This window comes from Amycolatopsis anabasis, from assembly GCF_009765355.1.
Classification (GTDB): Bacteria; Actinomycetota; Actinomycetes; order Mycobacteriales; family Pseudonocardiaceae; genus Amycolatopsis; species Amycolatopsis anabasis.
Map to the genome: position 1 here is coordinate 1 of NZ_VTHK01000044.1, position 57,671 is coordinate 57,671.

18 protein-coding genes and 2 pseudogenes (1 of these 20 running past the window's edge) are annotated in these 57,671 nt (G+C 71.9%); all 20 read right to left on the minus strand.

The annotated features are described in order from the left end of the window. Nucleotides 1-682, minus strand: a pseudogene (locus FXO23_RS38035) (PD40 domain-containing protein); the annotation flags it as partial. A 4-nt stretch (nucleotides 683-686) separates the two neighbouring features. Then, nucleotides 687-923 (minus strand): hypothetical protein, encoded by a 237-nt coding sequence (locus tag FXO23_RS38040; protein WP_158891480.1) that lies wholly within the window; start codon nucleotides 921-923, stop codon nucleotides 687-689. Between the two features lie 374 nt (nucleotides 924-1,297). Then, the gene (locus tag FXO23_RS38045) at nucleotides 1,298-1,984 is read right to left on the minus strand and encodes a response regulator transcription factor (protein ID WP_158891483.1); all 687 of its coding nucleotides are present in this window, start codon (nucleotides 1,982-1,984) and stop codon (nucleotides 1,298-1,300) included. Next, nucleotides 1,984-3,252: a sensor histidine kinase gene (locus FXO23_RS38050; protein ID WP_158891485.1), complete on the minus strand. Its 1,269-nt coding sequence runs from the start codon at nucleotides 3,250-3,252 to the stop codon at nucleotides 1,984-1,986. Before FXO23_RS38050 ends, FXO23_RS38045 begins: the two co-directional genes overlap by 1 nt. 77 nt (nucleotides 3,253-3,329) lie before the next feature. Next, nucleotides 3,330-4,058: a class I SAM-dependent methyltransferase gene (locus FXO23_RS38055; protein WP_158891487.1), complete on the minus strand. Its 729-nt coding sequence runs from the start codon at nucleotides 4,056-4,058 to the stop codon at nucleotides 3,330-3,332. A 96-nt stretch (nucleotides 4,059-4,154) separates the two neighbouring features. Continuing rightward, complete coding sequence (locus FXO23_RS38060) at nucleotides 4,155-4,940, minus strand: thioesterase II family protein (protein WP_158891489.1); 786 nt, start codon at nucleotides 4,938-4,940, stop codon at nucleotides 4,155-4,157. Between the two features lie 41 nt (nucleotides 4,941-4,981). Further along, a complete protein-coding gene (locus FXO23_RS38065) occupies nucleotides 4,982-6,298 on the minus strand; it encodes an acyl-CoA carboxylase subunit beta (RefSeq protein WP_246258268.1) in 1,317 nt (438 codons plus the stop codon). Nucleotides 6,299-6,565: 267 nt separating this feature from the next. Next, the gene (locus FXO23_RS38070) at nucleotides 6,566-8,293 is read right to left on the minus strand and encodes a thiamine pyrophosphate-requiring protein (RefSeq protein WP_158891492.1); all 1,728 of its coding nucleotides are present in this window, start codon (nucleotides 8,291-8,293) and stop codon (nucleotides 6,566-6,568) included. After that, on the minus strand, nucleotides 8,293-9,285 hold the full coding sequence (locus FXO23_RS38075; RefSeq protein WP_158891494.1) for a zinc-binding dehydrogenase: 993 nt from the start codon (nucleotides 9,283-9,285) through the stop codon (nucleotides 8,293-8,295). The genes FXO23_RS38070 and FXO23_RS38075 overlap by 1 nt, the downstream gene beginning before the upstream one ends. Before the next feature lie 13 nt (nucleotides 9,286-9,298). Next, nucleotides 9,299-10,159 (minus strand): 3-hydroxybutyryl-CoA dehydrogenase, encoded by an 861-nt coding sequence (locus tag FXO23_RS38080; RefSeq protein ID WP_158891496.1) that lies wholly within the window; start codon nucleotides 10,157-10,159, stop codon nucleotides 9,299-9,301. Next, on the minus strand, nucleotides 10,156-11,160 hold the full coding sequence (locus FXO23_RS38085) for a 3-oxoacyl-ACP synthase III family protein (protein ID WP_158891498.1): 1,005 nt from the start codon (nucleotides 11,158-11,160) through the stop codon (nucleotides 10,156-10,158). Before FXO23_RS38085 ends, FXO23_RS38080 begins: the two co-directional genes overlap by 4 nt. Next, nucleotides 11,153-12,493, minus strand: coding sequence for a crotonyl-CoA carboxylase/reductase (gene ccrA / locus FXO23_RS38090; RefSeq protein WP_158891500.1), 1,341 nt, complete (start codon nucleotides 12,491-12,493; stop codon nucleotides 11,153-11,155). Before ccrA ends, FXO23_RS38085 begins: the two co-directional genes overlap by 8 nt. 2 nt (nucleotides 12,494-12,495) lie before the next feature. Further along, the gene (locus tag FXO23_RS38095; RefSeq protein WP_218952275.1) at nucleotides 12,496-13,461 is read right to left on the minus strand and encodes a quinone oxidoreductase family protein; all 966 of its coding nucleotides are present in this window, start codon (nucleotides 13,459-13,461) and stop codon (nucleotides 12,496-12,498) included. Beyond that, nucleotides 13,458-14,669 carry an FAD-dependent oxidoreductase gene (locus FXO23_RS38100; RefSeq protein WP_158891502.1) on the minus strand — a complete coding sequence of 404 codons (1,212 nt, stop codon included), beginning with the start codon at nucleotides 14,667-14,669 and terminating at the stop codon, nucleotides 13,458-13,460. The genes FXO23_RS38095 and FXO23_RS38100 overlap by 4 nt, the downstream gene beginning before the upstream one ends. After that, a complete protein-coding gene (locus FXO23_RS38105; protein ID WP_158891504.1) occupies nucleotides 14,666-23,581 on the minus strand; it encodes a type I polyketide synthase in 8,916 nt (2,971 codons plus the stop codon). Before FXO23_RS38105 ends, FXO23_RS38100 begins: the two co-directional genes overlap by 4 nt. 23 nt (nucleotides 23,582-23,604) lie before the next feature. After that, entirely contained in the window at nucleotides 23,605-30,033 is a 6,429-nt protein-coding gene (locus FXO23_RS38110) for a type I polyketide synthase (RefSeq protein WP_158891506.1), read from the minus strand. Nucleotides 30,034-30,070: 37 nt separating this feature from the next. After that, nucleotides 30,071-31,828 (minus strand): type I polyketide synthase, encoded by a 1,758-nt coding sequence (locus tag FXO23_RS52760; protein WP_425484947.1) that lies wholly within the window; start codon nucleotides 31,826-31,828, stop codon nucleotides 30,071-30,073. A gap of 9 nt (nucleotides 31,829-31,837) precedes the next feature. Beyond that, nucleotides 31,838-35,356: pseudogene (locus FXO23_RS38115) on the minus strand (type I polyketide synthase); the annotation flags it as partial. Further along, a complete protein-coding gene (locus FXO23_RS38120; protein ID WP_218952276.1) occupies nucleotides 35,353-40,854 on the minus strand; it encodes a type I polyketide synthase in 5,502 nt (1,833 codons plus the stop codon). The gene FXO23_RS38120 and the pseudogene FXO23_RS38115, both read right to left, overlap by 4 nt. Before the next feature lie 11 nt (nucleotides 40,855-40,865). After that, nucleotides 40,866-57,671, minus strand: partial view of a type I polyketide synthase gene (locus FXO23_RS38125; RefSeq protein ID WP_158891513.1) — the 3' portion only. Its footprint extends 1,146 nt past the window's final position; only the last 16,806 of its 17,952 coding nucleotides appear in the window; its start codon lies off the right edge, out of view; the stop codon is at nucleotides 40,866-40,868.

The window sequence follows — 57,671 nt, forward strand, 5'->3', positions numbered from 1 at the left end:
CCTCCACGGGTCCGAGATCCTCCGCGGTCCCGGTCGCGGGGTCGAACAGGTGCAGTTGGCCGGTGCGGGGGCCGTAGTCCTTGTCGGCGCTGGCCTGGGTGAGCACGGCGAGCGGGCCACCGTCGGGTCGTTGCCGCAGTTCCACGACGTGCCGGTCGTCGAACACGCTGGGGGTGGTGATCTGGCCGGTGCGCAGGTCGAGCAGGCGCACCCGGGCACGGGGTTCGCGTTCGCCGACGACGATGGCGTCGTCGCGGTCCTGGGCGCGGCGCGTGTCCTGCTCGGTGGGCTCGTCCTCGGCGACCAGCGCGACCAGGTCGGGATCGGCGAGCGGCCGGTGATCGATGATGCCGGCGCGCCAGCGGGTCAACGCGATCACCGTGCCGTCGGCGAGGGCGAGCCGGTACAGCTGCGGAGTGCCACGCTCGATGCGGTCGGACAGGAAGTGCAGCGTGCGCGAGTCCGCGGACCAGCGTGGCCGGGACTCCGTCGCGGTGTCGGCGGTCACCCGACTCCACACACCGTCGCCGTCGATGTCGGCCAGCCAGAGTGCGGTGTCGAGGTGGTCACCGATCCGGCTGATGGGAGCGAGGACATAGCAGAGCAGATGCCCGTTCGGAGCGAGAGCCGGAGTCCGCGGGACACGACCATCAACCACGAGTCCAGCGGTCAAACCTGTCACGTGATCAGTGTGCTCGCCTCAACAGCACAGCACGCGATCGAGCCAGCGGTGGTGCGGATAAATGCGCGTGGGCGTAGACGACGGCGAGTTTGGCCATGCGGTAGCCGCGGTCACGGTCGTAGCCGGGCTGGTAGTTCGTGGCTCTTGCGTTGGAAAACCGTGATCGCTTGTTCGGCGCCGCGTGCGGCGGCTGCTCGAAGCACGACCACTTCGACCAGGACGCGAGCGCAGTCTGGTCCATCCGCGCCAGAGTCAAACGGTGACCGCGACTACACCCGTACTGAGCACAGTCACTCATACTCGTCGCAGGTCGAACACGCCAGCGTGTGCCCGATCCACGTCAGCCTTCCGATCGGCATCGGCACGTTCACCATGCCGGCTAGCCCGTGTGATCACGGATCGGGTGATGGCGTCGGCCGAGACGAGCTGCGTCAAGTACAGCTCGGTGCCGTCAACCCGAACGGTGAAGGCACACAGCCCGCACCAGCGCCCGGCAGAAGTGACCACCCATTCGGTCAACTGGGCCTCGATCGGTTCGACGAGCCGGATCCCCGTGGCGCGGACCCAGTCCGGGATTCCCGCGCCTGGTTGCGGTTCGCCTGGGGACCAGGGCTGTCAGGACGCGGGCCGGACGAGGCCGGATTCGTAGGCGAAGATGACGGCCTGGGTGCGGTCCCGTAGGCCGAGTTTGGTCAGGATCCGGCTGACGTGGGTTTTGACCGTCTGTTCGGCCAGCACCAGGTGTTCGGCGATCTCGGCGTTCGATTTCCCCTCGGCGAGGAGGGCCAGCACCTCGGTTTCGCGGTCGGTGAGCTGGTTCAGCCGGGTGCGGGTGAGCGCGCGGTGGGCGCCGAGGCGGGCGAACTCGTCGATGAGCCGCTTGGTCACCGAAGGGGCGAGCAGGGCGTTGCCGTCGGCGACCACGCGTACCGCGTCGGCCAGGGTGTGTGCGGACGAATCCTTCAGCAGAAACCCGCTCGCCCCGGCGCGCAGTGCCTCGTACACGTACTCGTCGAGGTCGAAAGTGGTCAGCACGAGCACCTTCGTGGCCGGTGGGTTCGCGGTTTCCTGTTGTTCGGCAACGTATTCGACGATCTTCCGGGTGGCTTCGAGCCCGTTCAACACCGGCATGCGCACGTCCATCAGCACCACATCCGGATGCAGCCGAGCGACCTCGTCCACGGCATCCTGACCGTCGGCGGCCTCACCCGCGACCTCGATGTCCGGCTGGGCCGACAGCAGCACCGACAGTCCTTCGCGGACCAGGGCCTGATCGTCGGCGATCAATACCCGGATGGACATCAGTCCCCGCCCCCGGCCAGCGGGAGCACCGCGGTCACCTCGTACCCGCCCTCCGGGGTTTCGCCCACCGTCAGATCTCCCTTCAACATCCCCACCCGTTCCCGCATCCCCAGCATGCCGTGCCCCTGCCCGCCGGTGCTCACCGGCGCCTTGGCGGGAGGGCCGTTGACGATCCGGAGGCGGAGCACGTCGCGCTGGTGGTGGATCTCCACCCGCACGGCCGATCCCGGCGCATGTCGCATCGCGTTGTTCAGCGCCTCCTGGATGATCCGGTACGCGGACAGTTCCAGGCCGGGCGGCAGCGGTAGCGGCATACCGGTCACCGCGGTACCGACCTCGAGGCCGGCCGCCCGGGCTCCGGTGACCAGATCGGGCACGCCCGCCAGGGTCGGCTGCGGCGCGGGTTCCGCTCCCCCGCCTTCCGCGCGCAGGACGCCGAGGACCCGCCGCAGTTCGGCGAGGGCGTCCTGGGCATGGGTCCGGATGGTGGCGAAGCTCTGGGTCAGTGGCTCGGGCGGGTCGGTGACCCGATAGGGCGCGGCCTCGGCCTGGATGGCGATGACCGACATGTGGTGGGCGAGCACGTCGTGCAGTTCCCGGGCAATCCGGCTGCGCTCCTCGAGCACGGCCCGCCGATCCCGCTCCGTGGCGGTGATCCGGCGTTGCTCGGTCAACCGCCGCGTGGCCTCGCCCCGGCCCCGCAGAGCGTTCGCGGCCACCAGCACGATGGCGGCGAGCGCACCCATCTCCACCAGATCCGACAGGTCGTAGCCGGGTGGCATGCGCAAGACCAGGATCACCCCGGCGACCAGGGTCAGCAGCCACATTTCGACCAGTACTCGCGGCCGCACCCACAACGCCACCAAACCGAGGACGCACAGGTGCGCGAGCACGCTGGGCTCGGCCCACACGGGCGCGGCCCCTCCTGCCCTGGCCACCTCGCTGACCACGCCGCTCGCGACGACCGACAGCCACCATCCGGCCATCGGCCGGTAGAGGCACAGCACCAGCGGAAGTCCCTGCAGCGCTCCGAACAACACGCCGAGGCTCAACGCCATCCCGGGATTCGCCTGCCACGTCTGGCCGCCGGCCAGGGCGGCGAGGGCGACCGCGCAGGCCACCACGAGCACCTGCGGCAGCCACTCTGCCCACAACCAGGGCGCACCGGTCCAACGGGGCACCTTCGGTACCGCTCCCGGACGGAGGTCCTGCCAACCGGCACGCGCGATCCGGGCCGCACGGGCCCGCAGCCGCTTTCCGCGTGCCATCGTGGCTACCTCCGTGCTCGGACCGGACCGGACGCGTTGATCCTGCCGCAGGCGACGGGCCGATGCAGTGGGCGGGCTCATCCACGCGACGCCGGAGTGCGGAAGAAAATCATCGGATTCCGCTCGCCCCGGTGTATCGGCTCGGCCAACCCGGCTTTCCGCTTGAACTGGACGATCCGCTCGTACACCTCGCGCGCTGCCGCCCGGGACGCGGTGAAATACCCGAGATTTCGGTGTGCGAGCCAGTCGAGCACCTCCGCCCCCTCCCGGAACGGACACGGCTGGCGCCGGCGAAAAACGTCGTGGACGCTCACGGACGTTTCCGGCGCCAGTACCGGCAACATCTCGGCCAGGTACCAGCGAGCGAACCGGGCGCTGTGCTCCGCGTCGAGAAACAGGTAATCCACACCGTGCAGCCAATTCTTGGTCAGGGTTCGGACATCGCCCTGGCAGAAGGTCCACCGCCCGAAGGCGAGGGACCGCGGGACCAGATAGTCGGCGGCGTCGGTCAGGTCCACGGTGATCAACCGGCCGTATTCGTTGTCCCGCAACGCCCGCAGGATCCACGTGGTGGACCACCCGTGCAGGGCGCCGATCTCCGCCACGGTCACCGGGCGACGTTCCCTGATCAGCAGGTAGGTCAGCTCCGCCTCGATGTCGTCGATCTGCGCTCTCATCCCGCGCTCGTGCAACCCGCGCTGTTCGTCGCGAACCACGCGCAGCGAATCGCGGTACTTGTAGTACAACCGCACGACCTCGTCGGCGGTGAGGTCGGCGCACTCCCGGGCATTCTGCTGGTCGATCATGAGGTCTCCCCGTCCATTTCGGACCATGTACGAGAAACCTAAGCGCGCCGGGGCGTGGTGGGCGTCCCCCGCGGGAGGGCAGTTCGAAGGTAGCTCTCAAGTATTACGCGCCGGAGGGCACCCCACCCGCGAAGCGAGTTGCTCCCGGACCGTGTTGAGCACGGTCAGGGCGCACGAGTTGAGGTAGAAATGCCCGCCCGAAAACACCTGCAGGTCGAACCGCCCGGTGGTGTGCTCGCCCCAGGCGCGTGCTTCCTCGATCGTCGACTTGGGATCGCTGTCCCCGATGAACGCGAAGATGGGACAGCTCAGCTTGGGCCCCGGCCGGTACCGGTAGGTCTCCGCGGCGCGGTAATCGTTCCTGATCGCGGGCAGGATCATGCGCAGCACATCTTCGTCCCCGAGCAGCAGTGACTCGGTGCCGCTCAGCGCCGTGATTTCGGCGAGCAGTTCGTCGTCGTCACGCAGGTGCACCCATTCTTTCCGGTGCCGCGACGGCGCCCGCCGTCCGGAAGCGAACAGCGCGGCAGGCACGACTCCGTCGGCCTCGAGCCGCCGCGCGACTTCGAACGAGATGGTTGCTCCCATGCTGTGGCCGAACAGCGCCAAGGGTAACTCGGCGAGGGGCCGTACGGCGTGGAACACCTGGTCGGCGAGTTCGTGGAGGTCGTCGATCCCCGGCTCGCTGCGCCGGTCCTGCCGGCCGGGGTACTGGATGGCGGCCACATCCACCATTGGCGCCAGGGACCGGGACGCCGGGAAGAAGAAGCTCGCCGATCCTCCGGCGTGCGGCAGGCAGACCAATCTGATGCCGGCATCCGGCGCGGGGTGAAAACGCCGCACCCACCTGCCGACATCGGCATTGTTCTCGAGAGCGCTCAACGAATCCTCCCCCGCCCACGCGCCACTTGTCCGTGCGGGAATCACAGTGGAATGTTGCCGTGGTCGCCCCGGCCGGCGGGCGCCTCGGCCAGTGCCTCCGCGACTCGCCGCCGGGTGTCCTCCGGTGTGATCACCTCGTCGACCACACCGAGCCGCATGGCGCGGCCGACTCCCCCGGCCGTTTCGCGCTGCTCGGCGATCAACCGGGCACGAAGGTCCTCGCGGTCCTCTTCGGGCGCCGCCGCCAGCTTCTTGCGGTGCAGGATTCCGACCGCCGCCTCGGCCCCCATCACCGCGACCTCGGCATCGGGCCAGGCGAAAACCCGGGTGGCTCCGAGCGACCGCGAGTTCATCGCGATATACGCGCCACCGTAGGACTTGCGGGTGATCAGCGTGACCCGGGGAACGACCGCCTCGGCGAAGGCGTGCAGCAGCTTGGCGCCCCGGCGGACCACGCCACCCCATTCCTGGCCGACGCCGGGGAGATATCCCGGCACATCCACGACCACCAGCAGGGGAATGCCGAAGGAATCGCACAACCGCACGAATCGGGAAGCCTTCTCCGCCGAGAGCGAATCCAGACAACCGCCTTTGCGCAGCGGGTTGTTGGCGAGCACACCGATAGCCCGGCGACCGAGCCGACCGAATCCGACCACCATATTGGGCGCCCAGCGGGGTTGCAGTTCCTCGAACGCGTCGTCATCGAGGACGGCCCGGACCAGTGGGCGCACGTCGTAGGCCCGGCGTGGCGACTCGGGCAATGCCAAACCGGGATCGGTGCCGCCGCGCAGCGCGTGCGGGTCGAACAGCCCCGGGCTGGCGAAGAAACCGGCCAGCCGGCGGGTCCGTTCGTAGGCCTCGGATTCGCTGTCGACCGTCACGTGCACCACACCGGACCTGCGACCGTGCGCGTCCGCGCCGCCGAGTCCCGCCATGTCGATCTGCTCGCCGGTCACGCTGCGCACCACATCCGGACCGGTGACGAAGACGCGACCGGCCTCGGACATGACGACCAGATCGGTCAGGGCGGGCCCGTAGGCCGCCGCCCCCGCCGCGGGGCCGAGCACCACCGAGAGTTGCGGAACGCGTCCCGAAGCCCGCGTCATCGCGGCGAACATCCTGCCGACGCCGTCCATCGACTCGACACCGTCGGCCAGCTTGGCGCCGCCGGAATGCCACAGCCCGATCACCGGGCAACGTTCCCGCACCGCGAGGTCGATCGCCCCCACGATGTCTCCCGCTCCCCGGGCGCCCAGCGCACCGCCCATGGTGGTGGCATCCGTGCAGTACGCGACGACCGGAGCGCCGTTGACGCGTCCGGTCGCCACCCGCACTTCGCTGCCTTCGGAGGAATTCAACGGTAGGACCGAACCCGCATCCAGGAGCCGGGAAAGCCGCACCATAGGCTCACGGGAGTCGAGCTTCGGTTCGCTGGAAATGAGTGGCGGCTGTGCCGCTAACGTCGACATAATCCTATTCCCCACGCGGTAGTCGAAGCGAAAGAATTGACCACTCCCCCTTGGACAGTAGTCGTTAATGGACTTCGGCGGTAACCCCTAACGTTTCCCGAACTACCAACCCCTAGTCAAACCATTATTCATGGTGCGCGGAATTTGTTTCCACGTTCAGACGCTGGGAAGATGCACGGCCAGCACGGCACTCCGGCCGGCACGGACGACATCCACGGCTTCCTTGAGGGCCGCCGGGAGCTCGTCGGGATCGTCGATCGTCCGTCCCCACGCGTTTCCGGCCGCGGCGGCGATTCCGGGGAGGTCGGCCTCCGGGGTGAATCGGACGTTGAAGTCGTCGTTCGCGGCGGCCACGCCGTCGGGGTGTACGGCGAGGGTGGACAGTTTGGGCGCTTTCCACCCCTGGTTGTCGAAGATGACCGTCAGGCTCGGCGCCTGGTAGCGGTTTGCCACCCAGTGCGCCGACGACGGCACTCCGAACAGGAATGTGCCGTCGCCGACCAGTGAGACCACGGTTTTCCCGGGGGCCGCCAGCTTGGCGCCGATCGCCGCACCGGCGTGCCAGCCCAGCGATCCGCCGCCCGAGCCGAACAGGGTGCCCGGTTCCGATCGGGCCAACTGCTCGCTGACGACCGCGAAGTTCGTGATCGCCTCGGTGAGCACGATCGTCTCGTCGTCGATGGCCGCTCGGACGCAGGCGGCCAGGTACTCGGGGGTGATGGTCCCGTTGACCGGCCGGGCGCGCTCGGTGCGCTCGGCGACCTGCCGCTCGTGTTCTGCCCGGACGTCGGCGCGGCGCCGTTCGACGGCCGCGGCGTCGAACGGCCCGGCGGCGACGAGATCGGCCACCTGCCGCACGGCGACGCCCGGATCGGCGCGGGCGAACACCTCCGCGGGCACGTGCCACAGCGGCATCCGCTCCTTGAGCGGATCGACGTCCACCACGAAGATCCGCGCGTCGGCGCGTGGCCGGTTGATCGACGGTACCCACGGCACTTCACTGCCCAGCACCAGGATCACGTCCGCTTCGGCGAGCACCGGGTTCGGTCCCGGGGTGTTCCACTGGTAGCCGAGGTGCAGTGGATGGTCGGCGGGGAAGTTCACGTACATCGGCACCGATTCGACCACCGGGACGGCCAGCGACTCGCACAACCCGACCAGCTCCGGCACCGCTTGGGGGTCCCGGCCGATGTGGGAGGTCACCACCAGCGGACTGCGCGCACCGGCCAGCGCCTCCGCGATGCGCCGCGCCACCTCGGGAGCCAGCGCGCCCGGAGCGGTCGGGGTGAAGGTCTCGGGCCGAGCGCGCACCGGTTCGATGTGCTGCTCCAGGACTTCCCGGGCGCAGACCAGATACACCGGCCCCGCCGGATCGCTGCGGGCGATCTGCAGCGCTCGGTGCACCACCTGCTTCACGTTGTGCCCGGTGCGGATCTCGTTGTCGTACTTGGTGTATCCCCGCACGATCCCGCGCTGATCGGGCACGTCCTGCACCCAGTGGATGAACTCGTTGCGCCCGCCCGGCAGCTCGCCTTCCTGGGTATACGGCGAGGCGCCCGCGAAGATCAGCACCGGCACCCGCGCGCCCGCCGCGTTGTTGAGCGTGCCGCCGAGATTCTGCGTGCCGGAATCCACATGCACGATCACCGCTTGCGGCTGCCCGGTCACCTGCGCGTACCCCTGCGCCGCGGACATCGCGACACTCTCATGTGGACAGATGATCAGCTCGGGGAAGCGATCGGCCGCGCCCTCCTGCCTGGCCTGCGCATAGGCTTCGAGCAACCCGGGATGGTCACTGCCCAGGTTGGCGAACGCGTAGCGGACCCCGGCCTCGCCGAGCGCCTCCAGGAAGGCCGTACTGGTGGTGTACCGGGGTTCGCCCATCACGTGCCCCGGCCGGGGAGGATCAGGATCTTCCCCGGACTCCCGGCTTCCAGCGCACGGTAGCCCTCGCACACCTCGTCCAGCGGGAACCGTCCGGCGACCGGGCTCACCACCGCGGGATGTTTGACGGCGAGCGCCAACGCCTCCTCGATGAGGCCGACCACGTCGTCGAACCCGTCGACGTACGCACCCGCGTTGAACTTCGTCACGAAGACTCCGCCCGCCTTGAACAGCTCGCCGAAATCGGCGCCGGGCACCGGACCGGTCAGCTGCCCGTAGTTGATCAGGCAGCCACGCGGCGCCAGCATGCTCAGGCTGGCCCGGAACGTCGATGCCGCGACCGGATCGAAGACCACGTCCACACCGTGACCGCCGGTGGCCGCGCGCACGGCCGCGGCCACGTCCCCGCTCCCGCGCTCGACGACCTGGGCGGCGCCGAGCTCGCGCGCCACGTTCACCCGGTCACCGCTGGCGATGCCGACGACCTCGGCGCCCCGCTCGGTCAGCCAGGGGACGAGCAGCCTGCCGACCGAGCCCGCGGCACCCCACACGGCCGCGCGGCGTCCCGCCAGGGGCCACACCCGGGTCAGGGCACCGGCGGCCGCCCCGGCGTGCGCCACCGAAGCCGCTTCCTCGAAGCCGAGCCCGTCCGGGATCCGGACCAGTCGTTCGACCGGAACGGTGACGAAATCGGCGCACGACCCCATCCACCCGGTGCCGCACACCCGCGTGCCCACTGGAACGGCGCCGTCCGGCCCGGTCGCCACCACCGTGCCCGCGGCCTCGACCCCCACCGGGAAGGGGAACGACGTGGAGACCACGTAGTCACCCGAACGAATCAGGCTGTCCGCGTGGTTGAGCCCGGCGGCCTCGATCTTGACGACCGCTTCGCCCGGCCCCGGCGAGGCGATGTCCTCCACGGCCACCTCGATGACCTCGGGGCCGCCCGGTCGGGTCGCCCGGGCGAATCGGCGCTGAGTGGTTGTGTCCATCGCTTCCCATTCGTCAGTGGTATTGGTAGAACCCACGCCCGGATTTCTTACCCAGCAATCCGCCGTCGACCATCCGCGACAGCAGCGGCGGCGCCGAGTAGAGCGGTTCCTTGAATTCCGCATACAGCCCGTCGGCGACCGCGGCCAGCGTATCCAACCCGATCAGATCGGCCAGGCGCAGCGGACCCATCGGGTGGGCGCAGCCGAGAGTCATGCCCCGGTCGACGTCCTCCGGTGTGGCGAAACCGGATTCGACCATCCTCATCGCGGACAGCAGGTAGGGCACGAGCAGAGCGTTCACCACGAATCCGGCGCGATCGGGCGAACGCACCACCTCCTTGTCCAGCAGCTTCCGCGCGAATACCTCGACCCGATCGAAGGTCTGTTCCGAGGTGAGCAGCGAACCCGTCAACTCCACTAGCGGCAGCACCGGAACCGGATTGAAGAAGTGCGTCCCGATCACCTGTTCCGGACGTTCGGTGGCGCCGGCGATCTTCATGATCGGCAGGGACGACGTGTTCGTGGTCAGGATCGCGTCCGGATCCTCAACGATCTTGTCCAGCCGGGCGAAGACCTCCAGCTTGGCCGCCTCCTCCTCGATGACGGCCTCGATGACCAGCTGCCGGTCACCGAAGTCGCCGAGATCGGTCGTGAACGAGATCCGCTCCAGGATCCCGGCGCGTTCCTCGTCGCTGATCTTGCCCTTGCGCACCGCCCGGTCGAGGGAACCTTCCACCCGGGATCGGCCCGCCCGCGCCGATCGCTCGGAGGTCACCGCGACGAGCACGTCCAGCCCCGGCCGGGCGCACACCTCGGCCAGCCCGGAACCCATCAACCCGCAGCCGACCACGCCCACCCGGTTGATATCGCTCACCGTGCCACCCCCGCCTTCCAGCGCAGCAGGCAGTGCCCGAGCGCCATGCCTCCGCCGAAGCCCGAGAGCAGCACGAGTTCCCCGTCGCGCAGGGCACCGGAGCGGTGGGCCTGGTCGAGGGTGACCGGCATCGAGGCGACTCCGGAGTTCCCGTACTCCTCGACGGTGAGGTGGGTCCGCGCGTTCTCCAGGCCGATCTGCTCGGCGAGCGTGCGCAGCAGCACCCCGTTCGCCTGGTGCGGCACGAAGTGCTCGACTTCTTCCCGCGCGACACCGGCCCGGGCGAGCAGTTCCTTCACCGCCTGCGGGACGTTGCCCAGTACGAACTCGGTGACCTCGCGCCCGCGCATCCGCAGGACGTGCCCGATCTCGTCGACCGTCTCGTGCGAGGCCGGGCGCCGGCTGCCCCCGGCCTCCACGGTCAGGAGATCGGCCTGGTCGCCGTACCCGAGCAGATCGGTCTCGAGGATCCCGTACCCGTCGGGTACCGGGCCGACCACCGCCGCTCCCGCGGCGTCCGCGAGGAGCACCGTCGTGCCCCGGTCGTTCGGGTCGATGAACCGCGACCAGATGTCGGCCGCCACCACCAGGGCGTGCGAGCCGGGCCGGTTCGCCACCAGCCCCTGCGCCACCGCGAGCCCGTACACGAACCCGCTGCACGCGATGTTGAGGTCGAAGCACGCCGCCCGGCGTGCCCCGAGTGCGGCCTGGACGAGACACGAGGTCGGTGGCAGCGGGGCGTCGCCGGTGGATGTCGGCACGATGAGGTAGTCGATCCGGTCGGCGGGCAGGCCGATCTGGTCGAGCGCGTTGGTGGCGGCCCGGATCGCGAGATCCGAGGTCGCCTCGGACGGCGCCGCGTACCGCCGCGTCCGGATCGCCGTCTTCCGCTCGATCCACTCGGTGGTCACGTCCAGCCCGGGGGCCAGATCGGCGTTGGTGATCTCGGTTTCGGGCACGTACGAACCCGTCGCCAGGATTCCGATGGACTGGCTAACCATGGGCACCCACTCCCAGCAGGTTCAACCGGTGCTCGCCGATGCGTGCCCGCTTTTCCGGGTCGGTGACACCGAGGCCGCGTTCCGGCGCCAGGCACAGCACGCCGATCTTCCCGAGGTGGCTGTTCGTCTGCACCAGCCGGCCCGCTTCGCCGATATCGGCCAGCGGGTACACAGTGGACAGCATCGGCATGATGCGGCCCAGGTCGATCAGCCGGTTGCTTTCCCACTGTTCCTGCAGGTTCGCCGCATGGCTGCCGACCACCCGCTTCAGCTTCATCCACAGGTAGCGGTTGTCGTACTGGTGCTGGTACCCGGTGCTGGAGCCGCAGGTGACCACCACCCCACCGCGGCGCACCACGAACATCGAGATGCCGAAGGTCGCGCGGCCGACGTACTCGAAGACGATGTGCGGATCCTCGCCGGTCTCCCGGCGGATGATCTTGCCGAGCCGCTTGCCCGCCTCGATGACCTTCGACGGATCGTCCCCGTCGTCGCCGCCGATGCCCAGTTCCGCCCGGTTGATCACCACGTCGCACCCGATGTCGGCCAGGCGCGCGGCCTTCTCCTCGGAGCCGACCACGCCCACCGCGATCCCGCCGCCGTGCCGGACCAGTTGCGTGGCATACACGCCGAGCCCGCCGGTCGCGCCCCAGATCAGCACCACGTCGCCCTGTTTCATCCGGGCTCCGCGGTCGCTGACCAGCATCCGGTAGGCGGTGCCGGCGCATGCGGGCGTGCTCGCGGCCTCCTCCCAGGACAGGTGCGCGGGCTTCGGGATCAGCTGGCTCGCCCGGACGATCGCGTAATGCGCGAGCCCGCCGAAGTTCGTCTCGTAGCCCCAGGCCTTCTGCCCGTCGCCGAGCATCCCGTCGCCCTGGGTGGCCGGTTCCTGGTCGTCCACCTGGATGGGGCTGGCCAGGACGTGGTCACCCACCTGCCAGCGGCGAACGCCCGCTCCCATCCGGACGATCACGCCCGCGGCGTCGGAGCCCAGCACGTGGTACGGCTGGTCGTGGCGCCGTTCCCACCGCCCGCGTTTGCCGTACTGCTTCAGGAAACTGAAGGTCGGCAGTGGTTCGAACGTGCCGGACCAGACCGTGTTGTAGTTGACCGAGCTCGCCATCACGGCGATGAGCACCTCGTCCGGAGCCAGCTCGGGCATCGGGACGGGCCCGACGCGTAGCGACTTGCGGACGTCCTTGTCCTCGACGCCGTTGAACATGTCGATGTCCTCGACGCGGGTGTGCGCGGCGAGATACTCGGCCGGTACGGGTTGCCGTTCCAGTTCCTCGGGACCGGCGCCGCGCAACGCCGCCGCTGCGAGAGAATCCATCACTACCTTCCTTTCTCGGGGACGACGACCAACCGGCGCCCAGGCACCTCGCGCCGCCAGGCCTGTTCGATCTCGGGCAGGCCCACCGGTTCGACATCGACGCGTAACTCGCCGCGCGCCGCATGGGCCAGGACGACCGGATAGAGCTCGCGCAGCCGCTCGATCCGCGGCGGCGCCCCGGCGCCGAGGGTCACACCGGTGCGGCGAAGCGCGTTGGCGTGCACCGAGACCCGCTCCCCGGCGCTGTGGCCGAGTTGCAGGTACCGGACCTCGGAGGTCACCAGGAAGTTGCGGGGCAACGCGTCCAGCAGCACCTGTGCCGGACGACCCCAGAGGTAGTCCAGGACGACGTCGTAGCCGTTCTCCCCGGCCGCGCCGCGGAACGCCTCGGCCAGGTCCGCATCGCACTGTCCTAACGGGATCGTCGCATCGGCGCCGAATCCGGCCAGGGTGTCCAGCACCTGCTCATTCCGGCCCGCGGCGACCACTCGCCCCGCGCCGAGGAGTTTGGCGACCTGGATCGCCGACTTCCCCGCGACACCGGTCGCGCCGAGGACCAGCACCGTCTCGCCCTTTTCCAGCTTCGCTCCCCAGGACAACGCGTTCCAGGCGGAGACGCCGGGGTTCATCAGCGCGGCGGCGGTGACGTCGTCGACATCCTCCGGCACCGGGGTGCACAGTTTCGCCGGCGCGACGGCATATTCGGCCATCGCGCCATACGGCGAGCGGACCACGCCGAAGGAGACCCGCGAGCCGTCTTCGAGCACGCCGACACCCTCGGTGCCGCAGATGAACGGAACCTCACGGCCGCGGGCGAAATCGCGGTCGGTGGTGACCCAGCGCGCCAGCGGGGTCAGCGACGCGGCGCTGACCCGGACGAGGACTTCCCCGTCGCCGGGCTCGGGCTCGGGGAACTTCTCGAACCGGGGTGCGCCGCCGAACTCGTGCAGGACCGCCGCGTGCATCATGGCCGCTCCTGGACGGCCATGGCGGGCAGGTCGTTGTTCAGGTAGTTGCTGGAGTTCTTGACCTGCGCGAGGTTGAACTTGGTGACCGGCAGCAGGCGACCGATCCGCCGCAGCAGCCAGGGCGGCATCGGGACCGTCTTGCGGCCCAGGGTCCGCGCCGCCTTCTGCATCCCGCGGACCCGGCGGATCCTGGCCTGCTCGTACCCGCGCACCTGGGCCTCCACGTCGCCCGAACCGGCGAGCGTCCGGCTCAGCACCCAGGCGTCCTCGAGCGCCTGGCTCAGGCCCATGCCCACCCGCGGGGGCACCACGTGCGCCGCGTCGCCGATCAGCGTGCTCGGCCCCTTACCCCACTGCGGCAACTCGCGGTGGATGATGTGCGGGAAGACGCTGACGTCCTCGTCGCGCATGGCGGCCAGCAGCCGCTGCAGCCCCGGGGCGGTCCAGTGCCCGAATCGGGCACGCAGGTTGGTCACGGCCGAGCCCTCTTCGCGCAGGGAACGGGTGTCGCCCACCGCGCCGGGTGGCAGGACATCCCCGTCGCTGAACGGCAGTTCGAAGGCCCAGTAGACCTTGCCCTCCCCCACGGGGTGCATCACGCAGATGCCCTCGTCGCCGAACACGCTGTGCACGGCGTGGCCGGAGGCGAAGTCGCCGGGCAGGTCGGTGATCCCGTGCCAGGTGGCATCGCCCAGGTAGACGGCGGGGTCCTCGCCGAACAGGCTGGTGCGCACGACGGAACGCTGACCGTCCGCGCCGATCACCACATCGGCTTTCACCTCGGTGCCGTCGGCGAACGAGACCACCACCGGATTCGAGCCCCCGCCCTGTTCCAGGCCGGTGCACCGCATGTTCAGCCGGAGCACGCCCTCGGGCAGCCGCGCGACCAGCCGTTCGGCGACCCGGCCCCTCGACCCGACGAGCACGGGGGCGTCGAACCGGGCCGCGATCCGGGACAGGTGCACCCGCAGCGCGAGCGAACCGTCGCGGAAGAGCCCGTCCACCGAATCCATCCGCGCGCCGAGCCCGGTCAGGTCGACGCCCAGCTCGCGCAGGAGCCCGGTGCCATTGGGCAGCAGGAGTACCCCGTTGCCGCTGGTCCGCACCGCTGGGGCCTGCTCGTAGAGTTCGACCTCGTGTCCGGCTTCGGACAGCCAGATGGCCGCGGCCATGCCACCGAAACCCGCTCCGATGATGACGACTTTCATTGATCGAACCTTCCGCTCGAACCGTTCACTTTGTTTTCCCGCAACCACTGTTCAACGGCGCGAGCAGTGGAATCCGCGTATTTCTCCAGGATCGAGAAGTGGTCGCCCGGGATGTCGATCGCGGTGTGCGGGAGTTCCCAGAACGATCGCCAGTCCGCGTGGTGCCGGTTCGATTCGTCGAGCAGTTCCGGTGAGAACGGGTCCAGCGCGCTGAGCAGAACCGTCGGCGTGTCGATCGGTTTGGGCCGCCAGCCGTCGAAGATGCGCGAGTACCCGCCCATCGCGGCGAGCCGGATGTCGCTGAGCAGGTCGAAACCGCTCTCCCGATCGGCCATGGCGGCTCCCATGGCGTTCGCGACCCCGGTCTTCGCCATGTGTTCGGGTGAGGAACTGTCCATCAGCACCACCGCCAGCGGGCGGACCGCCTGGTTCTCCAGCTGGTAGGCGACTTCCTGAGCCAGCCAGCCACTGGCCGACCGTCCGATGAGGACGAACGGCCGGTCGCCCGCCCGGGTCCGGACCGCCGCGGCGTGCATCAGGGCGAGTGCCTCGATGGTGTCGGGCAGCCGCTGCCCCTTCATGAAGCCGGGCTGGGGTATCGCCCACACTTCCCGCTCCTCGTCGAAGCACGCGGCGAGGCGGGCGAACTCGTGCGGACCGGCGACGGGCGCGAAGGACGGGAAGCAGATCAGCAGCGGGCCGCCGTTTCCCTGCGCGAGCCGGACGGTGTCCGGCGCTTCGTCCAGATCGGACGCGGTGAACGCCGGCCGCAACCGGGACGCGGCTTCGAGCAGTTTGACCGACTCCTCGATCTTGCCCAGCTCACAGGCTTGCCAGTACAGCGAGGCGAGCGGTCCGGCCGAATCCGAATCCAGGGACGCTCCCGCGAGCGCCACCGGCTCGGGCGCCGCGACCTGGGTCGCCAGATGCTCGGCCAGCGCCGCGGGATGGGGGAAGTCGAAGACCAGGGTCGCGGGCAGCTTCAACCCCGTCGCGGTGGTCAGGTGGTTGCGCAGTTCCATGGCGCTGAGCGAGTCGAATCCCTGCTCCAGGAACGGGACTTCCGGCTCCACCGCGGCCGCGGTGGCGTGCCCGAGCGCGGTCGCGGCGTGCGTCCGCACGAGGTCGAGCAGGGTCTCCACCCGGTCGGGTCCGGACATCGCGGCCAGGCGTTCGGCGAGCGAGTCCTCGGTGCGACCGGTGTCCGCGCGGACGGCCTTGCGCGTCCGGACCAGGCCGCTCAACACGGCCGGGAGGGTCCCGGCTCGTGCCTGCTCGGCCAGCGCGCCGGAGTCCACCCGCATCGGGATCGGCGTCGCTTCGCCACTCCGGCAGGCGGCGTCGAAGACCACCAGTGCTTCTTCGGTCTCCCAGGGAATCGCCCCGCCTCGGGTGATCCGGGCGCGGTCCTTCTCGGCAAGGCGCCCGGTGATGCCGCCAGGTTCGAGCCACGGCGCCCAGGCCAGCGACGTGCCGGGCAGGCCCGTGGCCCGGCGGTGCCGGATGAGCGCGTCGAGGAACGCGTTGGCCGCGGCGTAGTTCCCCTGTCCGGGGCTGCCGACGACCGCGCCCGCCGAGGAGAACACCACGAAGGCCGACAGGTCGTGGTCCCGGGTCAGTTCGTGCAGGTGGAACGCGCCGTCCGCCTTGGGCCGCAGCACCCGGTCGAACCGGTCCGGGGTCAGGGAGTCGAGCAGTCCGTCGTCGACCCGGCCCGCGAGGTGCACCACGCCGGTCAGCGGCCGATCGACCGGGATCTCGGCCAGGACGCGGGCCAGCGCGGCACGGTCGGCGACGTCGCACGAGACGGCGGTGACCTCGGCGTCCAGGTCGGCGAAGTCGTGCTCGGCGGCGGTGCGCGACACCAGCAGGAGGTGGCGGACGCCGTGTTCGGCGACCAGGTGCCGGGTCAGCCTGCGGCCGATGCCGCCACCGGCGCCGGTGACCAGAACCGTTCCGGTGGTGTCGAAGATCGGCGTGTCGCTTCCGGTGACGGTCGTGCGGGTGAGCCGCGGGACGTGGAGTTCGTCGCCGCGCACCGCGACCTGCGGTTCCCCGAGCGCACCTGCTTCGGCCAGCGCCGTCGCGGGCACGCCGATGCCGTGCAGGTCGACGAGGACGAACCGGTCGGGATGCTCCAATTGCGCCGAGCGCACCAGGCCCCAGATCGGCGCGGTGACCGGGTCCGTGGTGGCGTCCCGGGTCACGAACACCAGCCGGGACGCGCCGAATCGCTCGTCGCGCACCCATTCCCGCAGGAGTTCCGCGACCGCGGACGTGGCCTCGCGGACTGCCGTAGGTACGTCGCCGGACCACGGTCCACACGGGACCAGGACCCGCTCCGGCACTGGATCGGGTAGCGCGGCGAGATCCGGGCAGGCTCGCACGGTCGCGCCGATGCCCTCCAGGGCGACGCCCAGCTTCAGTTCGTCGAAACCCACGACGGCGAACTCCGCGGGGGTTTCCCCACCACCCGGCCGGACCGTCCACTCCAGACGGAGCAGGGCGTGCCCGTCCTCCGGGCGTGACGACGGTTCGCGCAGGGTGAGCGTGTCGGCGGACAGCACCGGGTCCCCGGACTGGTCGGTCACCAGCAGGGACACCGCGTCCGTCCCGGTCGGGGTGATCCGCACCCGGACCACCTGCGCTCCAGTGGCGTGCAGGGTGACGCCGTGCCAGGCGCCCGGCGTCTTGCGGCCGTCCGCGGCCCGGACGGCGGCGCCGAGATGCGCGGGGTGGATGCCGAACCGGTCGGCGCTCTGCCCTTCCGGGAGGCGGAACTCGGCGAACACTTCCTCGCCCAGCCGCCACGCGGATTCGGCCTCGTCGAGCCAGATCTCCTCAGCCCCGGCGGGCGGCCATTCCGCGAGACCTCCGGTCGCTGGGACTCCCGCGGTCAGGACCCCGGTGGCGTGCCGCGTCCAGGGATCTGCCGAGTCCGCCTGCCGGGAATGGACGCTGATCGGCCTTCGGCCCGAATCGTCGGCGCCGACCCGGATCTGCAGCTGCCGCCCGGTACCCTCCGGAAGGGACAGTGGAGCATCCAGGGTCAGGGCGTCGATCCGGTCGCACCCGACCTCGGAGCCCGCCCGGAGCGCCAGTTCCAGCACGGCCGCGTCCAGGTCTTCGGCGAGCCAGGAATGCGATCGCGCCGACAGCCGGCCGGTCAGCACCCAGCCGTCGCCCTCGGCCAGCCCCACCGCCGCGCCCAGCAGCGGGTGGTCGGCCGCGCCCAGCCCGAGCCCGCCGGGATCGCCCGCGTCGGCCTCGGTGTCCTCCAACCAGTAACGCTGGCGCTGGAACGCGTACGTGGGCAGGTCCACGCGCCGCGCGCCCCATCCGGCGAACAGCGACGCCCAGTCCGGACTCACGCCGTCGACGTGGAGCCGGGTCAGCGCGCCGAGCACGGTTTCGACCTCCGGCCGGTCCCGCCGCCCGGTCGCGACTGCCGTTTCCGCACCGGATTCCTGGGCGAGTGCGGTCAGCACCGCGTCCGGCCCCAACTCGACGAACCGGCGAACGTCCTGGTCGGCCAGCCACCGCAGGCCGTCGTGGAACCGCACGGCTTCCCGGACGTGCCGGACCCAGTACTCGGCGTCGAGGGTGACCGGCTCACCGGTGACGTTGGAGACGATCGGGATGGCCGGATCGGCATAGCGCAGGGATTCCGCGACCCTGGCGAACTCGTCGAGCATCGGGTCCATCCGAGCCGAGTGGAAGGCGTGGCTGACCTTGAGCCGCTTGGTCTTCCAGCCCTGCGAAAGCAGTTTCCCGGCGATGGCGAGGACGGCGTCCTCGTCGCCGGAGATGACCGTCGATTCCGGCCCGTTGACGGCCGCGACCGAGACGCGGTCGTCCAGCCACGGCAGCACCTGCTCTTCGGCCGCGCGAATCGACACCATCGCGCCGCCACCGGGAAGCGCCTGCATGAGGCGCCCCCGCGCGGCCACCAGCTTCGTCGCGTCGTCGAGGGTGAGCACACCGGCCACATGTGCCGCCGCGAGCTCGCCGATCGAATGCCCCAGCAGGTAGTCCGGTTTCAGGCCCCAGCTCTCCAGCAGCCGGAACAGCGCGACTTCGAACGCGAAGAGGGCGGTCTGGGTGAACACCGTCTGGTCCAGCGGTGCGGCGTCCCCAATGAACAGGGCCTCGGCGAACACGACCTCGGCGACCTTCCGATCGACGTGCCCGTCCAGCTGCGCGTCGAATCGCGCGCACACCGCGTCGAAACATTCCGCGAACACCGGGAACGCCTGGTACAGCTCGGATCCCATCCGGGCTCGCTGCGCACCCTGCCCGGAGAAAAGGAACGCGACCCCGCCCGAACCGGTCGCCCCCTGGACGGCTCCCCCCTCGCCACGGGCGATCGCCGCCAGCCCGGCGAGCAGTTCGGCCCGGTCGCCGACCACCGCTGCTCGGTGGGTGAAGGCGGACCGGGTGGTCGCCAGCGAAAATCCGACGTCGGCGATGGCCAGCTCCGGCCGTTCGTCCACATAGGACTGAAGTCGTTTCGCCTGCGCGCGCACCGCGGCTTCGGTCTTGCCCGCGAGCACCCAGGGCACCACCGGAACGTTCGGGGATTCAACCGGGTCAACGGCGGGTCCCTGTTCCAGTACGACGTGCGCGTTGGTCCCGCTGACCCCGAAGGAGGAGACTCCCGCTCGACGCGGGTGCCCGGTCTCGGGCCATGCCAGCGAGTCCGTCAGCAGTTCGACCGCGCCGGAGGACCAGTCGATATGCGGCGAGGGTTCGTCCACGTGCAACGTCTTCGGCAGCACGCCGTGCCGCATCGCCTGGACCGCCTTGATCACGCCGCCCACCCCGGCGGCGCCCAGGGTGTGGCCGATGTTCGACTTCAGCGAACCGAGCCACAGCGGACGGTCCCGCTCCTGGCCGTAGGTGGCGAGCAGGGCCTGTGCCTCGATCGGATCGCCCAGGGTGGTACCCGTGCCGTGCGCCTCCACCAGGTCCACGTCCTGCGGGCGCAACTGGGCCTTCGCCAGCGCCTGGCGGATCACCCGCTGCTGGGACGGCCCGTTCGGCGCGGTCAACCCGTTCGACGCGCCGTCCTGGTTGACCGCGGAACCGCGAATCACCGCCAGGACGTCGTGGCCGTTGCGCCGCGCGTCGGACAGCCGCTCGAGCACCACGACCCCGACGCCCTCGCCCCAGCTCGTGCCGTCCGCGGCCGCGGCGAATGACTTGCACCGGCCGTCCGCGGCCAGGCCGCGCTGGCGGCTGAACTCGATGAACGCCGACGGCGTGGACATGATCGTGACGCCGCCGGCCAACGCGAGCGAGCACTCGCCCGCGCGCAGCGCCTGGGCCGCGAGGTGCAGCGCCACCAGGGAGGACGAGCAGGCGGTGTCGACGGTGACCGTCGGGCCTTCCAGCCCGAACGTGTAGGCCACCCGGCCGGACAGCACGCTCGCGGCGCTGCCGTTGCCGAGGTATCCGGCGAGTTCCTCGGGAACCGTGCGCAGGCGGCTGGCGTAGTCGTTCGAAACGACCCCGGCGAAGACACCCGTCGGGCTGCCGCGCAGCGACACCGGGTCGATCCCCGCCCGCTCGACCGCTTCCCACGACACCTCCAGCAGGAGCCGCTGCTGGGGATCCATCGCGAGGGCCTCGCGCGGGCCGATCCCGAAGAAGCCGCCGTCGAACTCGGCGGCGTCGGCGACGAACCCGCCGTGCGTGGTGTAGCTCTTGCCGATCTTGTTCGGATCCGGGTCGTAGCAGCCCTCGACGTCCCAGCCTCGGTCGGCCGGGAACGGCGAGATCGCGTCCGTGCCGGACTCGACCAGGCGCCACAGATCCTCGGGCGAAGCCACCCCGCCGGGGTAGCGGCAGCTCATCCCGACGATCGCGATGGGCTCGTCCGCGGCGACCGGGAGTGCCGCCGTCACTTCCCCGCCCCGGCCCAGCACCAGATCGACGAGGTGCCGGGCGAGCACCGCCGGGGTGGGGTAGTCGAAGACCAGCGTCGCCGGGAGCGGCACTCCGGCCGCCTCGTGCAGCAGGTTGCGGAACTCGACCGCGGTCATCGAGTCGAAGCCGAGCTGTTCGAAGGGCTGGTCCGGTTCGATGCCGTCGATCGAAGGGTGGCCGAGCACCGTCGCCGCGCCGCGCCGGACCAGGTCCAGGACGGTCCGCCGCCGCTCGTTTTCGTCCAGGTCGCCGAGGCGGAGCGCCAGTGCCGGTTCGGCGACCTCGGTTCCGGAGTCCGGACGTTCCGGCTCGACCGGCCGGACCGGCTCGAGTCGGACGTCCGGCCAGAACCGCTTGCGCTGGAAGGCATAGGTCGGCAGCTCGACGGTACGGCCGCCGGATTCGGCGAGGACCGCGGACCAGTCGACGCCCACCCCGGCGGCGTGCAACCGGCCCAGCGCGACCAGTGCCGTGGTGGGCTCCGGCCGGTCCCGGCGGCAGGCGGGGACCAGCACCGGGGGCGCGTCCTCGTCGGCGTCGGCGAGGCATTCCTGGGTCATCGCGGTCAGCACGGCGTCGGGCCCGAGTTCGAGGAACCGGGTCACTCCCTGGCCGTGCGCCCAGCGGACGCCGTCTCGGAACCGCACGGTGTCCCGGACGTGGCGCACCCAGTAGTCGGCCGAGAACTCGGTGACCGGCTCGCCGGTCCGGTTGGACACGATCCGCAGGCGCGGTCGTTCGTAGGTCAGTTCCGCCGCGGTCCGGCGGAAGTCGGCCAGCATGGGGTCCATTAATGGCGAGTGGAACGCGTGCGACACGGAAAGCCGCTTCACCTTCCGACCCGCGCGCTCCCAGTGCTCGGCGATCTCCAGTGCCGCTTCCTCGTCGCCCGAGACCACCGTCGCTTGTGGACCGTTCACGGCCGCGATCGACACCCGGTCGTTCAGCAGCGGGCGGACCTCGTCCTCGGTGGCTCGGAGTGAGACCATGGCACCACCCGAGGGGAGCGCCTGCATCAACCGGCCTCGCGCCGCCACCAGCCGGGCGGCGTCCGCGAGCGACAGCACACCGGCCACGTGCGCGGCGGCGAGTTCGCCGATCGAATGCCCGACCAGGAAGTCCGGGCGCACGCCCCAGTGCTCGGTCAGCCGGAACAGCGCGACCTCGAAGGCGAACAACCCGGCCTGGGTGAACACCGTCTGGTGCGCCAGCTCCGAATCGAGCGCGGCGCGCAGGGGCCGGTCGAGATGCCGGTTCAGCTCGGCGGCCGCGTTGTCGAACGCCGCGGCGAAGACCGGGAATTCCAGCGCCAGTTCGCGCCCCATCCCGGCGCGCTGGCAACCCTGCCCGGAGAACAGGAAGGCCACTCCGCCCGCCCCGGCCGCTCCCCGGGCCGCGGTCGGTGCCGCCTCGCCCCGCGCCACCGCCGCCAGGCCGTCCCGGAGTTCCGCCCGGGTCCGGCCGACCACGACCGCCCGGTGCTCCAGGGCGGCCCGGGTCCGGACCAGGGACACCGCGACATCCGCCGTGCCCAGGTCTTCCGTCCGGGAGTGCAGCCGCTCCGCCTGTGCCCGCAGCGCCGCCGCGCTCCGGGCCGAGAGCACCCAGGGCAGCAGCCCGGTGGTCTCGGTCGCGGGTGCGGCGGGCTCCTCCGGAACGTGTTCGAGAATCACGTGCGCGTTGGTGCCGCTGATGCCGAAGGACGAAACCCCGGCTCGGCGCGGATGCGCGAGCTCGGGCCAGTTCCGCGGCTCGGTCAGCAGCTCGACCGCGCCGCCGGCCCAGTCGATGTGCCGGGACGGCTCGTCCACGTGCAACGTCTTCGGCAGCACGCCGTGCCGCATGGCCTCGACCATCTTGATCACCCCGGCCACCCCGGCGGCGGCCTGCGCGTGCCCGATGTTCGACTTCAGCGATCCCAGCCACAGCGGATGGTCCCGGTGCTGGCCGTAGGTCGCGAGCAACGCGTGCGCTTCGATCGGATCGCCCAGCGAGGTCCCGGTCCCGTGCGCCTCGACGGCGTCCACATCACACGGTTCCAGCCGGGCGTTCGCCAGGGCCTGGCGGATGACGGCTTCCTGGGCGGGACCGTTCGGCGCGGTCAGCCCGTTCGACGCGCCGTCGGAGTTCACCGCCGAACCGCGCACGACCGCCAGCACCCGGTGACCGTTGCGCCGCGCGTCCGACAGCCGTTCCACCAGCAGCACGCCCACCCCTTCGGCGAACCCGGTCCCGTCCGCCGCCGAGGCGAATGCCTTGCACCGGAAGTCGGGCGCCATCCCGCCTTGCCGCTGGAACGCGACCAGCCCGTCGGGCATGCACACCACCGACACCCCGCCGACCAGCGCCAGCGAGCATTCGCTCGCCCGCAGGGCCTGGGTCGCCAGGTGCAGCGCCACCAGCGACGACGAGCACGCGGTGTCCACGGTCACCGTCGGCCCTTCGAACCCGAAGGCGTAGGCCAGCCGGCCGGACATGACGCTCGCGCTGGTGCTGGTCGCCAGGTAGCCGTCGCTCTGCGCGGCCCGGGTCAGCAGGCCGAGGTAGTCCTGCCCGTGCGTGCCGACGAACACGCCGGTCCGGCTGCCGCGCAACGCGGTCGGGTCCAGCCCGGCCCGTTCGAACGCCTCCCAGCCGACCTCGAGCAGCAGCCGCTGCTGCGGATCCATCGCCAGCGCTTCCCGGGGTGAGATCCCGAAGAACGCCGCGTCGAAGTCCCCCGCGTCCGGGAGGAAGCCGCCCTGACCCGGCTGGTCCCAGCCGCGGTCCGCCGGAAAGTCCGTGATGGCGTCGGTGCCGGAGTCGACCAACCGCCACAGGTCCTCCGGCGAGGCGACGTCGCCGGGGAAGCGGCAGCTCATGCCGACAATGGCGATCGGCTCGTGCGAGGCGTCGGCGAGCCGCTGGTTGCGCGCCCGGAGCCGGTCGATCTCCTTGAGCGAGTCGCGCAGTGCCTCGACAACCTGCTCGGTCGACGCGTCCATCCTGCTCCTTCCAGATTCCTTAGTCAGGAGCCGAGGCTCTGCTGCGCCCTGCTCAGCAGGCCCTGGACATCCAGTGCGTCGATCGCGTTCTCGTCGGTGGCCGGTTCGGTGGCCGGCGCGGAGGACAGCCGCAGCAGCGTCTCGACCAGCCCGGCTTCGCGGATGCTGCGCGCGGAGATCGTCGTGAGCAGGCGTTCGATCTCGGCGTCGCTGCGGTCCACGGCCACCTCGGCCGGGGAGTCCGGCACCAGATCCGTCACCAGGCGCCGGGCGAGTTCGGCCGGGGTCGGGTAGTCGAAGATCAACGTCGCCCGCAGTTTCAGCCCGGTGGCCGCGGTGAGCCGGTTGCGCAGTTCCAGCGAGGTGAGCGAGTCGAACCCGAGATCCTTGAACGGCCGGTCCGGTTCGACCCCCGCGGCCGAGGCGTGTCCCAGCACCGCTGCCGCGTTTCCCCGCACCAGGTCGAGGACCGCCCGCTCACGTTCCTCTTCGGACAGTCCGGGCAGCCGGGACGCCCAGGAGGAATCGCTCGACGGCTCCCCGGCGGTCCGTCGTGTGCGGGTTCGGACCAGGCCCCGGAACAGCGGTGGCAGCGACACGCCTTGCCCGCGCAGGGCGGCGAGGTCCATCCGCACCGGGACCAGGACGGGTTCGGCCATGTCCTGAGCGGTGTCGAACAGCCGCAGAGCCTCCTCTGTGGACAGTGCGACGGCACCGCTGCGAGTCATCCGGGACAGGTCGCTCTCGTCCAGGCCCGCGGTGAGTCCGCTGCGTTCGGCCCACAGTCCCCAGGCGAGTGAGGTCGCGGGCAGCCCCCGGGTCCGCCGGTACCCGGCCAGCGCGTCCAGGAACGCGTTGGCGGCGGAGTAGTTGCCCTGCCCCGGCGAGCCGAAGGTGGCCGCGCCGGACGAGAACAGCGCGAACATCGACAGGTCCAGCCCGCGGGTCAGCTCGTGCAGGTTCAGCGCGCCACCGACCTTGGGCCGCAGCACCTGCTCGACCCGCTCCGGGGTCAGCGATCCGATCACCGCGTCGGCCAGAACCCCGGCGGTGTGCACCACGCCGGTCAGCGGCCGGTCCTCCGGGATTCCGGCCAGCAACTCGGCGAGGGCCTCGCGATCGGCCACGTCGCAGGCCGCGAACGTGACCTGGGCGCCCAGTGCGGTGAGCTCCGCGGCCAGATCGGCCGGGGCGCGGCCGCTGCGGCTGGCCAGCACCAGGTGCCGGATGCCGTGCTCGGTGACCAGATGCCGGGCGACCAGGCCCGCGAGCGTTCCCGAACCGCCGGTGACCAGGACCGTCCCCTGTGGACTCGGGCGCTGCGGGAAGGTCAACACCAGCTTGCCGACATGCTTGGCCTGGCTCAGGAATCGGAATACCTGCGGGGCGAGGCGGATGTCCCAGGCACGCAACGGCAGTGGCCGCAGCACACCCCGTTCGAACAGGTCACCCAGTTCGGTGAGCATCTCCTGGATGCGTTCAAGACCAGCCTCCTGCAGGTCGTAGGCCCGATAGGTGACTCCGGGGTGGTCGGCGGCCACCTGCTCGGGCGCCCGCTTGTCGGTCTTGCCCATCTCCAGGAACCGGCCGCCGCGGGGCAGCAGCCGCAGCGAGGTGTCCACGAAGTCGCGGGCCAGGGAGTTCAGCACCACATCGAACCCGCGCCCCGCGGTCACGTCGAGGAACTTGCCGGCGAAGTCGAGGGAGCGCGACGAGGCGAGGTGATCGTCGTCGAACCCGTTGGCGCGCAGGGCATCCCACTTCCCTTCGCTGGCCGTCGCCGACACCTCGGCACCCAGGTGCCGGGCGAGTTGCACGGCGGCCATGCCGACGCCACCCGCCGCGGCGTGCACGAGGAGCGACTCGCCCGGCCGCAAACCGGCCAGGTCCACCAGCCCGTAGTAGGCGGTGAGGAACGCGATCGGCACGGTGGCCGCTTCGGCGAAGGTCAACCCGGCCGGGACGCGGGTCATCATCCGGTGGTCCGCGACCGCGATGGGACCGAACGATCCGGCGATCGCGCCCATCACCCGGTCGCCGGGTGCGAGGCCGGTCACGCCCGCGCCGACCTCCAGAACGACCCCGGCGGCCTCACCGCCGAACGACCCCTCGCCGAGCGAGAGCCCGAGCCCGTAGAGCACGTCGCGGAAGTTCAGCCCGGCGGCGCGGACCTCGACCCGGACCTGACCGGGGCGCAGGGGTTCGAGCACCTCGGGGCATTCGGCCAGGACGAGGTTGTCGAAGGTGCCGGTGGTGGGAATGTCCAGCCGCCACGCGGGCGCGTCCGGCGGGACGAGCGTTTCCCCGGGATCCGGCCGGGCCAGCCGGGCCGCCGAGATCGTCCCGGAGCGGATCGCGAGCTGCGGCTCCCCGGTGGCCACCGCGGCGGTCAGCAGCCCCGCGGACGCCTCGGGCGTATCGATGTCCACCAGGACGAACCGGTCGGGGTTCTCCGACTGGGCGGAACGCACCAGGCCCCACAGCGGGGCGTGCACCAGGTCCGGCTCGCCGTCGTCGGGGGACGCGGCGACCGCGTTCCGCGTCACCAGCACCAGCCGGGAAGCCGCGAACCGGTCGTCGTCCAGCCAGGATCGCAGCAGCGCCAGCGTTTCGTCGACCGCGGCCCGCACGGCGGTGCCCACCGCGGCGGCGGACTCCGGCGAGTACTCGGCCACCACCACGTCCGGAACCGAATCGCCTGGAACGGCGGCGAGATCCGGGAAAACCTCGGTGAGGCCGAGCCCCAGGCGGTCCTCGCCCAGCAGCGCCCATCGGCCGGTGGGCTGACCGGCGGGGACAGGTATCCAATCGACCCGGTACAGCGACCCCCCGTCCCCGGCGCGGGCGGCGCGCAGTTGCTCGGTGGACATCGGGCGGACGATCAGCGAATCCACCGACGCGACCGGGGCACCGGTCTCGTCCGCGACCCGCACCGAAATCCCGTCCGGACCGGACGGCGCCAGCCGGACCCGCAGGCTGGCGGCACCCGAGGCGTACAGGCTCAGCCCTTCCCAGGAGAACGGCAGCAGCACCTGGGCGGCGTCCCGGCGGGTGTCGATCAACGAACCCAGGCCGAGCGCGTGCAGGGCGGCGTCCAGCAACGCCGGATGCAGTCCGAACCGGACGGCATCGCCGTGATGCTCCCGCGGCAAGACGACTTCGGCGTAGATCTCCTGCCCGCGCAGCCACGCCGACCGCAGGCCCTGGAACGCCGGCCCGTAGTGCAAGGAGGTCTCGTTGATCCGGTCGTAGAAGCCGTCGAGATCGACCGCGGTCGCGTCCTGCGGTGGCCACGCGATGGCCTCGGGCGGTTCTCGGTCGTCCGGGCCGATCGTTCCGCTGGCGTGCCGCGTCCAGGTTTCGTCGCCGGAGTCGGGCCGGGAGTGCACGCTCACCGTGCGCAGCCCGGAGTCGTCGGCGGCGCCGACCGTGACCTGCACCGCCACCCCGCCGCGCTCGGGCAGCACGAGCGGGGCCTCGATGGTCAGCTCCTCGACCCGGCCGCAGCCGCATTCGTCGCCGGCGCGCAGCGCCAGTTCCAGGAAAGCGGCCCCCGGCAGAAGCACCGCACCCGCCACCGCGTGGTCGCTCAGCCACGGGTGGGTATGCGTGGCGAGCTGACCGGTCAGCACGAACCCGTCGGTGTCCGGCAACGCCACCGCGGCGCCCAGCAGCGGATGCTCCGCCGGAACCAGCCCCAAACCGGCGGCGTCGGCCACCTCGCCCGCGCCGTCCACCCAGTACCGCTCGTGCTGGAACGCGTAGGTGGGCAGTTCCACCGGCCGCGCGCCGGGGAACACCGCGGTCCAGTCCGGGGAGACGCCGTGCACGCAAGCCGCGCCGAGGGACAGCAGGAACCGGTCCAGGCCGCCCTCGTTGCGCCGCAAGGTGCCCACGGTCGCGACCGGCGCGCCTTCGTGTCCGGCGGTTTCCTCTATCGCCATGGCCAGCACCGGATGCGCGCTCACTTCGAGGAAAACCGCGTGGTCCGCCGCCAGCAGCGCCTTCGTCGCGTCCTCGAACCGGACCGTCTGGCGCAGGTTGCGGTACCAGTACTCACCGTCCAGCTCGGTTCCGTCCAGCCAGCGGCAGTCGGTCGACGAGAAGAACGGCACCCCGGCCTTGCCGGGGGTCACCGATCCCAGCGCCGCGTGCAGGGCATCGGCGAGCCCGTCGATCTGCTCGGCATGCGCCGGGAAGTCCACGCCGGGGATCTGCCACCGCAGCGCGCCCTCGGCGGACAGCTTGCGGCCGAACTCGGCCAGCGCCGCCGTTTCCCCGGACACCACCACCGAACTGGGACCGTTGACCGCCGCGATCGACAGCCGCCCGGACCACGGCTCGAGCCAGGCCGAGACCTCGGCGACCGGCCGTTCCACCGACACCATCCCGCCTTGCCCGGACAGCGCCGCCAGCTCGCGGCTGCGCAACGCCACCACCCGGCACGCGTCGGCCAGGCTCAGTGCCCCCGCGATGTGGGCGGCCGCGATCTCACCCTGCGAATGCCCGATCACCGCCGCGGGCTCCACCCCGTACGACCGCCACACCGCGGCCAGGGACACCATCACCGCGAACGACACCGGCTGCAGCACGTCCACGCGTTCCAGCTCCGGCGCCTCCGGCGCACCGCGCAGCACTTCGGCGAGGTCCCAGTCCACGAACTCCGCCAGCGCCCGGCCGCAGGTCCCGATCGACTCGGCGAAGACCGCGGAGGACTCGAGCAGTTCCACCGCCATCCCGGCCCAGTGAGTGCCCTGGCCGGGGAACACGAACACGATCCGGGGCTCGGTCCGGGTGACCCCTTCCACCACACCGGGGGCGGGTTCGCCCGCGGCCAGCGCGGTCAGCGCGGCCCGGAAGTCGTCGAGGTCCCGCCCGACCACCGCCGCGCGGTGCTCGAACGCGTACCGGGTGGTCGCGAGGGAGAATCCGATGTCCGCGACGTTGACGTCCGGACGATCGTCCACATGGGACAGCAGGCGGCCCGCCTGTGACCGCAGGGCGGCCTTGCTCCGGCCGGACAGCACCCACGGCACGGGCCCGGTGTGGTTCCGCTCCGGATCCCCGTCCGGCGCCGGTCCCTGTTCCAGGATCACGTGCGCGTTGGTGCCGCTGATACCGAACGAGGACACCCCGGCCCGGCGCGGCTCACCGGTCTCCGGCCAGTCCCGCTGCTTGGTCAGCAGTTCCACCGCACCGGAAGCCCAGTCCACCTTGGGCGAGGGCTGATCGACGTGCAGCGTCTGCGGAAGCACGCCGTGCCGCATCGCCTGCACCATCTTGATCACCCCGGCCACCCCCGCGGCGGCCTGCGCGTGCGCGATGTTCGACTTGATCGTGCCCAGCCACAGCGGCTGATCCCGGTTCCGGCCGTAGGTCGACAGCAGGGCGTGTGCCTCGATCGGATCGCCGAGTTCGGTGCCGGTGCCGTGCGCCTCCACCGCGTCGATGTCCTTCTCCGTGAGCCGGGCGTTCGCCAGCGCCTGCTGGATCACCCGTTCCTGGGCGGGGCCGTTCGGCGCGCTGAAGCCGTTGCTGGCGCCGTCCTGGTTCACCGCGGTCCCGCGGACCACGGCGAGCACGCGATGACCGTTGCGCTCGGCGTCGGAAAGCCGTTCCAGCAGCAACAGTCCGACGCCCTCGGAGAAACCGGCGCCGTCGGTCGCGGCGGCGAACGCCTTGCACCGGCCGTCCCGCGCCAATCCCCGCTGCCTGCTGAGTTCCACGAACAGCCACGGGCTGGACATCACCGCGACGCCCCCGGCCAGCGCGAGCGTGCATTCCCCGGAGCGCAGCGCCTGACCGGCCAGGTGCAGGGCCACCAAGGAGGAGGAACACGCCGTGTCGACCGTGACCGCGGGACCCTCCAGGCCGAGCGAGTACGCGATCCGGCCGGAGACCAGGCTGCCGATGCTGTCGTTGTTGAGGTACCGGCCGGTCCCCTTGGGCACCGGGGTGAATCGAACGCCGTAGTCGTGGTACATCGCCCCGGCGAACACACCGGTCCGCGTGCCGCGCAGGGTCGCGGGGTCGATTCCGGCGTGCTCGCACACTTCCCAGGCGGACTCCAGCAGCAGCCGCTGCTGCGGGTCCATGGCGAGGGCTTCGCGCGGGCTGATGCCGAAGAACCCGGCGTCGAAGTCCCCGGCCCCGTCCAGGAATCCACCTTCGCGGGCGTAGGTGGTGTCCGGGTGGTCCGGATCCGGGTCGTACAGGCCGTCGACGTCCCAGCCGCGGTCGGCGGGAAACGAGGTGATCGCGTCCCGGCCGTCGGCGACCAGTCGCCACAGGTCGTCCGGCGACGCCACCCCGCCGGGGAACCGGCAGCTCATGCCGACGATGGCGATCGGCTCATGTGCGCGGTCCTCGGCCTCGCGCAAGCGCAGCTTGGTCTCGTGCAGGTCCGCCGATACCCGCCGGAGATAGTCGCGAAGCTTGTCCTCGTTCGACATTCCCATGCCCTTCGATTCATTACGGGTGACCGAACGGTCAGCTGCCGAGTTCCTGGTCGATGAAGGCGAACATCTCCTCGTCGGTGGCGGACCGGAGCCGGGTGCCCGCATCGGCCTCGCCACCGGGATCGGCGCCGCTCTTCACCAGCAGCGCCCGCAGGCGAACGGCGATCCGGCCGCGGTCGTCCTCGTCCATCGCCGCGAGCAGGTCGTCCATCCGCTCGATCTCGGCGAGGACCGCCTCCGCGTCCGACTCCGTGCCACCGCCGAACTGCCCGGCCAGCCGCGCGGCCAGGGCCGCGGGCGTGGGATGGTCGAAGACCAGCGTGGCCCGCAGCCGCAGCCCGGTGGCCGCGGTCAGCCGGTTGCGCAGTTCCACCGCCGTCAACGAGTCGAAGCCGAGTTCCTTGAACGCCCGATCGGGTTCGACCGCCGCGTCGGTGTCGTGGCCCAGCACTTCCGCCGCGTGCCCGCGCACCAGCGCCAGCAGTTTCCGCTCTCGGTCCGCTTCGGACAGTTCGGCGAACCCGGATTCCCCGGCGACCTCGGCGGACCGGCGGATCGGGGTTCGGACGAGCCCGCGCAGGATCGCGGGCAGCGTGCCGGATTCGGCCTGCGCGCGCAGGGTCGCGTTGTCCAGGTGCACCGGCACGAGAACCGCCGGTTCGGCACGGAGTGCGGCGTCGAACAGCGCCAGCGCTTCCTCGGTCGCCATGGCGGCCGACCCGCTGCGGGCCATCCGGGCCAGGTCACCTTCGCTCAGGTCGCCGGTCAGCCCGCTTCGCTCGGCCCACAGGCCCCAGGCCAGGGACACGGCCGGGAGCCCGGCACGGCGGCGGCGCTGGGCGAGCGCGTCGAGATAGGCGTTGGCGGCGGCGTAGTTGCCCTGCCCCGGCGCACCGAAGGTGGTGGCGCCGGAGGAGAACAGCACGAACGCGGCCAGGTCCAGGTGTTCGGTCAGCTCGTGCAGGTTGCGCGCACCGTCCACTTTGGGCCGGAGCACTCGGTCGATCCGGTCGGCGGTCAGCGATTCGATGACGCCGTCGTCGAGGACACCGGCGGTGTGCACCACCGCGGTGAGCGGATGCCGTTCGGGAATCTCCGCCAGCAGGCGGGCCACTGCTTCGCGATCGGCCACATCGCAGGCGACCCCGAGCACCTCTGCTGCCAGATCGCTCGCGGCTTCCGGAATCGCTCCGCTCCGGCTGGCCAGGACCACGCGCCCCACCCCGTGCGCCGTGACCAGATGGCGGGCAACCAGTCCGGCGAGCGTTCCGGAGCCACCGGTGATCAACACCGTGCCCGCCGGGTCGAGCACCGCTTCCTCGGCCGGAGGCGGTACGGATCGGGTCAGCCGGGGCGCGAACGCCCGGCCCGCCCGCAGCGCCAGTTGGGGCTCGTCGGACGCCGGCGGTTCGGCGTCCGGGTCGTCCACGTCCACCAACAGGAATCGGCCGGGATGCTCCGACTGCGCGCTGCGGACCAAGCCCCACACCGCGGCCTGCGCGAGATCGCGCGGTCCGTCCTCGTCGCCGACGGCCACCGCGCCCCGGGTGACCACGGCCAGCCGCGTCGCGTCGTCGCGCTCTTCCGCGAGCCAGGACCGCAGCCGCTCGAGGACCTCGGTGAGCGCCTCGCGCACCGAATCCGTTCGCGGGCACCGCACCGCCACGACCTCGGTTTCGCCGCTCGGCCGGACGGGGATCCAGTCGATCTGGAACAACGAGTCCCGGCTCGCCGTGTTCAGCTGTTCCCTCGCCACCGGACGCAGCACCAGGGATTCGACCGAGGCCACGGGCGCGCCCGATTCGTCCGTGGCCTGCAAGGACAACGCGTCCGGGCCGGCGGAAGCCACCCGCACCCGCAGCACCGGCGCGCCGGTCGCGTACAACGAGACCCCGCGCCAACTGAACGGCAGGCGAGCGCCGTCGTCGTCGCGTTCGAGCACCGGGTCCGCCGGGTGCAGTGCCGCGTCCAGCAGTGCCGGATGCAGCGCGAAACCGGCGGCCTCGGCGCGCTCGGGCAACCGGACCTCGGCGAAGATCTCGCCGTTGCCTTGCCAGGCGGCGACCAGGCCCCGGAACAGGGAGCCATAGGTGAGCCCCGCTTCGCCCAGCCGGGCGTAGATCTGGTCGACCGGCAACTCCGCGGCCTCCGCGGGCGGCCACTCGAAGGCGAACGACGGCGCCGGGTCGGCGGCGGTGAGGCTGCCGCTGGCATGCCGGGTCCAGGGTTCGTCCGCGCGCCGCGAATACACCGTCACCGGACGGGCACCGGTTTCGTCGGCCGCGTCCAGCACGACCTGGAGCTGTACCGATTCGTCCTCGGGCAGGACCAGCGGGGCTTCCAGGGTCAGTTCCTCGATCCGGTCGAGACCGGCCTCTTCCCCGGCACGCAACGCGAGTTCGACGAAGGCGGTTCCCGGCAGGATCACCGTGCCCAGCACGGCGTGGTCGGCCAGCCACGGATGCGTCCGCAGGGAAAGCCGACCGGACAGCAGGAAGCCGTCCGAACCCGGTAGCGGCGCGGCCGCACCCACCAGCGGGTGGTCCGCGGGGGACAACCCGACGGACTCCAGATCGCCGATGTCCGCGGCCCCCGCCTCCGGCCAGAACCGCTTGTGCTCGAAGGGATACGTGGGTAGCTCCACCGGCCGCGCACCGGTATCGGCGAACACCGCGCGCCAGTCCGGGGACACGCCGCGCCCGTGCAGTTCGCCCATCGACAGCAGGAACCGGTCGAATCCGCCCTCGTCGCGCCGGAGGGTGCCGATCGCCACGCCGTCGTCCACGATCTCCTGGACCGCCATGGTGAGCACCGGATGCGGGCTCGCTTCGACGAAGACCCGGTGTCCCTGCTCCGCCAGGGCGCCGATCGCGGTGTCGAACCGGACGGGCTCGCGAAGGTTTCGGTACCAGTAGTCGGCATCGAGTTCGGCGGTGTCGAACCAGTCGCCGGTCACCGTCGAAAAGAACGGGATCTTGCCGACGGCCGGGCGGATCTCGGCCAGTACCGTGCGCAGCCGGTCCCGGATGTCTTCCACCTGAACGGAATGTGAGGCGTAGTTCACCGGAATCCGTTTCGCCCGTACCTCCTCGGCCTCGCAGGCGGCGACCAGTTGGTCCAGCGCTTCGGGTTCACCGGAGACAACCGTCGACAGTGGACCGTTCACCGCCGCGATCGAGATGCGGCCCGCCCAGCCGTCGATCCGCTCGCGCACCCGTTCCGCCGGGAGCGCCACCGACACCATTCCGCCACGACCGGCGAGCACCTCGCCGATCAGCTGGGAACGCAAGGCCACTACGCGCGCCGCGTCCTCAAGCGACAGCGCGCCCGCGACACAGGCCGCCGCGATCTCCCCCTGCGAATGCCCCACCACCGCCGCGGGCTCCACCCCGTAAGCACGCCACAGCTCCGCCAGCGATACCAGGACCGCGAACAGCACCGGCTGCACCACGTCCACTCGGTCCAACGAGGGAGCATCCGGCTCGCCGCGCAACACCGCCGCCACGGACCAGCCGACGTGCGGTTCCAGCGCGGCCGCGCATTCGGCGAGCCGCCGGGCGAACACCGGCGCCGAGTCCAGCAGGGCGACGGCCATACCGGGCCACTGCGAGCCCTGACCGGGGAAGACGAACACGACCGGGTCATCGGCGTCGGCCGTCCCGCGGACCACGTTCGCCGGGGATTCGCCGTCGGCTACCGACCGCAGGCCGCGCACCAGGTCCGCGCGGTCCGCGCCGACCACCACCGCCCGCCGCTCAAACGCGGTGCGCGTGGTTGCCAGCGACCACGCGATGTCCAGGTCCCGCAGGCCGGGCTCGTCTTCCACCCGCGCGAGCAGCCGCCGGGCCTGGGCCCGCAGGGCCGCGTCGGTCTTTCCGAAAAGGAGCCACGGCAACGGACCGGACCAGCCGACCCCCGCCTCATCGACACGGTCCTCGGCCGCGTCCTGTTCCAGGATCACGTGTGCGTTGGTGCCGCTGATCCCGAAGGAGGAAACCCCGGCGCGCCGCGGCCGGTCCAGGTCCGGCCAGGGGATCGCCCCGGTGAGCAGTTCCACCGACCCCGTCGACCAGTCCACGTACGGTGATGGCTCGTCGACGTGCAGCGTCGGCGGCAGCACGCCGTGCCGCATCGCCTCGACCATCTTGATCACCCCGGCCACCCCGGCGGCCGCCTGGGTGTGCGCGATGTTCGACTTCACCGAGCCGAGCCAGAGCGGGCGATCGCGGTCCTGGCCGTAGGTGGCGAGCAGGGCGTTCGCCTCGATCGGGTCACCCAGACTCGTCCCGGTCCCGTGCGCCTCGACGGCGTCCACATCGGACGGTGACAAACGGGCGTTGGCGAGTGCCAGCCGGATCACCCGCTCCTGGGACGGACCGTTGGGCGCGCTGAACCCGCTGCTGGCCCCGTCCTGGTTGACCGCGGATCCCCGGAGCACCGCCAGCACGCGACGCCCGTGGGCGCGCGCGTCGGTCAGCCGTTCGACCAGCAGCACGCCGATCCCCTCGGCCAGGCTGAATCCGTCGGCCGCGGCGGCGAACGCCTTGCACCGGCCGTCGCGAGCCAGGCCGCGCTGGCGACTGAACGTGACGAACGGGTCCGGCACCGAGATCACGGTCACTCCCCCGGCCAGCGCCAGCGAGCACTCGCCGGAACGCAGGGAGCGCGCCGCCAGGTGCAACGCCACGAGCGAAGACGAGCACGCAGTGTCCACGGTGACCGCGGGCCCCTCCAGCCCCAGCGTGTAGGACACCCGGCCGGACACCAGGCTGCCGCCGGTGCTCATCGACAGGGTCCCGTCGCGGCCCTTCGGGGTTTTGGCCAGTGCGGCGCCGTAGTCCATTCCGCTGATCCCGGCGAACACCCCGGTGCGGCTGCCCCGCAGGGATTCCGGGGCGACGCCCGCCCGCTCGCAGGCCTCCCACGAGACCTCCAGGAGCAACCGCTGCTGCGGATCCATCGCCAGCGCCTCACGCGGCGAGATCCCGAAGAACCCCGGATCGAAATCCCCCGCGCCCTCCAGGAACCCGCCCTCCCGGACATAGGTGGTGCCGGGGTGGTCCGGATCCGGGTGGAACAGCGCTTCGGCATCCCAGCCGCGGTCGGCGGGGAACCCGGAGACCCCGTCCCCGCCCGTCGACACCAGCCGCCACAGGTCCTCCGGCGAGGCGATCCCGCCCGGGAACCGGCAGGCCATGCCGACGATCGCGATCGGTTCGTGGTCCCGGTCCTCCAGTTCACGCACCCGCTGCCGGGCCTCGCGGGTGTCGTTGATGGCCCGCTTGAGGTATTCGCGGAGCTTTTCCTCGTCGGTCACGCGATCTCCACTCCTCGGTCGAACCCGTCGTCCACCAGCGCGAACAGCTCTTCGTCGGTCGCCGAGGCCAGATCGTCCGCTGGTTTGCCGCGCTCATCGCAGATCGCCAGCAGCTGCCGCAGCATCCCGGCGACGCGGTCCTGTGCGTCCACATCGGACACGATTTCCGGCAACTTGGCCCGGATCCGGTCCAGCTCCGCGAGCACCGGTTCCGCGGCGGACACCTCGTCCAGCTCGAGTTGCTCGCGCAGATGCCGGGCGAGTTGCTCGGGCGTCGGATAGTCGAAGACCAAGGTGGCGCGCAGCCGCGCACCGGTGACCCGCAACATGCGGTTGCGCAGTTCGACCGCGGTGAGGGAGTCGAAACCCAACTCGAGGAACGGCCGGTGCGGCGCGATCGCGGCGCCGGACTCGTGCCCCAGCACCGCGGCGGCATGCGAACGGACCAGATCGAGCAGCTCGCGGTTCCGGTCCGCTTCGGACAGCCCGGCCAGCTTGCGCACCAGTGATGCGCCATCCGATTCTGTGTCCCTTGTGGACGGTGCGGGAACCAGTTCGCGGAACAGCGGCGGCAGGGAATCCGCCTGAGCACGCATGGCCGCCAGGTCCAGCCGGACCGGCACCAGGTTCGCGTCGTCCAGGCCGTGGCTGGCGTCGAGCAGGGCCAGGCCCTCGTCGACGGAAATCGGCAACGCGCCGTTGCGGGCCATCCGCGCGAGCGTGGTCTCGTCCAGGCGGCTCCCCATTCCGTTGGCCTCGTCCCACATGCCCCAGGCCAGCGACACACCGGGGAGTCCCCGCGCGCGCCGGGATCCGGCGAGGGCGTCGAGGAACGCGTTCGCGGCCGCGTACCCACCCTGACCGGGCCCGCCGAACGTGGTCGCACCCGAGGAGAAGACGATGAACGCGGCGAGGTCCAGCCCCGCGGTCAGCTCGTGCAGGTGCCACGCGCCATGCAGTTTGGGCCGCAGCACCCGTTCGATCTGGTCGAGGGTCAACGATTCGACCACACCGTCGTCCACGATTCCGGCGGTGTGCACCACACCGGTCAGCGGATGGTCCGCGGGGATCGTGTCCAGGGTCCGGGAAAGCTGGTCCCGGTCGGCCACATCGCAGGCGGCGAAGGTGACGTGCGCGCCCAGCTCGCCGAGTTCGGCCGCCAACTCCGGGGCGCCTTCGGCTGCCAGTCCACGCCGGGACAGCAGCATCAGGCGCCGTACCCCGTGCGCCGCGACCAGGTGCCGGGCCACCAGGCGCCCGAGCCCGCCCGAGGCGCCGGTGATCAGGACCGTGCCTCCCTCGGCGAACCCGAAACCGGCCGGTTCGGGCGGGGTGACCCGGGCCAGCCTGGGCACCCACAGGCGACCCGCCCGCACGGCGATCTGGGGTTCCCCGGTCGCCACGGCCGCGGGCAACTGCCCGGCGGCGGCTTCCGGATCGTCGACGTCGACCAGGGTGAACCGGTCCGGGTGTTCCGATTGCGCGCTGCGCACCAGTCCCCAGATCGGCGCACCCGCCAGGTCCGGTTCCGCCGCGGCGTCCACCGACACGGCACCGCGGGTCACCAAAACCAGACGTGAGTCGGCGAACCGATCGGCGGCCACCCAGGACCGCAACGCGTTCAATGCTTCCGCGAGCGCGTCCCGTGCGGCGGCGGGGACGTCTCCGACCTCGGCTGTGGGTACGGGCACCACCACGAAGTCGGGTGCCGGGGCGCCCGCCTCGACGGCCTCGGTCAAGGCTGCCAGCGAACCGAACGCCCCGGTGTGGTCGCCGGTCTCCAGCCAGCCACCCCAGCCCCAGTCATCGGAGCCCACCAGCGCCACCCGCGACTGCTCGGCCGGTACCAGCGGAATCTCCGTCCAGCCCACCCGGAACAGCGAGTTGCGGCGCACGCGCCCGCTGTCGTTCAGCTGCGCCGCCGACACCGGCCGCATCACCAGCGATTCCACCGACGCGACCGGCGCACCGGACTCGTCGGTCACCTCGACCGAGACGGTGCCGGTCCCCACCGGGGTCAGGCGTACCCGGATCGCGGCCGCTCCCGGCGTGTGCAGGGTGACGCCGGTCCAGCTGAACGCGATGCTGCCCGCGGAGTCGTCCGATTTGGCGAACGCGGAACCCAGCCCCATCCCGTGCAGCGCGGCGTCCAGCAACGCGGGATGGATGCCGAACCGGGCGGCGTCGCCGCGCGCGTCCTCGGGCAGGCGGATCTCGGCAAGAATATCGTCCCCCTGCTGCCAGGCGGCTTGGAGCCCCTGGAACGCCGGGCCGTAGTCGATGCCGGACTCGGCGAGGTTCGGGTAGAGCTCGGCGACCGGTAGCGGGGTCGCCCCGGCGGGAGGCCATTCCCCGCTCCCGGCCGGCTCCGGGGTCTCGCCGTCGGCGAAGGTCCCACTCGCGTGCCGGGTCCACGGTTCGTCGTCCGCGGCGTCGGCCGGGCGTGAATGAATGCTTACGATTTCCTCCGAAACCTGCACCTGGACGTGGAACTCGGCATCCTCGGCCAGCACCAGCGGGGCTTCCAAGGTCAGTTCCGCCAGTGCGCGGCGGCCCAGTTCCGCCCCGGCGCGCAGGGCCAGTTCGACGAACGCCGAGCCCGGAGCGATCACCGTGTCCAGGACGGAGTGCTCGGCGAGCCACGGCTGGGTGCGAGTCGACAGGAGACCGGTGAGCACGGTTCCTTCGCCGTCGGCGAACCGGACGGCGGCCCCGAGCATCGGGTGGTCCGCCGCGCTCAGCCCCAGCGCGGTGACGTCGGCGGGGTGCCCGGCACCCGGCGGTGGCCAGAACCGCGCGTGCTGGAAGGGATAGGTGGGCAGTTCCACGGTCCGCGGGCCGGAGTCGGCGAACGCGGCCGTCCAGTCCACCGCCACGCCGTGGACATGGGCTTCCGCCAGGGACAGCAGGAATCGGTCCAGCCCGCCTTCGTCGCGGCGCAGCGTGCCCAGCGCGGCGCCATCGTCGTCCAGGGTTTCCTTGACGGCCATGGTGAGCACGGGGTGCGGGCTCACCTCGAGGAACGTCCGGTAGCCCTGGTCTGCCAGGCTCCGCACCGCGTCGGCGAACCGCACGGGCTCGCGCAGGTTCCGGTACCAGTACTCCCCGTCCATCCCGGCCGTGTCGAGCCAGTCGCCGGTGCGGGTGGAGAAGAACGGAACCGCCGCCTTGACCGGGACGAGCGCGGCGAGCGCCTCGATGAGCTGCTCGTGAATGTCCTCCACCTGCGCCGAATGCGAGGCGTAGTCCACCGGGATCGTCTTCGCGCGGATACCGCCGGCCGTGCACTCCGCGACCAGTTCGGCCAATGCCTCCGGCTCGCCGGAGACGACTGTCGACAGTGGACCATTCACCGCCGCGACCGAGATCCGGCCGTCCCAGCGCGTGATCCGCCCGCGGACGTCCTCGACCGGCGCCGCGACCGAGACCATTCCGCCGCGGCCGGACAGTTCGGCGGCGATCAACCGGGACCGCAGGACCACCACTCGCGCGGCGTCCTCGAGCGACAGCGCGCCCGCGACACAGGCCGCCGCGATCTCCCCCTGCGAATGCCCTGCCACCGCCGCGGGCTCCACCCCGTAAGAACGCCACAACTCCGCCAGCGACACCGCGACCGCGAACAGGAGTGGCTGCACCACGTCCACGCGGTCGAAGGAACCGTCCCGCAACGCGTCGGCGACGGACCAGTCCACCAAGGATTCGATCGCCTTGGCGCAGTCCGCGAACGCCCGCGCGAAGGCCGGGGCGGAATCCAGCAATGCCCGGGCCATTCCGGCCCACTGGGCCCCTTGACCGGGGAACACGAACACCGTCCGGCGTACGCCCGGAGGCACGGCGCCCGCAACCACGTTCGGCGCCGGTTCACCGCGAGTGAACGTGAGGAGGGCGGCACGGAGATCGTCTCGATGGTGCCCGACGATCACCGCTCGCTGTTCGAACGCGGAGCGGGTCGTGCTGAGCGAATGCCCCACGTCGACCGGATGCAGCTCCGGCCGTTCGTCTACAAAGGACAATAGACGCCGGGCCTGCGCCCGGAGGGCTTCCCCGGTCTTTCCCGCGAGCACCCACGGCACCGGGCCATGCGCGCCGGCCGCACTCGGCGGTTCCTCGGTCGGCGGCGCCTGTTCGAGGATCACGTGCGCGTTGGTGCCACTCACCCCGAAGGACGAAACCCCGGCTCGGCGCGGGCGATCGAGGTCCGGCCAGGGGGTCGCCTCGGTCAGCAGTTCGACGGACCCCGAGGACCAGTCCACCTGAGCGGACGGCTCGTCGATGTGCAGGCTCGGCGGCAGGACACCGTGCCGCATGGCCTCGACCATCTTGATCACCCCGGCCACGCCCGCCGCGGCCTGGGTGTGGCCGAGGTTCGACTTCACCGAACCCAGCCGGACCGGCACGTCCCGATCCTGTCCGTAGGTGGCGAGCAGGGCCTGCGCCTCGATGGGGTCACCGAGCCGGGTGCCGGTGCCGTGCGCCTCCACAGCGTCCACATCGGACGGTTCGAGCCGGGCGTTCGCCAGCGCCTGCCGGATCACCCGCTCCTGCGAGGGACCGTTCGGCGCGGTCAGCCCGCTGCTGGCGCCGTCCTGGTTCACCGCGGACCCGCGCACCACGGCGAGCACACGATGACCGCCCCGCTCGGCGTCCGAAAGCCGCTCGAGGGCGAGCATGCCGATGCCCTCACCCCAGCCGGTGCCGTCCGCCGCTTCCGCGAACGCCTTGCACCGGCCGTCGGCCGCCAGACCGCGTTGGCGGCTGAACTCGATGAACCCTTCGGGGGTGCACATGAGCGACACACCGCCGGCGATCGCCAGCGAGCATTCGCGCGCCCGCAGGGCCTGGCCGGCCAGGTGCAGCGCGACCAGGGACGACGAGCACGCCGTGTCCACGGTGACCGCGGGGCCCTCCAGGCCGAAGGTGTAGGAGATGCGGCCCGAGGCCACGCTCGCCGCGTTCCCGATCCCGATCTGCCCTTCGAGTTCCTCCGGTGGGTTGAGCAGGAGCATGGGATAGTCCCGCCCATTGGTCCCGACGAACACGCCCGTCCGGCTGCCCCGCAGCGACTCCGGGTCGATGCCCGCGCGCTCGAACGTCTCCCAGGAGACCTCCAGCAACAGGCGGTGCTGCGGATCCATCGCGAGCGCTTCGCGCGGCGAGATCCCGAAGAACCCCGGGTCGAACTCGCCCGCGTCGTGGAGGAAGCCACCCTCGCGGACATAGGACGTGCCGGGGTGGCCGGGATCGGGATCGAACAGCGCGGCCAGGTCCCAGCCGCGATCGGCCGGGAACCCGGACAACGCGTCCCGCCCGTCGGCGACCAGCCGCCACAGCTCGTCCGGCGAACCGGCCCCGCCGGGGAACCGGCACGCCATCCCGACGATCGCGATCGGCTCCCGGGTCTCGGCGGCCAGCTGCCGGTTCTGCCGCTGGAGGCGTTTGACCTCCTTGAGCGAGTCCCGCAGCGCTTCGACGATCTCCGTCTGGGGCGTATCCGTCATGCTGTTCTCCGTCATGAGTCGAGACTTTCCCGAGCCATGCGGACCAGGCTCGTGACATCCAGGTCGTCGATCAGGTCGGTCTCGCCGTCCACGGCCGCACCGTTCGTGCCGCGCCCGAGTCCCAGCAGTTCATCCAGGAGCCCGGCCTCTTCCAGCCGTGCGAGCGGGATGGTGGCCAGGAGGGCGCGGATCTCGGTTTCCCGCGGGTCCGCCGCGGTGCCGTCCCCGAGTTCCCGGACGAGTTGCTCGCGCAGATGCGCGGAAAGCGCGACCGGGGTCGGGTAGTCGAAGATCAACGTCGGTGGGAGCCGGACGCCGAGGCGGGACGCGAGCTGGTTGCGCAGTTCGACCGCGGTGAGCGAGTCGAAGCCCAGCTCCAGGAATCCTCGCTCCACCTCGACGGTGTCCGAAGGGCCGTAGCCGAGGATCTCGGCGACGTGTGCGCAGACTGCTTCCAGGACGATCCGCTCCCGCTCCGGGCCACTCGCCCCGGCCAGCCGCGAAACGAGTGCGGAGGCTCCGGAATCGGCTTCGGCCGCCGCGTCGGCGGCGGCTTCCGCGCGGCCCGCCGGAGCCACTCGCTCCAGCAGCGGGCTGGGCCGGGTCGAGGTGAACGCCGGGACGAAGCCCGCCCAGTCCACATTGGTCACCAGCAGGGTGGAGTCGCCGTGGTCCAGCGCCCGCCCGAGCGCGGCGACCGCCCGTTCCGGCGCCATCGGGCGCAACCCGTTGCGGCGCAGGCGGGACTGGTCGACTCCCTCGAGCCGCGCCATGCCCTCGCCTTCCCACCAGCCCCACGACACCGAGGTGGCCGGGAGTCCCTCGGCCCGGCGCCGCTCGGCCAGCGCGTCCAGGAAGGCGTTCGCCGCCGCGTAGTTGCCCTGTCCGGGGCTGCCGACCGCACCGGCCATCGCGGAGTAGAGGACGAACGCGAACAGGTCCAGGTGCCGGGTCAGCTCGTGCAGGTGCAGCGCCGCGTCGACCTTCGGCCGCATCACCTCGGCGATCCGGTCCGGGGTGAGCGATTCGAGAATCCCGTCCGCGACCACCCCCGCGGTGTGCACGACCGCGGTGAGCGGGCAGTCGGCGGGCACCGAGTCCAGCAGGGTGGCCACGCTGTCCCGATCGGACATGTCGCACGCCACCACGGACACCCGCACGCCGAGCCCGGTGAGTTCGGCCGCCAGTTCGCTCGCACCCGGTGCGTCCGGTCCCCGGCGGCTGGTCAGCAGCAGGTGCTCCGCCCCGGCGGCGGCCAGCCAGCGGGCGACGTGCCCGCCCAGCGCGCCGGTTCCCCCGGTCACCAGGACCGTGCCGCTCGGTTTCCACTCGCCCGCGGGTCCCGCGTCGTCGAGCGGCGCGGGCGCCACGCGCCGGGTCAGGATCGCGTGGTCCCGGATGGCGAGCTGGTCCTCGTCCCCGGCTTCGGTCAGCACCCGGACGAGCTGGGCCTGGTTCCGTTCGGCGGGTGTGTCCGGCAGGTCGACCAGGCCGCCCCAGCGAGTCGGGTACTCCAGGGCCGCGACCCGGCCCAGGCCCCACAGCTGGGCCTGCCTCAAACCGGTGACGGTCTCGCCGGGGGACACCGACACCGCGCGCCGGGTGGCGCACCACAGGGGTGCCTCCAACCCGGCATCGCCCAGTGCCTGCACCAGGAGCACGGTCAGCCAGAGGCCGCGCGACGCCGAGGGGTGTTCGGGATGGGCGCGTTCGTCCAAGCCCAGCAAGGAGAACACCCCGGTGACCGCTTCGTCGCCGACCGCCGCGCGGAGGCGCTCGGCGACCTCGCCCCGGTCACCCGCGACGTCCACCTCGGCGGTGACCACTTCGGCACCGCCCCGCGCCAGTATTTCGGCCGAACCCGACACCCACTCGTTGTCCACGAGTCCGCTTGGGGTCACCACGAGCCACCGTCCGGACAACGCGGCGGGCGCACCGGCGGCCAGCGGTTGCCAGATCATCCGATACCGCCACGAGTCCACTCCGGATGGTCCCGTCGACGACCGCGGGGCGTCGAGCCAGTAGCGCCGCCGCTGGAACGCGTAGGTGGGCAGTTCCACGCGCCGAGCGTCCGCACCGGCGAAGACCGCTGCCCAGTCCGGCGCCACACCCTGGGTGTGCAACCGCGCCACCGCGGCGAACAGCGAATGCGCCTCCGGCCGTTCCCGGCGGAGCGCCTGGACGGCGACCACGTCGTCGAGGCAGTCGCGGACCATGGCCGTGGACACCCCGTCCGGCCCCAGCTCCAAGAAAGTGCCGACGCCTTGTGCGGCCAGTTCCCGGACGCCGTCGGCGAACCGGACCGCCCGCCGGACATGACGCACCCAGTACTCGGCGGAAGCGATCTCGTCGGAGACCACCCGGCCGGTCAGGTTGGACACGATCGGGATCTCGGGCACGTGGTAGCTCAGCTTTTCGGCGACGAGCGCGAACTCGTCGAGCATCGGGTCCATCCGCGGGGAGTGGAAGGCGTGGCTCACCCGCAACCACCGGGTCTTGAACCCGTCGGCCGCCAGGCGCTCGGCCAGTTCGAGCACGACCTCCTCGTCGCCGGAGAGCACGGTCGAGGCGGGACCGTTGACGGCGGCGATGCCGACCCGGTCTTCGCGGCCGCGCAGCAGCAGGAGCACGTGTTCTTCGGCTGCCTGGACCGAGACCATCGCACCGCCGGGCGGCAGCGCCTGCATCAACCGGCCCCGGGCGGCGACCAGCGCCACGGCGTCCTCAAGATCGAGCACCCCCGCCACATGCGCCGCGGTCACCTCGCCGATGGAGTGGCCGAGGACGAAGTCCGGCGCCAGGCCCCAGTGCGTGACGAGCCGGAACAAGGCCACCTCGACCGCGAACAACCCGGCCTGGGTGTAGACGGTCTGGTCCAGCAACGCGGACTCGTCGTCGGCGAACACCACGTCCCGGATGCTCCGGTCCACAGATCCCGCCAACTGCGTGTCCAGCCGGGCGCACACGTGATCGAACGCCTCGGCGAACACCGGATGGGCGCGGTACAGCTCGCGGCCCATGCCCACCCGCTGGGAACCCTGTCCGGAGAACACGAACGCGGACTTGACGTTCTCCCGCGCCACGCCGCGCATCACGCCCGAAGCGATCCGGTCCTCCGCGATCGCGTCCAGTCCCCGCGACAGCTCTTCCCGGTCGGCGGCGACGATCACCGCCCGGTGTTCGAGGGCCGAGCGGGTCGTCGCCAGCGAGTAGGCGAGATCGACGAGTTCGGTGTCCGGCCGGGAGGCCAGGTGTTCGGTCAGCCGCCGCGCCTGGTCGCGCAGGGCGGCGGCACTGCGGCCGGACAGGACCACCGGCCACGGCCCGGGTTCCACGGTCCGCTCGGCGACACCGTCCGCGCTCGCGGGCGCCTGTTCCAGGATCGCGTGCGCGTTGGTGCCGCTGATCCCGAAGGACGAGATCCCCGCCCGCCGGGGCCGCCCGGTATCCGGCCACGGCACCGGTTCGCTCAGCAGCCGGACGTCCCCGGCGGTCCAGTCCACATGCGACGAAGGCTGTTCGACGTGCAGCGTCCGCGGCAGGATTCCGTGCCGCAACGCGAGCACCATCTTGATCACCCCGGCGACCCCGGCGGCGCCCAGGGTGTGGCCGATGTTCGACTTCACCGAACCCAGCCACAGCGGCCCGTTCCCGTTCCGTTCCCGGCCGTACGTGGCCAGCAGCGCCTGCGCCTCGATCGGGTCGCCCAGGCTCGTCCCGGTTCCGTGCGCCTCCACCGCATCGACGTCCGATGTGGACAGTCCGGCACTGGCCAGCGCCTGCCGGATCGCCCGTTGCTGGGACGGGCCGTTCGGCGCGGTCAAGCCGTTACTGGCGCCGTCCTGGTTGACCGCGGACCCGCGGAGCACCGCGAGCACCGGGTGACCGTTGCGGCGCGCGTCGGACAGCCGCTCCAGCAAAAGGATTCCGGCGCCCTCGGCCATACCGAAACCGTCCGCCCGCTCGGAGAACGCCTTGCAGCGACCGTCGGGGGCCAGGCCCCGCTGCCGGCTGGCGGCGATGAAAGTCTGCGGTGTGGCGAGCACGGTGACCCCACCGGCGAGCGCCAGGGAGCATTCCCCCGCACGCAGCGCCTGGGCCGCCAGGTGCAAGGCAACGAGCGACGACGAGCAGGCGGTGTCGACGGTCATCGCCGGGCCCTCGAGGCCGAGGGTGTAGGAGACCCGGCCGGACAGCACGCTCGCGCCGGTGCTGGTGACCAGGTAGCCCTGGTCCGCCTCGGGCACGTTCGCCGCGAGCGCCGCGTAGTCCTGGCCGCTGGTCCCCGCGAATATCCCGGTCCGGCTGCCGCGCAGCGAGGCCGCGTCGATCCCGGCCCGTTCCAGCACCTCCCAGGAGACCTCGAGCAGCAGCCGCTGTTGCGGATCCATCGCGGCGGCCTCGCGCGGGCTGATCCCGAAGAACCCCGCGTCGAACTCGGCGGCGTCGTGGAGGAAACCGCCTTCCCGGGTGTAGCTCGTACCGGGCACGTCCGGATCGGGGTCGTACAACGCGTCGAGATCCCAGCCGCGGTCGGTCGGCAGCCCGGAAATGGCGTCCCGGCCGGAATCCAGCAGCCGCCACAGGTCCTCCGGCGAGCGCACGCCGCCGGGGTAGCGGCAGCTCATGGCGACGATCGCGATCGGCTCGTCCGCGTCGGCCACCGCGTTCTCCTGGGCGACGGCCGGTGCCCGTTGGCCGAGCAGTTCGGTTCGGAGGTACTCCCCCACGGCGGTCGGTGTCGGATGGTCGAACACGAGCGTGGCCGGGAGGCGCAGCCCGGCCGCGTTCTGCAGCCGGTTGCGGAACTCGACGGCGGTCAGCGAATCGAACCCGAGTTCCCGGAACGCCCGCCGCGGGCCGATCGTGTCCGCGTCGGTGTGGCCGAGCACGGTCGCGGCGGTCGTGCGCACGAGCTCGAGCAGAACCTCGTCCCGCTCGGATTCGGGCAGGCTCGCGAGTTTCGCCGCGAGCGAGGAGTCCGCGGATCCGGCGTTCGCGCCCGCCCTCCGCACCGGGACACGGACCAGGCCGCGGAGCAGAGCGGGCAACGCACCCGCTTTCGCCTGCCCGCGCAGGGCCGCCAGGTCCAGCCGGGTCGGGACCAGGACGGCCTCGTCCCGCGCCAGAGCGGCGTCGAACAGCGCGAGACCCTGTTCGATCGAGATCTCCCGGGTACCGGACCGGGCCAGTCGCGCCAGGTCACCGTCCTCGAGCTGCCGGGCGGACTCGCTGCGTTCCGCCCACAGGCCCCAAGCCAGCGACATCGCCGGTTTTCCGTGCGCGCGGCGGTACTGCGCCAGCGCGTCCAGGAAGGCGTTGCCCGCGGCGTAGTTGCCCTGTCCCGCGGAGCCGAACGTGGCCGCCCCGGAGGAGAACAGCACGAACGCCGTCAGTTCGGTGTCCGCGGTGAGTTCGTGCAGATTGAGGGCGCCGTCCACCTTAGGCCGCAGCACCGCGTCCACCTGCTCGCCGGTGAGCGAGCCGAGGACACCGTCGTCGATGACGCCCGCGGCGTGCACGACCGCGGTCAGCGGATGCTCCGCGGGAACATCCGCCAGCACCGTGGCCAGCGTGTCGCGGTCCGCGGTGTCGCAGGCGGCGAACGTGACCGAGGCGCCCAGTTCGGCGAGACGTGCGGCCAGTTCCCCGGCCCCGGGGGACCGTTCGCCGCGGCGGCTGGTCAGCAGGAGCCGCCGCATCCCGTGCGCGTTCACCAGGTGTTCGGCCACCCGCCTGCCCAGCGCGCCGGTTCCGCCGGTGATCAGAACCGTGCCCTCCGGGGCGAACCGCGGCGAGGCCGGTTCCGCCGCGGGTGCGACCCGGACGAGGCGGGGAACGCGGAGGATCCCCGCGCGAACGGCGACCTGCGGTTCGCCGGAGGCGACGGCGGCCGGGACCAGGTGACCGGACGCCTCGTGAGCGTCGAGGTCCACCAGGATGAGCCGGTCCGGGTTCTCGGACTGCGCCGAGCGCATCAGGCCCCAGCTGGGGGCCTGCGCCAGGTCCGGCGCGCCGTCGCCATTACCGGTGCTCACCGCACCAGAGGTCAGCACGACAAGGCGAGCGGCGGCGAACCGCTCGTCGGCCAACCAGGTTTGCAGGACTTCGAGCATCCGGCGGGTGCCTGCCCGGGCCGCCGGAGCGAGCTCCCCGTCGGCGGCCGGGTAGGGCACCACCACGTAGTCGGGAACGGGAGCGCCCGCCCCGATCGCCTCGCGCAGCGAACCCAGGTCCGGGTAGTCCTCACCGAGCACCACCCACCGCCCGGTCCGTTCCGCGACCCCGGTCGCGAGTTCGGCCCAGTCGATCCGGAACAGCGCGTCCCCGGGGGTGGCCGGAACGGCGTCGGCCCAGTCGATCGGCCGTACCTCGACGGCGCTCGCCGACAGCACCGGGGCGCCGGTCACGTCGGCGGCGGCCAGCGCCACTGTGTCCGATGTGGACATACGCAGTCCGATCCGCAGCCGGTCGGCCCCGGTGGCGTGCAGGCGCACGTCCCGCCACCGCGCGGCGAACGGGGGCTCCGCGGCCGGCCGGAGCAGGCGGCACCCGTGCAGCGCCGCGTCCAGCAGCGCGGGATGCAGTCCGAACTCGCCCGCGTCGGAAGCCAGTTCCTCGGGCAGGTCCAGTTCGGCGAACAGCTCGTCCCCGCGCCGCCAGACCGCGCGGACCGCCTGGAACGCGGGCCCGTACTCCTGGTCGTCGTAGAACTCGCCGACCGGCACCGCGGTCGCCCCCTCCGGGGGCCAGGCGGTGAGGTCGACCGGCTCCGCCGCGTCGCCGACGACCAGCACGCCGGTGGCGTGCCGGGTCCACGGCTCGTCCTCCGCCGCGTTCTCGGGCCGGGCGTGGACGGCGACCACGCGCCGCCCGGTCTCGTCCGGGCCGCCGACCGTGAGCTGGAGCCGGACCGCGCCGCCCTCGGGCAGCACGAGCGGGGTCTCGGCGGCCAGTTCGGCGAGCCGGTCGCACCCGACCTGGTCACCCGCGCGGAACGCCAGCTCGACGAACACCGCCGGGGGCACCAGGGTCCGCCCGGCCACGACGCAATCGGCGAGCCACGGGTGGGAATGCGCGGAAAGGCGTGCGGTGAACAGGAACCCGCCCACCTCGGGCAGCGCCACGGCCGCGCCGAGCAGGGGATGATCGGCCGGGCCGAGACCGGCCGACGTGACGTCTCCGGTGGCCGCGGGAGTATCCAGCCAGAACCGCTCGCGCTGGAACGCGTAGGTCGGCAGCTCGACCGGCTTCGGATCGGCGGTGAAGACCGCGCTCCAGTCCACCGCGATCCCGTGGACGTGCGCTTCCGCGAGCGAGGTGAGGAACCGGTCCGGCCCGCCCTCGCCGCGGCGGAGAGTGCCGACGACCGCGGCGCTGTCCACGGTCTCCTGCACGGCCGCCTGCAGCACGGGGTGCGGGCTCGGTTCCAGGAACGCGGTGTGCCCGTCGGCGGTGAGCGCGCGGACGGTCCGCTCGAACAGCACCGGTTCGCGCGCGTTGCGGTACCAGTACCCGGCGTCCAGTTCGGCCGTGTCGACCGGGCCGCCGGTCACCGTGGAATAGAAGGGAATCTCGGCGGTCCGGGGCGCGACCGGGGCCAACTCGGCCAGCAGCCGCTCGCGCAGCGCCTCGATCTGCGCGGTGTGTCCGGCCGCGTCCGCGCCCCGGATTCGGCGGGCACGAATCTCCTGCTCCGCGAGCTCGGCCATCAGCTCATCGAGGGCCGCGGCCTCCCCGGCCACGGCGAGCGACGCGGGCCCGTTGACCGCGGCGATGGCCAGCCGGTCGCCCCATTTCGCCAGCCGCGGTTCGAGTTCCTCCGCGGGCAGCGACACCGACACCACGCCCCCGCGCCCGGAGAGTTCCTCGTCGATCAGGCGTGACCGCAAGGCGACCACCCGGGCGGCGTCCGACAGGGACAGCGCACCGGCCACGCAGGCCGCGGCCACCTCGCCCTGCGAATGGCCGACGACCGCGGCGGGCCGCACGCCGAAGGAGCGCCACAGCTCCGCCAGCGACACCATCACCGAGAACAGCACCGGCTGCACCACGCGCAGGCGGTCCAGGGTCGGCGCGCCCGGTTCAGCTCGCAGGACGGCGAGGACCGAGAAGTCCACGAAGGGGGCGAGTGCCTCGTCGCACTGGCGCAGCCGGTCGGCGAACACCGGCCAGGCGTCCATCAGGCCGACGGCCATCTCGGGCCATTGCGAACCCTGGCCGGGGAAGACGAAGGCGACCTTGCCGGGCACGGCCAGTCCCTGCGTCACGTTCGGGGCGGAGGTCCCGGTCCCGAGCGCGGCCAGTCCGGTCAGCAGCTCTTCGCGGCTCCGGCCGAGCACGGCCGCCCGGTGGGGATGTGCGGATCGGGTCGTGGCCAGGGCGAAGCCGAGGTCGGTCAACCGCTGCCCGGGGTGGTTCGCGACGTGCTCGGCCAGCCGCTCGGCCTGTGCCCGCAGCGCGGTTTCGCTTCGGCCGCTCACCACGAACGGCAGGACGGCGGGAAGCTCCTCGGGCTCGGACCGCTCGGCCGTCGCCGACGACGGCGGTTGTTCGAGGATGACGTGGGCGTTGGTGCCGCTGATCCCGAAGGAGGAGACCCCGGCGCGCCGGGGGTGTCCGTTCGCCGTCCAGTCCTGAGCCTCGGCCAGCACCCGGACGTCACCCGCGGTCCAGTCCACGTGCGGGGACGGCGCGTCGACGTGCAGCGTTCGCGGCAGCGTCCCGTGCCGCATGGCCATCACCATCTTGATCACCCCGGCCAGCCCGGCGGCGGCCTGGGTGTGCCCGAGGTTCGACTTGACCGAACCGAGCCACAGTGGACGGTCCCGGTCCTGGCCGTAGGTGGCGAGCACGGCGTGCGCTTCGATCGGATCGCCCAGCGCGGTTCCGGTGCCGTGCGCCTCGACCGCGTCGACGTCCGATGTGGACAGTCCCGCACTGGCCAGCGCCTGCCGGATCACCCGTTCCTGGGACGGGCCGTGCGGTGCGGTGAGCCCATTGCTCGCACCGTCGGAGTTGACCGCAGACCCGCGCACGACGGCCAGGACCGGATGCCCGTGGCGCTTGGCGTCGGAAAGCCGTTCCACCAGGAGCATCCCGACGCCCTCGGACATTCCGGTGCCGTCGGCCGCCGCGGCGAACGCCTTGCACCGCCCGTCCGTGGCGAGGACCCGCTGCCGGCTGAACGTGACGAACGGTTCGGGGGTGGAGATCACCGACGCCGCACCGACCAGGGCCATCGAGCATTCGCCGCCGCGCAGCGCGTGGCACGCCTGGTGCAGCGCCACCAGCGAGGCGGAACAGGCCGTGTCGACGGTGACCGCGGGTCCCTCGAAGCCGAAGGTGTAGGCCAGCCGCCCGGAGAACACGCTGCCCGCCGTACCGGTCGCCTTGTACCCCTCGAGATCCGCGGGGGCGCCCGCGAGCAGGGAGCCGTAGTCCTGGCCGTGCGTTCCGGCGAACACGCCGACCGGTTCGCCGCGCAGGGACGCCGGGTCGATGCCCGCCCGTTCGAATACCTCCCACGCGGTCTCCAGGAGCAGCCGTTGCTGGGGATCCATGGCGAGGGCTTCGCGGGGGTTGATCCCGAAGAACCGGGCGTCGAACTCGACGAGGCCATCGATGAACCCGCCCTCACGGAGGTAGGTCTTCCCGGCGCGTTCGGGATCGGCGTCGAAGAGCCGTTCCAGGTCCCATCCGCGGTCCGCGGGCATCGGCCCGATCGCGTCGACCTCGTCGGCGACCACCCGCCACAGTTCTTCCGGTGAAGTCACACCGCCCGGGAACCGGCAGCTCATCGCCACGATCACGATCGGGTCGTCCGAGCTGACCCGGGTGGCCTTCGCCGGTGCGACGGTCTTCCCGGGGGTGCCCAGCAGTTCCGCCGCCAGATGATCGGCGAGTACACCAGGCGTCGGGTAGTTGAAGATCAGCGTGGGCGAAAGGCGCAGCCCGGTCACGCCGCCCAGCCGGTTGCGCAGTTCCACCGCGGTCAGCGAGTCGAACCCGAGTTCCTTGAACGATCGGCCCGGATCGACCTCGGCGCTCGAAGCGTGCCCCAGGACCGTCGCGGCGTGGGTGCGGACCAGGTCGAGGAGGGCGCCGCCGCGGTCCTCCTCCGGGAGGGCGGCCAGCCGTCGCGCCAGGGTGGCGTCCCCGTCGCGGGCACCGGTCTCGGCGGCGCGCCGCGGCCGGGTTCGCACGAGACCGCGGAACAGCTCGGGCAGCGGTTCCAGTGTGGACAAGGCCCCGGTGTCCAACCGCACCGGCACGAGCGCGGCTTCCGCACGGCCGAGGGCGGCGTCGAACAGGCCCAGCGCCTCGTCGGCGGACAATGCTTTCGTGCCACCGCGGGCCATCCGGGCGAGGTCGGTCTCCGCCAGGCGACCGCCCATTCCGGCGGCCTCGGCCCACAACCCCCAAGCCAGCGAGACGGCTTGCTTTCCCCGGGCGCGGCGATGCCGCGCGAGCGCGTCGAGGAACGCGTTGGCCGCCGCGTATCCGGCCTGGCCGGGTGCGCCGAAGGTGGTGGCCGCCGAGGAGAACAACACGAAGGCCGCGAGGTTTTCCTCCCGGGTCAGCTCGTGCAGGTTCCACGCGCCGTCCAGCTTCGGCCGCAGGACGTGGTCGAGCTGCTCGGTGGTCAGGGATTCGATCACGGCGTCGTCGACCACGCCCGCGGTGTGCACCACGGCGGTCAGCGGGTGCTCGCCGGGGACCCGCGCGAGTGCCCGGGACAGCGCCTCGCGGTCGGCCACATCGCAGGCGACGAAGGTGACGTTCGCGCCCAGTCCGGTGAGTTCGTCGAGGAGTTCGGCCGCTCCCGCCGCCTCCGCGCCCCGGCGGGACAGCAACACCAGGTGCCGGATTCCGTGCGACACCACCAGATGCCGTGCCACGAGCCGGCCCAGCCCGCCGGTCGCCCCGGTGACCAGGACCGACCCTTCGGTGTCCAGGCGCGTGGGTTCCGCGTCGGTCGCGAACGCGCGCGCCAGCCTCGGCACGAGCACGCGACCCGAGCGCACCGCGACCTGGGGTTCGGCCGCCGCGAGCGCCGCCGGCAACGCCCAGGACGAGCCCTCCTCGCCGTCCAGGTCCACCAGCACGAACCGGCCGGGGTGTTCGGACTGCGCGGACCGCACGAGTCCCCACACCGGGGCGTGCACGAGATCCGGACCGCCGTCACCGGAAAGCACCGCGTCCCGGGTCACCACGACGAGCCGGGAGTCACCGAACCGCGAGTCGGCGAGCCAGGACCGCAGCAGGGACGACACCTCCGCCAGCAGGTCCCGCACCGGTTCCGCGACGCCGGTCTGCCCAGAGCCGCAGGTCACCACCACGGCCTCGGGCACCGGTTCGCCCCAGTCGACCGCCTCCGCGAGCGCTTCCAGATCCGCGTAGGCGCCGGACACTTCACCGGAAGCGGCCAGCCAGGCGTGCAGCCGCGGTTCGTCCTCGCCCAGGACCGCCCACCGGATCGGCTCGGGCCGCGCGTCCGCCACGGGAGTCCAGTCCACTCGGTACAGCGAGTCCGGCCGCGCGGCCCGCAGCTGTTCCGCCGAAGCGGGCCGTACCGCGAGGGAGTCCACCGAAACAACCGGGGTGCCGGTCTCGTCGGCGGCCAGCAGGGAAACCGCGTCCGGGCCCGCCGGGGTCAGCCGGACCCGGAGTGCCGCGGCGCCGGTGGCGTGCAACGTGACGCCGCTCCAGACGAAGGCGAGTCGCCGCTCCCCCGATCCGGCCGCGCCGAGTTCCATGCCCTGCACCGCGGCGTCGAGTGCGGCGGGGTGGATCCCGAACCGGGTCGCCTCCGCCTGCTGCTCCTCGGTCAGGCGAACCTCGGTGTAGATCTCCTCGCCCCGCCGCCAAGCGGCCCGCAGGCCCTGGAACGCGGGCCCGTAGTCCAGCCCCGATTCGGCCAGGCGGTCGTACAGTTCGGTGACCTCGAGCGCCTCCGCACCGGCGGGCGGCCAGTCCGCCAGCTCATCCGGGTCCGCCTGGTCACCGGGCGCCAGCGTGCCGACGGCGTGCCGCGTCCACGGGTCACGCGCCGCCGCGTCGCCCGGCCGCGAATGGATGCTCACCGTCCTGCCGTCGCCGCCCACGATCACCTGCAACTGGGCGTCGCGCTCGGAAAGCACCAGCGGCGCTTCCAAGGTCAGCTCGCCGAGCCGGTGGCACCCGATCTCCTGCCCCGCGCGCAGGGCCAGCTCGACGAACGCCGAACCCGGCACGATGGTCGCGTCGAGCACCACGTGATCGGCCAGCCACGCCTGGGTGCGCGTGGACAACCGGCCGGTCAGCACCAGCCCGTCGCCTTCGGCGAGGCTCACCGCGGCGCCGAGCAGCGGATGGACCGGCGCCGCCAGACCCAGCCCGGTCACGTCGCGCGCGCCGGTGGCGGCCTCCAGCCAGAACCGGCGTCGCTGGAACGCGTAGGTCGGCAGGTCGACCCGGCGGGCATCCCGTCCGGCGAACACCGCATCCCAGTCGACTGCCGGTCCCCGGGCGTGCAGTTCGCCGAGCGACCGCAGAAACCGGTCGAGTCCGGGCTCGTCCCGCCGCAGGGTGCCGAGCACCACGCCGTCGTGCACCGTTTCCTCGATGCTCATGGTCAGCACCGGATGCGGGCTCACCTCGACGAACGCCCGGTGTCCCTGCTCGGCCAGCCGCTCGATCGCGGCGCCGAACCGCACGGTTTCGCGCAGGTTCCGGTACCAGTACCCGGCGTTGGTCCCCGCCTGGTCGAGCCAGTCGCCGGACACGGTCGAGAAGAACGGAATCGACGGCCGCAGCGCCACCACCGGTTCGAGGGCCTCGGCCAGCCGTTCGCGCAGGTCCTCTACCTGAGCGGAATGCGAGGCGTAGTCCACCGGAATCGTCTTGGCCCGGATGTCCTCGCCCGCGCAGGCGGCGACCAGTTCCGCCAGGGCGCCCGGCTCGCCGGACACCACGGTCGACAGTGGACCGTTCACCGCGGCGACCGAGATCCGGCCATCCCAGCGGGCAACCCGCTCCCGGACCTCGTCGACCGGCAACCCCACCGAGACCATGCCGCCCCGGCCGGCCAGGGACTCGGCGATCAGCCGGGACCGCAGCACGACCACCCGAGCCGCGTCCTCGAGGGACAGCGCTCCCGCCACGTAGGCTGCGGCGATCTCGCCCTGGGAATGCCCCACCACCGCCGCGGGCTCGACCCCGTGGGAACGCCACAGCCGAGCCAGCGACACCAGCACGGCGAACAACACCGGCTGCACCACGTCCACCCGGTCGAGCGGGCCGCGCAGCGCGTCCGTCACCGACCAGTCCACAAGGGACTCCACAACCCCGGCGGATTCCGCCCACGCCTGGGCGAACACCGGCGAGGTGTCCAGCAGGTCCAGCGCCATCCCGGTCCACTGCGAACCCTGTCCGGGAAAGACGAAGACGGCCTGGCCCTCGACGTCGGCCACGCTCGTCGCGGCCGCACCGCGGGCGAGGGCGCGCAAGCCGCTCGACAGTTCGTCCCGGTCGGCGCCCACGACGACGGCCCGGTGTTCGAACCTCGCCCGGGTCGTCGCCAGGGAGTAGCCCACGTCCACCGGATCGAGCTCGCCGACCCGCGGCAGCAGGCGCTCTGCCTGCGCGCGCAGGGCCCGTTCGGTCCGGCCGGACAGCACCCACGGCACCGGACCGGCGGTCGCGCGGGCAGGCGCGGGTTCGGTGACCGGTGGGGGCTGTTCCACGATCACGTGCGCGTTGGTGCCGCTGACGCCGAATGAGGACACCCCGGCGCGGCGCGGACGATCGAGGCCCGGCCACGGGGTCGCCTCGGTGAGCAGTTCGACCGCTCCCGAAGACCAGTCCACATGCGGTGTCGGCGCGTCGACGTGCAGGGTTCGCGGCAGCAGCCCGTGCCGCATGGCCTCGACCATCTTGATCACCCCGGCCACCCCGGCGGCGGCCTGCACGTGCCCGATGTTCGATTTGACCGACCCCAGCAGGAGCGGGACCGCACGCTCCCGGCCGTAGGTGGCGAGCAGGGCGTTCGCTTCGATCGGGTCACCCAGGGTGGTCCCGGTCCCGTGCGCCTCGACGGCGTCCACATCGGACGGTTCGAGCCGGGCGTTGGCCAAGGCCTGGCGGATCACCCGTTCCTGGGAAGGACCGCTCGGCGCGGTCAGGCCGTTGCTGGCGCCGTCGGAGTTGATCGCGGAACCGCGGAGCACCGCGAGGACCGGATGACCGTGGCGCCGAGCGTCCGAGAGGCGTTCCACCAGCAACAGGCTCGCGCCCTCGCTCCACCCGGTGCCGTCGGCCGCCGCGGCGAACGATTTGCACCGGCCGTCGGCGGCCAGGCCCCGCTGGCGGCTGAATTCCACGAACACCGACGGGGTCGCCATCACGGCGACGCCGCCGGCCAACGCCAGCGAGCATTCGCCCGACCGCAACGCCTGCGCCGCCAGGTGCAACGCCACCAGCGACGACGAACACGCGGTGTCCACGGTGACCGCGGGACCTTCCAGCCCCAAGATGTACGCCACCCGCCCGGACACCACGCTGCCCGCGCCGCCGGTACCCAGGTAGCCCTCGACGCCTTCGGGTGGGGTGTCCAGCCGGGACGCGTAGTCGTGGAACATCACGCCCGCGAAGACACCGGTCCGGCTCCCGCGCACCCACGCCGGGTCGATGCCCGCCCGCTCGAACGCCTCCCAGGAAATCTCCAGCAGCAGCCGCTGCTGCGGGTCCATCGCCAGCGCCTCACGCGGCGAGATCCCGAAGAACTCGGGGTCGAAATCACCCGCGCCGTAAAGGAAACCGCCCTCACGCACATACGAGGTCCCGGGGTTGTCCGGGTCCGGGTCGAACAGTCCGGCCAGATCCCATCCCCGGTCCGCGGGGAACTCGGACACCGCGTCCACCCCGGCCGACACCAGGTCCCACAGTTCTTCCGGTGAGGTCACCCCACCCGGCAGGCGGCAGGCCATCGCCACGATCGCGATCGGTTCCCCGGAGTCGGCGACCTCGGCCGGAACCGACTCCACGTCACGAGTGCCCAGCAGTTCCGCGCGCAGGTGGTCGGCGAGCGCCGCCGGGGTCGGGCGGTCGAAGGCCACGGTCGCGGCCAGGGACAGGCCGGTGGCCGCGGCGAGCCGGTCGCGCAGGGCGACCGCGGAGCGCGAGTCGAAGCCGAGCTCTTTGAACGCCCGGCGCGCGGGGATCCGCCCCGGGTCGGGGTCGCCGAGGACGCTCGCGGTTTCGGTGCGCACCAGGTCGAGCAGCAGTTGGTCCCGTTCGGCGGCGGAGAGGCCGGACAGGCGGTTCCGCAGTGTGGTGGCCGCGCCGGGTCGCCGTTCGGTCGATCCACCGAACGCGCACAGGGCCTCCTCGTCGAGACGTGCCGCGAGGAGCACCGGCTCGCCGTCGCCCAACGCGAGGTCGAGCGCGGCGAGCCAGTCGGTGTCGTCCCCTGGACGTGCTCCCCGGGCGAGCGACACCGCGGGCAGGCCGTGCGCTCGCCGGTGGTGCGCGAGCGCGTCCAGGAAGGCATCGGCCGCGGCCTGGTCCGGGTCTTCTCCCGTCCCGAGGAGCGAATCGGCCGAGGAAAGCAGAACGAACGCCCGCAGTTCGGACTCCCGCGTCAGCTCGTGGAGTCGTCGCGCGCCTTCGACCCGGAGTTGCGGGTCCCCCTCCGCCGCATACACGACCGCGCGCAGCGGCTGCTTGCCGGAAATCTCCGTCAGCAGGTCCTCCAGCGCGGCGGGATCGGCTACCTCCGCGGAAACCACGCGGGCGCCGGTGAGCTGCCGGGCCACCACGCCGTCCCGGTCACCGACGACGAGGACCGTGCCCTCGTCGATGCCCGAGGCCGCTCGGGCGGTCGCCGCCCGTACGGGAACCAACCGGGGCGCGCGCAGCACGCCCGCGCGCAGTGCCAGCTGGGTTTCTCCGGACCGGATCGCGGTGACGATGTCGGCGGCGGAACCGTCCCCGGCGTCCAGCAGGGCCAGCCGCTCGGGATGTTCGGCCAGTGCCGCGCGCACCGCGCCCCACAGCGGCGCGTTCACCAGGTCGGTCACGTCCTCGCCCGCACCGGCGGAGATCGCGCCCCGGGTCACGAAGACCAGGCGCGCGCCGGTGTAGGCGTCCTCGGCGAGCCAGGCCCGCAGCAGTTCGCGAACCTCGTCCGCGTCTCCGCTCGCGGCGCCGACGCGCGGTGCCAGCACCACCTCCGGCACTACCGCACCGTCCGCGAGCGCATCCCGCAGCGCAGCAAGGTTTCCGTAGGTCTCAACGGCCACCTCCGTGTCGCGCAGCCCGAGGTCATCGGTGCCCAGCACCGCCCACCGGCCCGGTCGCTCCTCGGTCGCCGGGGCCGCGGCAACCGGCGCCCAGTCCACCCGGAACAAGGACTCGTGTGCCGAGTCGCGCACCAGATGCGGCCGCGCGGGCTCGTCCAGCAGCTTGCGCCGGGCCACCTTTCCCGATGCCGTCCGGGGAATCGCTTCGACCTCGTGGACCTCGGCCGGAACCTTGAAGTACGACAACCGTTCGCGGCATACCGCGACGATGCGCTCGGCATCGACGACACCGGCGATCTCGGGCACCACGTACGCGACCGGGACCTCGCCGAGCGCCTCGTCCGGCTTACCGGCGACGGCGACGTCCGCCACGCCGGGGACCGCGCGCACCACGTCCTCGACCTCGGCCGGGTGGATGTTCTCGCCGCCGCGGATGATCAGTTCCTTGATCCGCCCGGTGATGGTCAGGTAACCGAGCCCGTCGCGACGGGCCAGATCCCCGGTGCGGTACCAGCCGTCCCGCAGTGCGGAAGC

What these genes read in the sequence shown, in the direction of transcription:
- FXO23_RS38040 (WP_158891480.1), bottom strand. Translation starts at nt 923, where the DNA reads ATGGACCAGACTGCGCTCGCGTCCTGGTCGAAGTGGTCGTGCTTCGAG.
- FXO23_RS38045 (WP_158891483.1), bottom strand. Translation starts at nt 1,984, where the DNA reads ATGTCCATCCGGGTATTGATCGCCGACGATCAGGCCCTGGTCCGCGAA.
- FXO23_RS38050 (WP_158891485.1), bottom strand. Translation starts at nt 3,252, where the DNA reads ATGGCACGCGGAAAGCGGCTGCGGGCCCGTGCGGCCCGGATCGCGCGT.
- FXO23_RS38055 (WP_158891487.1), bottom strand. Translation starts at nt 4,058, where the DNA reads ATGATCGACCAGCAGAATGCCCGGGAGTGCGCCGACCTCACCGCCGAC.
- FXO23_RS38070 (WP_158891492.1), bottom strand. Translation starts at nt 8,293, where the DNA reads ATGGGCGAACCCCGGTACACCACCAGTACGGCCTTCCTGGAGGCGCTC.
- FXO23_RS38075 (WP_158891494.1), bottom strand. Translation starts at nt 9,285, where the DNA reads ATGGACACAACCACTCAGCGCCGATTCGCCCGGGCGACCCGACCGGGC.
- FXO23_RS38085 (WP_158891498.1), bottom strand. Translation starts at nt 11,160, where the DNA reads ATGGTTAGCCAGTCCATCGGAATCCTGGCGACGGGTTCGTACGTGCCC.
- ccrA (WP_158891500.1), bottom strand. Translation starts at nt 12,493, where the DNA reads ATGGATTCTCTCGCAGCGGCGGCGTTGCGCGGCGCCGGTCCCGAGGAA.
- FXO23_RS38095 (WP_218952275.1), bottom strand. Translation starts at nt 13,461, where the DNA reads ATGATGCACGCGGCGGTCCTGCACGAGTTCGGCGGCGCACCCCGGTTC.
- FXO23_RS38100 (WP_158891502.1), bottom strand. Translation starts at nt 14,669, where the DNA reads ATGAAAGTCGTCATCATCGGAGCGGGTTTCGGTGGCATGGCCGCGGCC.
- FXO23_RS38105 (WP_158891504.1), bottom strand. Translation starts at nt 23,581, where the DNA reads ATGGACGCGTCGACCGAGCAGGTTGTCGAGGCACTGCGCGACTCGCTC.
- FXO23_RS38110 (WP_158891506.1), bottom strand. Translation starts at nt 30,033, where the DNA reads ATGTCGAACGAGGACAAGCTTCGCGACTATCTCCGGCGGGTATCGGCG.
- FXO23_RS38120 (WP_218952276.1), bottom strand. Translation starts at nt 40,854, where the DNA reads ATGACGGATACGCCCCAGACGGAGATCGTCGAAGCGCTGCGGGACTCG.